52 protein-coding genes and 1 tRNA gene are annotated in these 57,671 nt (G+C 55.9%); 41 read left to right on the forward strand and 12 right to left on the reverse strand.

Annotated elements, in window-relative coordinates; genetic code table 11:
* Positions 1-13: 13 nt before the first annotated feature.
* Positions 14-90 (reverse strand) — tRNA-Met (locus ACVKSX_RS22855).
* Between the two features lie 203 nt (positions 91-293).
* Between ACVKSX_RS22855 and mltA the strand changes: the two genes are divergently transcribed.
* Together mltA and tcdA are read left to right on the forward strand one after the other, a co-directional pair.
* Positions 294-1,442: a murein transglycosylase A gene (mltA, locus tag ACVKSX_RS22860; RefSeq protein WP_010248620.1), complete on the forward strand. Its 1,149-nt coding sequence runs from the start codon at positions 294-296 to the stop codon at positions 1,440-1,442.
* A 48-nt stretch (positions 1,443-1,490) separates the two neighbouring features.
* A complete protein-coding gene (gene tcdA / locus ACVKSX_RS22865; RefSeq protein ID WP_010248618.1) occupies positions 1,491-2,303 on the forward strand; it encodes a tRNA cyclic N6-threonylcarbamoyladenosine(37) synthase TcdA in 813 nt (270 codons plus the stop codon).
* Here the strand turns inward: tcdA and csdE are convergent.
* Both csdE and csdA read right to left on the reverse strand, forming a co-directional pair.
* Complete coding sequence (gene csdE, locus ACVKSX_RS22870; protein ID WP_010672147.1) at positions 2,282-2,737, reverse strand: cysteine desulfurase sulfur acceptor subunit CsdE; 456 nt, start codon at positions 2,735-2,737, stop codon at positions 2,282-2,284. The genes tcdA and csdE overlap by 22 nt on opposite strands.
* 2 nt (positions 2,738-2,739) lie before the next feature.
* Positions 2,740-3,948: a cysteine desulfurase CsdA gene (gene csdA, locus ACVKSX_RS22875; protein WP_022623811.1), complete on the reverse strand. Its 1,209-nt coding sequence runs from the start codon at positions 3,946-3,948 to the stop codon at positions 2,740-2,742.
* A 209-nt stretch (positions 3,949-4,157) separates the two neighbouring features.
* Here csdA and ACVKSX_RS22880 point away from each other — a divergent pair, with 209 nt between their 5' ends.
* The 4 genes from ACVKSX_RS22880 (at position 4,158) to rlmM (ending at position 7,173) form a co-directional block, all read left to right on the forward strand.
* Entirely contained in the window at positions 4,158-4,382 is a 225-nt protein-coding gene (locus tag ACVKSX_RS22880; RefSeq protein WP_010248613.1) for a YgdI/YgdR family lipoprotein, read from the forward strand.
* A 334-nt stretch (positions 4,383-4,716) separates the two neighbouring features.
* Positions 4,717-5,634 (forward strand): transcriptional regulator GcvA, encoded by a 918-nt coding sequence (locus ACVKSX_RS22885; RefSeq protein ID WP_003854641.1) that lies wholly within the window; start codon positions 4,717-4,719, stop codon positions 5,632-5,634.
* 50 nt (positions 5,635-5,684) lie between these two features.
* A complete protein-coding gene (locus ACVKSX_RS22890; protein ID WP_010248611.1) occupies positions 5,685-6,080 on the forward strand; it encodes a DUF423 domain-containing protein in 396 nt (131 codons plus the stop codon).
* Positions 6,073-7,173, forward strand: coding sequence for a 23S rRNA (cytidine(2498)-2'-O)-methyltransferase RlmM (gene rlmM, locus ACVKSX_RS22895; RefSeq protein ID WP_010248609.1), 1,101 nt, complete (start codon positions 6,073-6,075; stop codon positions 7,171-7,173). Before ACVKSX_RS22890 ends, rlmM begins: the two co-directional genes overlap by 8 nt.
* Positions 7,174-7,197: 24 nt before the next feature.
* Here the strand turns inward: rlmM and xni are convergent, their stop codons facing one another.
* The 3 genes from xni to queF form a co-directional block, all read right to left on the reverse strand.
* Positions 7,198-7,953 carry a flap endonuclease Xni gene (xni, locus tag ACVKSX_RS22900; RefSeq protein WP_060680916.1) on the reverse strand — a complete coding sequence of 252 codons (756 nt, stop codon included), beginning with the start codon at positions 7,951-7,953 and terminating at the stop codon, positions 7,198-7,200.
* Positions 7,954-7,987: 34 nt separating this feature from the next.
* Entirely contained in the window at positions 7,988-9,352 is a 1,365-nt protein-coding gene (gene ppnN / locus ACVKSX_RS22905) for a nucleotide 5'-monophosphate nucleosidase PpnN (RefSeq protein WP_354439648.1), read from the reverse strand.
* A 169-nt stretch (positions 9,353-9,521) separates the two neighbouring features.
* Positions 9,522-10,367, reverse strand: coding sequence for an NADPH-dependent 7-cyano-7-deazaguanine reductase QueF (queF, locus tag ACVKSX_RS22910; RefSeq protein ID WP_022623809.1), 846 nt, complete (start codon positions 10,365-10,367; stop codon positions 9,522-9,524).
* A 62-nt stretch (positions 10,368-10,429) separates the two neighbouring features.
* Between queF and syd the strand changes: the two genes are divergently transcribed.
* The 4 genes from syd to ACVKSX_RS22930 all read left to right on the forward strand — a co-directional run bounded on the left by syd (position 10,430) and on the right by ACVKSX_RS22930 (position 13,133).
* Positions 10,430-10,978, forward strand: coding sequence for a SecY-interacting protein (syd, locus tag ACVKSX_RS22915; protein WP_022623808.1), 549 nt, complete (start codon positions 10,430-10,432; stop codon positions 10,976-10,978).
* Between the two features lie 587 nt (positions 10,979-11,565).
* Positions 11,566-11,895, forward strand: a complete 330-nt coding sequence (locus ACVKSX_RS22920; protein ID WP_022623807.1) for a YqcC family protein — start codon at positions 11,566-11,568, stop codon at positions 11,893-11,895.
* Positions 11,895-12,674, forward strand: coding sequence for a tRNA pseudouridine(65) synthase TruC (gene truC / locus ACVKSX_RS22925; RefSeq protein WP_033772508.1), 780 nt, complete (start codon positions 11,895-11,897; stop codon positions 12,672-12,674). The genes ACVKSX_RS22920 and truC overlap by 1 nt, the downstream gene beginning before the upstream one ends.
* 12 nt (positions 12,675-12,686) lie before the next feature.
* Positions 12,687-13,133 (forward strand): flavodoxin, encoded by a 447-nt coding sequence (locus ACVKSX_RS22930; protein WP_010248594.1) that lies wholly within the window; start codon positions 12,687-12,689, stop codon positions 13,131-13,133.
* 77 nt (positions 13,134-13,210) lie between these two features.
* Here the strand turns inward: ACVKSX_RS22930 and garD are convergent, their stop codons facing one another.
* Complete coding sequence (garD, locus tag ACVKSX_RS22935) at positions 13,211-14,770, reverse strand: galactarate dehydratase (RefSeq protein ID WP_263054494.1); 1,560 nt, start codon at positions 14,768-14,770, stop codon at positions 13,211-13,213.
* A 574-nt stretch (positions 14,771-15,344) separates the two neighbouring features.
* Here garD and ACVKSX_RS22940 point away from each other — a divergent pair.
* From ACVKSX_RS22940 to ACVKSX_RS22965, 6 genes are all read left to right on the forward strand, one after another.
* On the forward strand, positions 15,345-16,706 hold the full coding sequence (locus ACVKSX_RS22940; protein WP_187508600.1) for an MFS transporter: 1,362 nt from the start codon (positions 15,345-15,347) through the stop codon (positions 16,704-16,706).
* Positions 16,703-18,049, forward strand: a complete 1,347-nt coding sequence (locus ACVKSX_RS22945; RefSeq protein WP_354439645.1) for an enolase C-terminal domain-like protein — start codon at positions 16,703-16,705, stop codon at positions 18,047-18,049. Before ACVKSX_RS22940 ends, ACVKSX_RS22945 begins: the two co-directional genes overlap by 4 nt.
* Before the next feature lie 10 nt (positions 18,050-18,059).
* Complete coding sequence (gene gudD / locus ACVKSX_RS22950) at positions 18,060-19,391, forward strand: glucarate dehydratase (protein ID WP_010248587.1); 1,332 nt, start codon at positions 18,060-18,062, stop codon at positions 19,389-19,391.
* A gap of 45 nt (positions 19,392-19,436) precedes the next feature.
* Positions 19,437-20,207: a 2-dehydro-3-deoxyglucarate aldolase gene (garL, locus tag ACVKSX_RS22955; protein ID WP_010248585.1), complete on the forward strand. Its 771-nt coding sequence runs from the start codon at positions 19,437-19,439 to the stop codon at positions 20,205-20,207.
* 19 nt (positions 20,208-20,226) lie between these two features.
* Positions 20,227-21,111, forward strand: a complete 885-nt coding sequence (garR, locus tag ACVKSX_RS22960) for a 2-hydroxy-3-oxopropionate reductase (RefSeq protein ID WP_010248583.1) — start codon at positions 20,227-20,229, stop codon at positions 21,109-21,111.
* Between the two features lie 75 nt (positions 21,112-21,186).
* On the forward strand, positions 21,187-22,326 hold the full coding sequence (locus ACVKSX_RS22965) for a glycerate kinase (protein ID WP_031291930.1): 1,140 nt from the start codon (positions 21,187-21,189) through the stop codon (positions 22,324-22,326).
* Positions 22,327-22,380: 54 nt separating this feature from the next.
* Here ACVKSX_RS22965 and barA read toward each other — a convergent pair whose 3' ends face one another.
* Positions 22,381-25,110 carry a two-component sensor histidine kinase BarA gene (barA, locus tag ACVKSX_RS22970; protein ID WP_010248580.1) on the reverse strand — a complete coding sequence of 910 codons (2,730 nt, stop codon included), beginning with the start codon at positions 25,108-25,110 and terminating at the stop codon, positions 22,381-22,383.
* Between the two features lie 94 nt (positions 25,111-25,204).
* Here barA and rlmD point away from each other — a divergent pair, with 94 nt between their 5' ends.
* From rlmD to queE, 6 genes are all read left to right on the forward strand, one after another.
* Positions 25,205-26,521 carry a 23S rRNA (uracil(1939)-C(5))-methyltransferase RlmD gene (gene rlmD, locus ACVKSX_RS22975; protein WP_022623802.1) on the forward strand — a complete coding sequence of 439 codons (1,317 nt, stop codon included), beginning with the start codon at positions 25,205-25,207 and terminating at the stop codon, positions 26,519-26,521.
* Positions 26,522-26,550: 29 nt separating this feature from the next.
* Positions 26,551-28,782, forward strand: a complete 2,232-nt coding sequence (relA, locus tag ACVKSX_RS22980) for a GTP diphosphokinase (RefSeq protein WP_010248576.1) — start codon at positions 26,551-26,553, stop codon at positions 28,780-28,782.
* A 158-nt stretch (positions 28,783-28,940) separates the two neighbouring features.
* The gene (gene mazG, locus ACVKSX_RS22985; RefSeq protein ID WP_010248574.1) at positions 28,941-29,729 is read left to right on the forward strand and encodes a nucleoside triphosphate pyrophosphohydrolase; all 789 of its coding nucleotides are present in this window, start codon (positions 28,941-28,943) and stop codon (positions 29,727-29,729) included.
* 229 nt (positions 29,730-29,958) lie between these two features.
* A complete protein-coding gene (pyrG, locus tag ACVKSX_RS22990) occupies positions 29,959-31,596 on the forward strand; it encodes a glutamine hydrolyzing CTP synthase (protein ID WP_010248572.1) in 1,638 nt (545 codons plus the stop codon).
* A 76-nt stretch (positions 31,597-31,672) separates the two neighbouring features.
* Positions 31,673-32,968: a phosphopyruvate hydratase gene (eno, locus tag ACVKSX_RS22995; protein WP_010248571.1), complete on the forward strand. Its 1,296-nt coding sequence runs from the start codon at positions 31,673-31,675 to the stop codon at positions 32,966-32,968.
* A gap of 400 nt (positions 32,969-33,368) precedes the next feature.
* On the forward strand, positions 33,369-34,040 hold the full coding sequence (gene queE / locus ACVKSX_RS23000; protein ID WP_010248569.1) for a 7-carboxy-7-deazaguanine synthase QueE: 672 nt from the start codon (positions 33,369-33,371) through the stop codon (positions 34,038-34,040).
* A 109-nt stretch (positions 34,041-34,149) separates the two neighbouring features.
* On the opposite strand, the gene queD is transcribed toward queE, so the two are convergent.
* A complete protein-coding gene (gene queD / locus ACVKSX_RS23005; RefSeq protein WP_010248568.1) occupies positions 34,150-34,509 on the reverse strand; it encodes a 6-carboxytetrahydropterin synthase QueD in 360 nt (119 codons plus the stop codon).
* Positions 34,510-34,808: 299 nt separating this feature from the next.
* On the opposite strand from queD, the gene cysJ reads away from it, so the two are divergent.
* From cysJ to ACVKSX_RS23020, 3 genes are read left to right on the forward strand one after another with little or no spacing between them, the layout of a single operon-like run.
* Entirely contained in the window at positions 34,809-36,620 is a 1,812-nt protein-coding gene (gene cysJ, locus ACVKSX_RS23010) for an NADPH-dependent assimilatory sulfite reductase flavoprotein subunit (RefSeq protein WP_022623799.1), read from the forward strand.
* Complete coding sequence (gene cysI, locus ACVKSX_RS23015) at positions 36,620-38,341, forward strand: assimilatory sulfite reductase (NADPH) hemoprotein subunit (protein ID WP_022623798.1); 1,722 nt, start codon at positions 36,620-36,622, stop codon at positions 38,339-38,341. The genes cysJ and cysI overlap by 1 nt, the downstream gene beginning before the upstream one ends.
* Entirely contained in the window at positions 38,338-39,072 is a 735-nt protein-coding gene (locus tag ACVKSX_RS23020; protein ID WP_346555235.1) for a phosphoadenylyl-sulfate reductase, read from the forward strand. Before cysI ends, ACVKSX_RS23020 begins: the two co-directional genes overlap by 4 nt.
* 60 nt (positions 39,073-39,132) lie before the next feature.
* On the opposite strand, the gene ACVKSX_RS23025 is transcribed toward ACVKSX_RS23020, so the two are convergent.
* Both ACVKSX_RS23025 and ACVKSX_RS23030 read right to left on the reverse strand, forming a co-directional pair.
* Positions 39,133-39,417: a YciI family protein gene (locus tag ACVKSX_RS23025; RefSeq protein ID WP_010248560.1), complete on the reverse strand. Its 285-nt coding sequence runs from the start codon at positions 39,415-39,417 to the stop codon at positions 39,133-39,135.
* 9 nt (positions 39,418-39,426) lie between these two features.
* Positions 39,427-40,440 carry an aminopeptidase gene (locus ACVKSX_RS23030; RefSeq protein WP_010672132.1) on the reverse strand — a complete coding sequence of 338 codons (1,014 nt, stop codon included), beginning with the start codon at positions 40,438-40,440 and terminating at the stop codon, positions 39,427-39,429.
* A gap of 362 nt (positions 40,441-40,802) precedes the next feature.
* On the opposite strand from ACVKSX_RS23030, the gene cysG reads away from it, so the two are divergent.
* From cysG to rpoS, 13 genes are all read left to right on the forward strand, one after another.
* Positions 40,803-42,218 carry a siroheme synthase CysG gene (gene cysG / locus ACVKSX_RS23035; protein WP_354439637.1) on the forward strand — a complete coding sequence of 472 codons (1,416 nt, stop codon included), beginning with the start codon at positions 40,803-40,805 and terminating at the stop codon, positions 42,216-42,218.
* A 9-nt stretch (positions 42,219-42,227) separates the two neighbouring features.
* Complete coding sequence (gene cysD, locus ACVKSX_RS23040; RefSeq protein WP_010248554.1) at positions 42,228-43,136, forward strand: sulfate adenylyltransferase subunit CysD; 909 nt, start codon at positions 42,228-42,230, stop codon at positions 43,134-43,136.
* Between the two features lie 11 nt (positions 43,137-43,147).
* Positions 43,148-44,575, forward strand: a complete 1,428-nt coding sequence (gene cysN, locus ACVKSX_RS23045; RefSeq protein WP_010248552.1) for a sulfate adenylyltransferase subunit CysN — start codon at positions 43,148-43,150, stop codon at positions 44,573-44,575.
* Positions 44,575-45,180, forward strand: coding sequence for an adenylyl-sulfate kinase (gene cysC / locus ACVKSX_RS23050; protein WP_010672130.1), 606 nt, complete (start codon positions 44,575-44,577; stop codon positions 45,178-45,180). Before cysN ends, cysC begins: the two co-directional genes overlap by 1 nt.
* Before the next feature lie 54 nt (positions 45,181-45,234).
* The gene (locus tag ACVKSX_RS23055; protein WP_010248547.1) at positions 45,235-45,555 is read left to right on the forward strand and encodes a DUF3561 family protein; all 321 of its coding nucleotides are present in this window, start codon (positions 45,235-45,237) and stop codon (positions 45,553-45,555) included.
* 177 nt (positions 45,556-45,732) lie between these two features.
* Positions 45,733-46,050: a cell division protein FtsB gene (gene ftsB, locus ACVKSX_RS23060; protein WP_010248545.1), complete on the forward strand. Its 318-nt coding sequence runs from the start codon at positions 45,733-45,735 to the stop codon at positions 46,048-46,050.
* 3 nt (positions 46,051-46,053) lie between these two features.
* Positions 46,054-46,770 (forward strand): 2-C-methyl-D-erythritol 4-phosphate cytidylyltransferase, encoded by a 717-nt coding sequence (ispD, locus tag ACVKSX_RS23065; protein ID WP_010248543.1) that lies wholly within the window; start codon positions 46,054-46,056, stop codon positions 46,768-46,770.
* Positions 46,770-47,252, forward strand: coding sequence for a 2-C-methyl-D-erythritol 2,4-cyclodiphosphate synthase (gene ispF, locus ACVKSX_RS23070; protein ID WP_010248541.1), 483 nt, complete (start codon positions 46,770-46,772; stop codon positions 47,250-47,252). Before ispD ends, ispF begins: the two co-directional genes overlap by 1 nt.
* A complete protein-coding gene (gene truD / locus ACVKSX_RS23075; RefSeq protein ID WP_033786729.1) occupies positions 47,249-48,289 on the forward strand; it encodes a tRNA pseudouridine(13) synthase TruD in 1,041 nt (346 codons plus the stop codon). The genes ispF and truD overlap by 4 nt, the downstream gene beginning before the upstream one ends.
* Before the next feature lie 191 nt (positions 48,290-48,480).
* Positions 48,481-49,242 (forward strand): 5'/3'-nucleotidase SurE, encoded by a 762-nt coding sequence (gene surE, locus ACVKSX_RS23080; protein ID WP_003849099.1) that lies wholly within the window; start codon positions 48,481-48,483, stop codon positions 49,240-49,242.
* Positions 49,236-49,862 (forward strand): protein-L-isoaspartate(D-aspartate) O-methyltransferase, encoded by a 627-nt coding sequence (locus tag ACVKSX_RS23085; RefSeq protein ID WP_010248537.1) that lies wholly within the window; start codon positions 49,236-49,238, stop codon positions 49,860-49,862. Before surE ends, ACVKSX_RS23085 begins: the two co-directional genes overlap by 7 nt.
* 162 nt (positions 49,863-50,024) lie before the next feature.
* Positions 50,025-51,125 (forward strand): murein hydrolase activator NlpD, encoded by a 1,101-nt coding sequence (gene nlpD / locus ACVKSX_RS23090; RefSeq protein ID WP_187511454.1) that lies wholly within the window; start codon positions 50,025-50,027, stop codon positions 51,123-51,125.
* A 57-nt stretch (positions 51,126-51,182) separates the two neighbouring features.
* A complete protein-coding gene (rpoS, locus tag ACVKSX_RS23095; RefSeq protein ID WP_003849090.1) occupies positions 51,183-52,175 on the forward strand; it encodes an RNA polymerase sigma factor RpoS in 993 nt (330 codons plus the stop codon).
* Positions 52,176-52,314: 139 nt separating this feature from the next.
* On the opposite strand, the gene mutS is transcribed toward rpoS, so the two are convergent.
* Positions 52,315-54,876, reverse strand: a complete 2,562-nt coding sequence (gene mutS, locus ACVKSX_RS23100) for a DNA mismatch repair protein MutS (RefSeq protein WP_354439633.1) — start codon at positions 54,874-54,876, stop codon at positions 52,315-52,317.
* Positions 54,877-55,033: 157 nt separating this feature from the next.
* Here mutS and ACVKSX_RS23105 point away from each other — a divergent pair, with 157 nt between their 5' ends.
* From ACVKSX_RS23105 to ACVKSX_RS23115, 3 genes are all read left to right on the forward strand, one after another.
* The gene (locus ACVKSX_RS23105) at positions 55,034-56,503 is read left to right on the forward strand and encodes a tyrosine-type recombinase/integrase (protein ID WP_354439632.1); all 1,470 of its coding nucleotides are present in this window, start codon (positions 55,034-55,036) and stop codon (positions 56,501-56,503) included.
* Entirely contained in the window at positions 56,500-57,099 is a 600-nt protein-coding gene (locus tag ACVKSX_RS23110; RefSeq protein ID WP_354439631.1) for a hypothetical protein, read from the forward strand. The genes ACVKSX_RS23105 and ACVKSX_RS23110 overlap by 4 nt, the downstream gene beginning before the upstream one ends.
* Before the next feature lie 130 nt (positions 57,100-57,229).
* Positions 57,230-57,640, forward strand: coding sequence for an H-NS family histone-like protein (locus ACVKSX_RS23115; protein WP_354439629.1), 411 nt, complete (start codon positions 57,230-57,232; stop codon positions 57,638-57,640).
* The last annotated feature ends 31 nt before the right edge of the window (positions 57,641-57,671 follow it).

Raw genomic sequence — 57,671 nt, forward strand, 5'->3', positions numbered from 1 at the left:
GCTGCAGAAGTATTGGTTGCGGGGGCCGGATTTGAACCGACGACCTTCGGGTTATGAGCCCGACGAGCTACCAGGCTGCTCCACCCCGCGTCCGTGGAAGCGCACTATACTCTCCGCGCTAATTCATGCAACCCCTTTTTGCAGATAAAAGCCAAATTAACAGCCAGTTGCTGAAGGATTCAACCATCTGGTTAATTATTAAACTGATATGCGTGACGTCTGAGCGGATGCATTTCATTCTGTCGGGGGCTTTGCTATCGTCGCGGGGCGAACAGTTATAAAAAGAGAAGATAATGAAATCACATTGGGTGAAGTATGCACTCACTGGCGCGTTAATTACGCTGCTGGCGGCCTGTAGCTCCAAACCGACCGATCGCGGTCAGCAATATAAAGATGGCAAACTGGAACAACCGCTGGCGCTGGTGAATCAGCCCAATGCCAAAGGCGCACCGGTTAATGGCAGAGACTTTGGCGAGCAGGTCCGTCAGATTCAGTCCGCCTCATCCGCCCTGTATAGCCGTCAGAACGGCACTTATAGTGCAATTGAGAGCTGGCTGATGGCGGGTGCCGATACCCGACAGCTTCGTCAGTATGGGCTTAACGCCTGGCAGATGGAGGGTACGGATAACTACGGTAACGTGCAGTTCACCGGTTACTACACGCCGGTAGTAGAAGCGCGTTACACCCGTCAGGGTGAATTCCAGTATCCCATCTACCGCATGCCACCGCGCAAACGCGGAGAAAAATTACCGAGCCGTGCCTCTATCTATAGTGGCGGACTCGATGACCGCTACATCATCGCCTACAGCAATTCCCTGATTGATAACTTCATGATGGATGTGCAGGGCAGTGGTTATGTCGACTTTGGCGATGGCCGCCCGATGACCTTCTTTGGTTACGCCGGTAAAAATGGCTGGGGTTATCACAGCATTGGCAAAGAGCTGATCGATCGCGGTGAAGTGAAGCGCGAAGATATGTCGATGCAGGCGATTCGTCAGTGGGCGCAGGAGCACTCACCGCAGGAGGTCCGTGCGCTGCTGGAAACCAACCCATCATTCGTCTTCTTTAAGGCTGAGCCATTTACGCCGGTGCGCGGTGCCAGTGCAGTTCCGCTGGTGGCGAAAGCCTCCGTTGCGTCTGACCGCTCAATTATTCCGGCGGGCACCGTACTGCTGGCTGAAGTGCCGCAGTTAAATGAGAAGGGCAAATTCAACGGCAAATATGAGATGCGCCTGATGGTGGCACTCGACGTGGGTGGCGCGATTAAAGGCCAGCACTTTGATATCTATCAGGGTATCGGCCCCGACGCTGCGCATCTGGCGGGCTTCTATAATCACTACGGACGCGTCTGGGTAATTAAAGCCGCACCGGGTGCCGGACAACCGCTGTTCTCCAGCCCGCAAAACGGTAATAATGGTTCACTGCTTCTCGGCGCTAACTAACTTCTTCTCTGCGGGCCTTCGGGCCCGCACGACGTAACAGGTTCAACTATGAAAGTGTTAAATGACGCCTGGCATCAGCGCTTTGGCGGCACGGCGCGTCTCTATGGCCAGGATGCGCTGCAACGTTTTGCTGACGCACACTTCTGCGTCATCGGTATTGGCGGTGTCGGATCCTGGGCGGCGGAAGCGCTGGTGCGCACCGGGATTGGTAAAATCACCCTGATTGATATGGATGATGTCTGTATTACCAACACCAACCGGCAGCTTCATGCGCTGCAGGGCAACGTCGGCAAAGCTAAAACAGAAGTGATGGCAGAACGGCTGCGTGCGATTAATCCTGACTGTGAAGTGATCTGCATTGATGACTTTATTACGCCAGAGAACACCGCCGAACTGATGGCAGCCGGTTTCGACTATGTGATCGATGCTATCGACAGCGTGCGACCGAAAGCGGCGCTGATCGCCTGGTGCCGCCGGAATAAGATCCCGCTGATCACCACCGGTGGCGCGGGTGGGCAGATCGATCCGACTCAGATCCAGGTCGCCGATCTGGCGAAAACCATCCAGGATCCGCTGGCGGCGAAGCTGCGCGAACGACTGAAAAGCCTGGGCGTGGTGAAAAACAGCAAGGGCAAACTTGGCATCGACTGCGTCTTTTCTACCGAAGCGCTGGTCTATCCGCAGGCTGATGGCAGCGTCTGTGCTTCACGCAGCACAGCGGAGGGGCCGAAGAGAATGGATTGCACATCCGGCTTTGGCGCGGCCACCATGGTAACCGCCACCTTCGGCTTTGTTGCCGTCTCGCATGCGCTGAAGAAGTTTCTGGCGCGTGCTGCCCGTCAGGACGCCGTCAGCGCCTGACGCGCGGCGTGCTCCACTGCGGCGGCCAGCGCCTGCAGGCCGCTGCTGCGGGAGGCACTGAGCTGGGCGCGCAGGCCCAGTTCATCAAACAGTTTTAAGGGATCCATCGCCAGCAGCTGTTGCGGCGTCTGGCCCTCAGCGGCGGTCAGCAGCACGGCCAGCAGGCCGCGCACAATACGTCCTTCACTGTCACCATAGAAATGCAGCGTGCCATCTTCGCGTAACTGGCTGCCCAGCCAGACCCGATTTTCACAACCGCTCAGTTCAATTTCTGCTGTTTTCAGTTCCCCGGGTAAGGCAGGCAACTGGCGGCTCAGCTGGATCAGCTGACGATAACGATCTTCCCACTGATGAAAGCGGCCAAAGCTCTCTTTCAGGCTGGCAACGGTAATCTGTTCGCCAAACGGGTGTGGCGCTAACGGCGATGAATGCATAATCAAAACTCCGATAACAGCGAGATGGCGCTCTTCATAGCGCGCACCAGCGCATCAACATCCTGCAGATTATTATAGGGTGCAAAAGAGGCCCGCAGCGTGCCGCTGACGCCCAGCGCCGCCAGCAACGGCTGCGCGCAGTGCTGGCCAGCGCGCAGGGCGATTCCCTGCTCAGCCAGCAGCGTCACCAGATCGCTGTGATGCAGGCCAGCGAATTCAAATGCCAGCAGGCTGGCATTTGAACAGCGGAAGCTGCGGAAACCGGGTAATTCCGCCAGCTGCTCTTCCGCCAGCGTCGCAAGCTGCTGACTCCAGCGCTCCGCTTCGGGCAGATCGTACTGTGCCAGCCAGCTCAGTGCTGCACTCAGGCCCACCACGCCCGCCACATTCGGGGTGCCAGCCTCAAAACGCCACGGCACCGGCTGCGGCGTGAATCCGCTGAAATCGACATCCGTTATCATCTTACCGCCGCCCTGCCAGGGCTCCATCGCCTCCAGCAGTTCCGCTTTGCCATATAACGCGCCAATGCCCATCGGGCCGTAAATCTTATGTCCGGAAAAGGCGTAAAAGTCGATATCCAGCGCCTGTACGTCAGGCGGACAATGCACCACGCCCTGTGCGCCATCGACCATCACTTTCGCGCCCACGGCGTGAGCCAGCGGGATCGCCTGAGCGAGTGCGGGACACCCGCCGGTGACGTTCGACATCTGTCCGATCGCCAGCAGGCGGGTACGGCTGTTGAGCAGGGCGGGCAGCTGGCTGATATCCGGCAAGCGATCTGCGCCTAACGGCCATTTTACGACGCGGGCACCGCACGCCTGCGCAGCCATCAGCCAGGGCACCAGGTTGGCGTGGTGTTCTGCCTCGCTGACCACAATCTCATCACCAGGCTGTAAGCGCGGACGCAGCCAGCTGTTTGCCACCAGGTTTATCGCTTCGGTGGTGCCGCGCGTCCAGACAATCTCACGATCGTCAGCGGCGTTAAGCCAGCGGGCAACCTGGTTGCGCGCCTGCTCATAGCGATGGGTTAAGGCCTGGGCGGCGGCAAACTGGCTGCGGTGGACTGTACCCGCGCTGAGGCTGTAAAACTGCTGCGTGCTGTCAATGACGGCCTGCGGCTTCAGCGTGGTCGCTGCGCTGTCGAGATAAACGCCTGCGTCGGCGAGTGCGGGAAACTGCTGGCGAAATGCGGTGGGATTGAATGCGGTCATGCCTGGTCCATGATAAGAAAAATTAGGACCACACTGAAAGAATGGTCTGCGTCTGGCAAAGCTGGAAAAGCGCGTTATGCTGAATATTGCAAGGTTTGAACCAAACCCGCATAACGATCGGACGTTTACTAGTCGATCTCACTTATCGGCTGCCTCTGGTTAGCGTAACGCGGGTGGTTTGATGCAATCAATCTACAAGGAGATAGCAGATGAAAAAATTAACCGCAGTACTGGCCGTGTGTACCCTGGCTTTTACCCTGAGCGCCTGTTCAAGCAATTACGTGATGCATACCAATGATGGTCGCACCATTGTGGCTGCCGGCAAGCCTAAAGTCGATAACGATACCGGCATGATCAGCTATAAAGATGCGAATGGCAACGAGCAGCAAATCAACCGCTCTGATGTCAAAGAGATGGTAGAGTCTGGCAACTAAGCAGCAAAAAAAAAGCACCGCAATTTGCGGTGCTATTTAAAAATCACTATGGACAGACAGGGTAAATCTACAGGAATTAAGAGTTCGATCCGCAATCGTCGGATCAAAAATTGCAAACACAACATCACGACCACAAGCCAAAAGCTTTCAGAAAATCTGCGAACTCACTCACAAATCTAAAAACTTTTCGTTCCGGCTCAGGAAGTGCGGCAACTATAGGTATTTGCTGGAGGTTCCTCAACGGACAAATTATAATGCCTCGGATTAAAAATTCTAATACGTAAACGCTTTGTATAAGCCAGCGTATTTTTTGCCGATCCGGATACGGAAAACCATGTCGAAACGCCTTCCTCCTCTCAACGCACTGCGTGTTTTTGATGCAGCTGCACGCCATTTAAGCTTTACCAAAGCCGCAGAAGAGCTGTTTGTCACCCAGGCTGCTGTAAGCCATCAGATTAAATCTCTGGAAGATTTTCTGGGGTTAAAGCTATTTCGCCGGAGGAATCGTTCGCTATTGCTGACCGAAGAAGGACAAAGCTACTATCTCGACATCAAAGAGATTTTCTCGGCAATCAACGAAGCGACCCGCAAACTGCAGGCGCGCAGTGCCAAGGGTGCGCTGACCGTTAGTTTACTGCCGAGCTTTGCCATTCAGTGGCTGGTTCCCCGCCTCTCCAGCTTTAATATGGCTTATCCGGGAATCGATGTGCGTATCCAGGCGGTTGACCGCGACGAAGAGAAACTGGCCGACGATGTCGACGTGGCGATTTTTTACGGTCGGGGTAACTGGCCCGGCCTGCGGGTTGAAAAACTTTATGCCGAATATCTGCTGCCGGTCTGTTCACCGTCGCTGATGACCGGGGATAATCCGCTGAAAACGCCGATGGATCTGTCGCGTTTTACTCTGCTGCATGATGCCTCCCGCCGGGACTGGCAATCTTATATCCGGCAACTGGGCCTGCAGCATATCAATGTGCAGCAGGGGCCAATCTTCAGCCACAGCGCCATGGTATTGCAGGCGGCGATTCATGGTCAGGGCGTGGCGCTGGCGAATAACGTCATGGCGCAGAGCGAAATAGAAGCCGGGCGATTAATCTGCCCGTTCAATGATGTATTAGTCAGTAAAAACGCTTTTTATCTGGTTTGTCATGACAGTCAGGCAGAACTGGGTAAAATAGCCGCCTTCCGGCAGTGGATCCTGGAAAAAGCTGCAACCGAACAAGAAAAATTCCGCTTTCGCTATCAACAATAACGTATTGATTTATTTGCATTCAGATGCAAAAGGACTCTGAGGATCGGTTAATGTCCAGTCGTGCCATGTTTGTTTTTTCGGCTATCAGCGGATTTCTGCTGGTGGCTTTTGGCGCATTTGGTGCCCACGTTTTGAGTCAGTCGCTTGGTGCGGCTGAAATGGCCTGGATTCATACCGGGCTGGAATATCAGGCTTATCACACCTTAGCGGTGATGGGGCTGGGTGCTGCGATGTTACGCCGCGCCAATATCTGGTTTTACTGGAGCAGTGCGCTGATGGCGCTCGGCACCGTGCTGTTTAGTGGCAGCCTCTATTGTCTGGCGCTGTCACATCTGAAGTTTTGGGTTTTTATCACCCCCGTGGGCGGGGTCTGTTTCCTCGCCGGTTGGGTATTGATGTTGATTGGCGCGCTGCGTCTTAAACGAAAGGCAGAACGCCATGAATAAAGTTTTACTCTATTGTCGTCCCGGTTTTGAAAAAGAGTGTGCGGCGGAAATCAGCGCCAAAGCGGCTGAACGTGAAATCTACGGCTTTCCACGGGTTAAAGATGACTCTGGCTACGTGCTGTTTGAGTGCTATCAGTTTGAAGATGCCGAGCGGCTGGCACGTGAGTTGCCATTTGACGAGCTGATTTTTGCCCGTCAGATGCTGGTCGTCGGCGAAATGCTGCGTGACCTGCCGCAGGAAGATCGCATTACCCCTATTGTCGGCATGCTGACCGGCGTAGTGGAAAAGGGCGGCGAACTGCGTGTTGAAGTGCCAGACACCAACGAAGCCAAGGAGCTGACTAAGTTCTGCCGCAAGTTCACCGTGCCGCTGCGCTCGGCACTGCGTGAAAGCAAAATCCTGTTGAATTATGAGAGCCCGAAACGCCCGGTCGTGCATGTGTTTTTCATCGCGCCGGGCACCTGCTACGTCGGCTACTCCATCCGGGAAAACAGCTCGCCGTTTTACATGGGTATTCCACGCCTTAAGTTCCCCTCCGATGCGCCTAGCCGTTCCACCCTTAAGCTGGAGGAGGCGTTTCACGTCTTTATCCCTGCGGATGAGTGGGATGAGCGTTTAGCCAGCGGCATGTACGCCGTGGATCTCGGTGCCTGTCCGGGCGGCTGGACCTATCAGCTGGTGCAGCGCAGCATGATGGTGTATGCGGTGGATAACGGACCGATGGCACCGAGCCTGATGGATACGGGCCAGGTGATGCACGAGAAAGCAGATGGCTTTAAATTCCGTCCGCCACGCACCAACATCAGCTGGCTGGTGTGTGACATGGTGGAGAAGCCGGTGCGCGTGGCTAACCTGATGACCGACTGGCTGGTTAACGGCTGGTGCCGTGAAGCGATCTTCAACCTTAAGTTGCCCATGAAAAAGCGCTATGAAGAGGTGACGCAGAATCTGGCCATGATGCAGGAACGATTTGATGATAATGGCATTAACGTGCAGATTCGCGCCCGCCAGCTTTATCATGACCGCGAAGAAGTGACGGTACATGTGCGCCGAATCTGGGCGGCTGCCGGTGGTCGTCGCGACGAACGTTAATCGCCGGGCTGAGTGCAAGGGCACTCAGCCGGTATAACGCAGCGTATTCAGATTGCCCTGCAGCACCAGATCCCGCTTCAGGGTTGCGACCTGACGGCTGATCTCTGCCATCTGCCGACCCTCAGCGAGCTTCTCCCGCCATCTGGCTGGCACCTGATCCAGTTGCTGATAGATCCCTTCAAGCGTGTGAAACTCTGTCAGCAGCTGTTTCGCGCTTTTCGGACCGATGCCGGTGATGCCCGGAATTTTACTGCTGCTGATGCCGCACAACCCCCAGTAGTCGGGTAACCGCTGTGGCGCCACACCAAATTCAGCCTCAATAAAAGGCAGATCAAGCCAGCGTTTCTGGAAGTAGTCGCGGATGCGGATCTCGGGTGCCAGCAGCTGACAGTAGCCTTTGTCGGTTGAAACAATGGTGGCCTGATGTCCGGCCTGAGCCATTTTCACCGCCAGCGTCGCCGCTAAATCGTCGGCCTCATCCTCGCCCGCTATCCAGCAGTTTACGCCTGCGGCGCGAAAGGCCTCCTGTAACGCCGGCATCTCTGCCTGTAAATCGTCTGGCATCGGCGGGCGACCGCTTTTGTAATCGGGTAGCAGCTGATGACGCCAGCCCTGATGACGCGCTTCGCCATCAAATACCGCCACCGCATGAGTCGGATGGGCGTGACCCAGTATCTGGCGCAGCGCAGCCACGCAGCCTTCGACACAGGGGGAGCCCTGTACCGCATGCAGACGGCGAATCAGATTCAACGCGTCAACAATAACAAGATGAAGAGCCATGAGAGTATGGGCAGCCCGGGGGCTGCCTCCTGGTTTATTTGATAATTTCGTAGCAGGGAATGTAGGCGGTGCCTGGCAGTTTCATGCGTTGCTGTGCAACGAATCCCTGCAGCAGCTCATCCATGCGGTGCATGATGTCGGGGTCGCCATGCAGTTTGTAGCGTCCCTTCTCGCGGATTTCGCGGATGCCCATCTCTTTGACGTTACCGGCTACGATGCCTGAGAAGGCGCGGCGCAGGTCAGCAGCCAGCTTTTCGGGTGGCTGATTGGTGTAGAGATTGAGATTCGCCATGTTTTCATGGGTTGGCAGGAAAGGCACCTGCAGATCGGGTTCAATGCGAATCGACCAGTTAAAGCTGTAAGCATCGCCGGTTTCGCGACGATTCTCTTTTACCTGCGGCATCGCTTTCTTCATCAGACGCGCCACTTCGGCTGCATCGTTGATGATGATCTGATAATGCTTACGCGCCTGTTCGCCCAGGGTGTTAACGATGAAATCATCCAGCACGCGGAAGTAGTCGGCGCTCTCTTCCGGCCCGGTCAGGATCAGCGGTAATACCTGATCGCTGTTCTGCGGATTCATCAGGATGCCCAGCAGATAGAGCAACTCTTCTGCGGTCCCTACGCCGCCCGGGAAAATGATGATGCCATGGGCAATGCGCACAAAAGCTTCCAGACGTTTTTCGATGTCCGGCATGATGATCAACTCATTCACCAGCGGATTCGGCGGTTCTGCCGCAATGATGGAGGGTTCGGTCATGCCGATAAAGCGGCTGTCACGATAGCGCTGCTGAGCATGGCCTACGGCGGCCCCTTTCATTGGCGCTTCCATCACGCCCGGCCCGCAGCCGGTACAGATGTTCAGTTCACGCAGTCCAAGCTGAGTTCCGACATTGCGGCAATACTGGTACTCAACGGCGTTGATCGAGTGACCGCCCCAGCAGACCACGGTGTTGGGATACTCGCCGATATGCAGCGCCCGCGCGTTACGCAGAATGGAAAACACGGTGTTGGTGATAGTGGCGGAGTCATTTTCTTCAGCCGCAGTGAACCGACCCGGCATGTTGAGCTGACCGCTGACAAACAGGATGTCACGCAGCACCGCAAACAGGTTAGCCTGCAGTGAACGGATGATGCGTCCATCCACAAACGCCTCTTCCGGTGGATTGATCAGCTCCAGTTTGACGCCGCGCTCACGGCGCAACACATTGATGTCGAAATTTTCAAAGCGGGAGAGCAGCTCCTGGCTGCTGTCAGTCTGGCTGCCGGAGTTAAGCACGGCAAGAGAGCAGTTGCGAAACAGCTGGTAGAGGTCGCTGCTGGCTGTGCGCTTGAGCATATCGACTTCCAGCTGTGAAAGCAGATCCATTGAGCCAAGAGGGCTGATATGGGTAATCAAATGAACTCCTTTACACCCGCCTGGGTGCGTGTTGGCACTGCAACGGCAGTGACGAAAATCCCTGGTCGGCCACCCGCAGGTAGCCGCCATCACCAGAGTAGCCTTGTCGGCCCGCACAGCTCAAGCGGAACTGCGCTTAGTGCATGCAGCCTGCGAGAAGTCTCGCAAACTACTGACGGACCAGCCGCGAAAAACCGGGCGAGAAGGGCACATTAGTGCGCCATGGATTGATATCCAGTCCGCCACGACGGGTGTAGCGTGCATACACCGTCAGCGCTTCCGGATGGCAGAAACGCATCACATCATTAAAAATACGTTCGACACACTGCTCGTGAAATTCGTTGTGCTGGCGGAATGAGACCAGATAGCGCAGCAGCGCTTCACGGTCGATACGCGGGCCTTTATAACGAATCATCACGGAGCCCCAGTCGGGCTGATTGGTAATCAGACAGTTTGACTTGAGCAGGTGGCTGACCAGCGTCTCTTCAACGATTTCGCTGCCCGCAGCATCGGCCAGATAGTCAGCATTGAAGCGGTAATCCTCTATGGCGATATCCTGCTCATCAATACAAACCCCCTCAAAATGGCCGATGGGCTGACCTTCCACTTCATTGAGACGGAACAGCGCGACCCGCGCTTCACCTTCAGCACAGGCACTCAGGTCCCGCTCCAGCGTCTGACGAACCTCGCCCCAGTCGGCAAAGCGGGTCTGGTTGAAACTGTTAAGGTAGAGCTTGAAGCTTTTTGACTCGATAAGGTTGCGGCTCTGCGCATCGAGCACCACTTCGCCAACGGCAACCTGTGGCAGACCTTTGCTGTTGAGCCACGAGAGTTCATACAGGGTCCAGATATCACTGCCGGTAAAGGGCAGACTGTCGGGAAACAGGCCAAGGGGTTCACGATTCAGGCTGCGCGGCACCGCCTGCAGTAAGCTGTTGTCATAATGATCGTGATAGGCTGTGGGTTTGCCCAGCGTCAGGTTGCTGAGTGCCTGATCCTGTTCGTGAGTAGTCATTGCGGTTACCACCAAAATTAATCAAAGTGGCTAAGTGTAACCCATCAGAAGTGAGAATATGAATGATGCAGCAAACTGCCGCCGCGTTGCGCGACTTTACCACCCGATACTGCCAGCACTGGCTTCAGCAGGCCGGGCATGCGCCGGCCAGCAGCGATCTCTTTGGCATACCTTCGCCCTGTGCCCTGGAGGATCGCGATCAGCGAGTCGTCTGGCAGCCGCAGCCTTTTACTCTGCCACAGACGCTGGATGCGGTTGAGCGGGCGATCGACATCCAGCTCCAGCCGCAGATCACAGCTTTCTATACCACGCAGTTTGCCGGCGATATGCAGGCCAGTTTTGGTGAGAATCAGCTGACACTCTTACAGGTCTGGAGTGAGGATGATTTCCTGCGGTTACAGGAGAATCTGATCGGGCATCTGGTGATGCAGCGCCGCCTTAAACAGTCGCCTACGCTGTTTATCGCCACCACCGAGTCAGAACAGGAGATCATCTCGCTTTCTAATCTCAGCGGCGAAGTGATTCTGGAGCAGCCCGGCGGTAAACAGCGTGTGAAATTAGCGGAAACGCTTGAGATATTTCTTAAGTCATTACAACCGGTTATCATCTGAGTTGCAGTGATTTGCCCCTAGTCTTGTGAGACATCTCTTACATGTGCTGTGAGAGATCGCTATATAACAGGTGAGACTTCCGGAAGGCTGAGATGTAAAAATATTGTGAATCATCAACTTAATGGCGTTTATCTGAATTTACGCCGCACATTTCGTAAAGTTCTGCTGTGAGTACCTTGTGCGCGTAACGAGTTCTGTCAAAATGTTTCGCACTGCAGGAGGCTCAGGAAAAAGATATCGTCAGGATGATGATAAGCCATGAGGCAGGAACGTAACGGAGCTTACGGCACACGGAAGGTTTCAGGACGAAACAGGATCGCTCAGGATTGAGCAAGGGACACCTCCAGGATGGAGAATGAGAACCCCCTCAGAAGAGGTGGTGGGCCAGGATGCTAAGGATACATCAGGACGATGCGCGACAGGAGTTCGCACTGGACAAGTTGTCATGGAAGAGCAGGGAGCATTAACGTGGCGGGATGGCTGCAAACGAACCGGGAGCACTGTTTATACAGTGCTCCCTTTTTTTGTGCCTGTGCCAACAAGTGATATGCTTGCCGCCCATTTTTGACTGCTCGCGGAGGTGGCGCATGACGCCTGAACAATTGATTACGCAACGGCTGGAACAACTGGAAGCGGTGATGCGTGAGCATCATCTCTGGCAGAGTACCCCGCCGGCCGAGGGGGCGCTCGAGAGCCGCGAACCCTTTTGCCTGGATACGCTGGAGCCGCTGCAGTGGCTCCAGTGGGTGTTAGTCCCGCGGATGCATGCCCTGATTGCGGCCCGACATCCGTTACCACAAAATTTTGCCGTGGCCCCCTATTATGAGGTGGCTCTGGTGCCTGACCAGCCGGGTATTGCACCGCTGTTGCTGACCCTGCGTCAACTTGATGCGTTAATCACGGATGCTGCCCACTGATGCTGGAGATACTCTATCAGGATGAGTGGCTGGTTGCCGTCAACAAGCCCAGCGGCTGGCTGGTTCATCGCAGCTGGCTGGATCGCCATGAAACGGTGTTTGTGATGCAGACCGTTCGTGATCAGATTGGGCAGCATGTGTTTACGGCGCATCGTCTCGACAAGCCCACGTCAGGGGTACTGCTGATGGGGCTCTCCAGTGAAGTCGGACGTCTGCTTTCCCTGCAGTTTGAACAGCACCAGATGCAGAAAACCTACCACGCTGTGGTTCGCGGCTGGCTGGAGAGCAGCGGGACGCTCGATTATCCGCTGGTGGAAGAGCTGGATAAGATTGCCGATAAACACGCCACGGAAGCGCGCACCGCACAGCCCGCGGTCACCGATTATCAGTCACTGGCAACGGTCGAGATGCCGGTCGGCATTGGCCGTTATCCCACTTCGCGTTATAGCCTGGTTGAACTGGCTCCTAAAACCGGTCGCAAGCATCAGCTGCGTCGTCATATGTCACACCTGCGTCATCCGATTATTGGCGATTCGGCGCACGGCGATCTGCGTCAGAACCGGGGTGCTGCCGAACATTTTGGCGCTAACCGCCTGATGCTGCACGCCAGCAGCCTGGCATTAACTCATCCGGTAACCGGTGAACCGTTGCTGCTTCGCGCCGGACTGGATGGCGTCTGGCAGAATCTGATGAACCAGTTTGGCTGGCAGGATCGCATTCCTGAGGTGCCGCGGGTTGAGTTTGACGCAGCGCCAGGACAGGATAACGTTTCAGAATAAGGGAGAAAGCAGATGGCAAAGATTGGCATTTTTGTAGGTACGGTATATGGCAATGCGCTACTGGTCGCGGAAGAAGCAGAGCCCATTCTGCAGCAGCAGGGGCACAGCGTAACGGTGTTTGACGATCCGACGCTGGCTGACTGGCAAAACTATGCCAGCGACGTGGCGTTAATTGTCACTTCTACTACCGGGCATGGCGATTTTCCCGACACGATTTCAGGTCTGTTCCATGCGATTAAAGATCAGCTCGGTCATCAGCCCGCGCTGCGCTATGGCGTGATTGCGCTGGGTGACAGCAGCTATGACCATTTCTGTGGCGCGGGTAAAACCTTTGACGCGCTGCTGCAGGAGCAGGGCGCTCAGCGGGTTGGTGAGGTGTTACTGGTTGATGCCACTGAAAATCCGGAACCGGAGGCGGTAACCTCGCCGTGGGTTGAAGCCTGGGGCGCGCAGCTCTGATTGCAAGGCCAGGCTTATCTCTGCCTTACAGAGATAAGCCTGTAGTGTGCGCACGGCGATATCCGTTGAGTGCACTGTCAGGTGACAGGCGCCGGGTTAAACACCGCCAGCTGATTACGAATGCCCCAGCGATCGGACCAGGTCTGCTTCCTGCCACTGGCGATATCCAGAATCAATTCAAAGAGTCGCCAGCCCACCTGCTCAATACTCTCTTCACCGGTAGCAATCGTCCCGGCATTGATGTCCATCAGATCGTGCCAGCGCTCTGCCAGCGCATTACGCGTCGCCATCTTGATCACCGGAATTGCGGCCAGACCGTAAGGCGTACCGCGACCAGTAGTAAACACCTGCAGGGTGATACCGGATGCCAGCTGCTGCGTACCGCAGACAAAATCGCTGGCGGGCGTCGCTGCGTAGATCAATCCGCGTCGCGTGGGCCGCTGGCCGGGAGAGAGCACTTCAACAATGGCGCTGCGTCCCGATTTTGCGATCGAGCCAAGTGCTTTTTCCACTACGTTCGCCAGCCCGCCTTTTTTATTGCCCGGCGACGGGTTAGCGCTGCGATCGGTCTGGCCCTGGTCGAGGTAATTATCATACCAGGCCATCTCCTCCAGTAAGCGCTTACCGACTTCCTGATTAATCACCCGCGGCGTCAGCAGGTGAATCGCATCACGCACTTCAGTGACTTCCGAGAACATCACGGTGGCACCGCAACGCACCAGCAGATCAGAGGCGAAGCCCACTGCCGGATTTGCCGTCACGCCCGAAAACGCATCGCTGCCACCACACTGCATGCCGACAATCAGTTCTGCTGCGGAGCAGGTTTCGCGCTGGCGCTGATTCAGCCGCTGGAGATGACGCTCCGCCACCTGCAGAATCTCATTGACCATCGCGCCAAAGCCCACCAGCTTTTCATCCTGCAGACGCACGATGTCATGATCGTCCAGCGAAATCGCCTGCACGTCGGGGGTGCCAGTCAACAGACGCTCTGGCTGTAACTTTTCACAGCCGAGGCTGACGATCATCACTTCGCCGCCGAAATTCGCATTCAGCGCCAGGTTATGAATGGTGCGAATCGGCACGACCGCCGCCGGTGCGTTGATCGCCACACCACAGCCATAAAGGTGGTTCAGGGCAACCACACCATCCACGTTCGGATAGCGCGGCAGTAAATCCCGTTCAATGATCTGTACGACATGATCCACCACACCGGCCACGCAGTGGACGCTGGTGGTGATGCCGAGCAGGTTACGCGTGCCTACGCTGCCATCCGCATTGCGGTAACCTTCAAAGGTATAGCCCTCCAGCGGCGGCAAATCAGGCGGAACCTGAGTGGCTAACGGCAGACTCTCCAGCGGAGGGGCTTCCGGCAGCGCAACCAGTGACTCGTCAATCCAGCTGCCCTGGGCAATATCCCGCAATGCATAGCCAATGACTTCGCCATAACGCACGATCTCTGCACCCTGATTAATCGCGCTCAGCGCCACTTTGTGGCCCTGCGGCACATGCTCTGTGAGGGTCAGACCATCCGCAAACTGCGTACCGGCTGGCAGACCGAGGCTGTTAACCACAATCGCCACATTGTCGTGCTCATGGACTTTGATATAGAGCGGTTGTTCATCTTTTTTTGGGTTCATCGCTCACCTTCCTGTCTGTCGTACCGTACTTGTGCGGCACGCTGTAATGATCTGACCTGTCACGCCCTTGTTTGCCAGCTTCAGTATAGGGAGGCGGGGCGGGTCGCGCATTGTGCAAATGACCACCATTAAGGCAATTCACCTCGCTGTTTTGGGTCGATTATCCAAAAGCAAGTGAAGACCCTCACAAACAGCGTGGGAAAGCGTTATCCGGGGCGGATTTTGCACGGATATTTGCCACTTTCGTGAGCTATACCGCAGGCTTTTGTGCATCCGCAAGACAATCACTTCAATAAGGCGATTATTCCAGGGCGATGCGCCAATGTGATCGCCACAGGCTGTTCTTATACTGAGTTCCGTTAGCCAAAGTCAGGTTATCTGTCACGACGTATTATTCATCCGAAAGAGGTTGCCTGGGATTATTAACCGCCGCGGCTGCCAGACACCGGATGGATAAATAAAGTTTGCCAAAACAAAAAGATCGCCGTGTTTAACCCAACTTCTCTCTGATACCCAACGCGATGTGTATGCAGTCAGAGCGAATGTAGCTCACGCTATATTTCAGGAGTGCATCATGAATAGTTTCAGCCAGACCGCGGAAACGGTGCAGAAACGCACCAATGCCCGTTACTGGATTGTGGTGATGTTATTTATCGTCACCTCATTCAACTACGGTGACCGCGCAACGATTTCGATTGCCGGTTCGGCGATGTCAAAAGATATTGGCCTCGATTCGGTCGGACTCGGCTATATCTTCTCTGCCTTCTCATGGGCGTATGTTATTGGTCAGATTCCGGGCGGCTGGCTGCTTGACCGCTTCGGCTCAAAACGCGTCTATTTCTGGAGCATCTTTACCTGGTCGCTCTTTACCTTTTTGCAAGGGTTCGTCGATCTGTTCAGCGGCTTCGGCATCATCATGTCGCTGTTTATTCTGCGCTTCCTGGTGGGACTGGCCGAAGCGCCCTCTTTCCCTGGCAACAGCCGCATCGTCGCGGCCTGGTTTCCGGCGCAGGAGCGCGGCACGGCCGTGGCGATCTTCAACTCGGCCCAATACTTCGCCACCGTTATCTTCGCGCCCATCATGGGCTGGCTGGTCTCTTCCGTGGGCTGGGCGCACGTGTTCTGGTTCATGGGCGGCCTGGGCATCATCCTCAGTTTCATCTGGCTGAAAGTGATCCACGATCCCACCGATCACCCTGGCGTGAATAAAGCCGAACTGGAGTACATGGAGCAGGGCGGTGCGCTGATCAACATGGATGTCAAAAAGGATAGCCGCAAAGTGAGCTGGAGCGAGAAGTGGTTCCAGATCAAACAGCTGCTGACGTCACGCATGATGCTGGGTATCTACCTCGGTCAATACTGCGTTAACGCCTTAACCTACTTTTTTATCACCTGGTTCCCGGTCTATCTGGTACAGGCGCGCGGCATGTCGATTCTCAAAGCGGGCTTTATTGCCTCGATTCCGGCGGTGTGCGGCTTCCTCGGCGGCGTACTGGGCGGGGTGATCTCCGACTGGCTGATGCGTAAAACCGGCTCGCTGAATATCGCGCGTAAAACGCCGATCGTGCTCGGCATGCTGCTCTCTATTTCGATGGTGATGTGTAACTACACCGATACCGAATGGGTGGTGGTGTTCTTCATGGCACTGGCGTTCTTTGGTAAAGGCATCGGTGCGCTGGGCTGGGCGGTGATGGCAGATACCGCACCGAAAGAGATCAGTGGCCTGAGCGGCGGTCTGTTCAACATGTTCGGTAACTTCTCTGGCATCGTGACGCCTATCGCCATCGGTTACATCATCGCCACCAGCGGCTCCTTTGAAGGCGCGCTGGTCTATGTCGGGATACATGCCTTCGTCGCCGCATTCAGCTTCCTGGTGATCGCGGGCGATATCAAACGTGTCGAACTGAAAACCTGGCCCGGTAAGGATGCATTATGAATACGCAAAGTTCGCCGGTGATTACTGATATGCAGGTTATCCCGGTTGCCGGTTATGACAGCATGCTGCTCAATATTGGCGGTGCGCACAACGCCTGTTTTACCCGCAATATTGTGGTTCTCACCGACAGCGCCGGTCACACCGGCGTCGGTGAAGCCCCCGGCGGCGACACCATCTATCAGACGCTGGTAGAGGCGATTCCGCAGGTGAAAGGCCAGCAGATTGCGCGAATGAACCGTCTGGTGCAGCAGGTGCACAAAGGCAATCAGTCGGCTGACTTCACCACCTTCGGCAACGGTGCCTGGACTTTTGAGTTGCGGGTCAACGCGGTAGCGGCGCTGGAAGCGGCGCTGCTCGATCTGCTGGGACAGTGTCTGGGCGTACCGGTGGCTGAACTGCTGGGGCCAGGTAAACAGCGTGATGAAGTGACGGTGCTGGGCTATCTGTTCTATCTCGGCGACCGCCGCAAGACCGATCTGCCCTATCTGAGTGGTGAGCAGGCCAGCCACGACTGGTATCACCTGCGTCATCAGGAAGCGCTGACCAGCGATGCCGTGGTGCGGCTGGCTGAGGCGGCGCAGGATAAATATGGCTTCAAAGATTTTAAGCTCAAAGGCGGCGTGTTGCCGGGCGAGCAGGAGATTGCCACCGCGGCGGCGCTGAAGCAGCGCTTTCCCGACGCCCGCATTACGGTCGACCCGAACGGCGCCTGGCTGCTGGACGAGGCGATAGCGCTGTGTAAAGGGATGCAGGATGTGCTGAGCTACGCCGAAGATCCGTGCGGCGCGGAGCAGGGCTATTCGGGACGTGAAGTGATGGCCGAGTTCCGGCGCGCAACCGGCTTACCGGTGGCCACCAATATGATCGCCACCAACTGGCGAGAGATGAATCACGCGGTGATGCTCAATGCGGTCGATATTCCGCTGGCGGATCCTCACTTCTGGACGCTGAGCGGCGCCGTGCGGGTCGCGCAGCTCTGCGATGAGTGGGGCCTCACCTGGGGCTGCCACTCCAATAACCACTTCGATATTTCGCTGGCGATGTTTACCCATGTGGGTGCGGCGGCGCCAGGTAATCCTACCGCGATTGATACCCACTGGATCTGGCAGGAGGGCGATCAGCGCCTGACGAAAAATCCGCTGCAAATCCGCAACGGGAAAATTGCCGTGCCGGATGCGCCGGGTCTGGGCATTGAGCTCGACTGGGAGCAGGTAAACAAAGCCAATCAGCTTTATCAGTCACTGCCCGCCGGCGCGCGTAACGACGCCACGGCGATGCAATATCTGGTCCCCGGCTGGACATTTGATCGCAAACGCCCGGCATTTGGCCGTGCAACAGCATAAGGAGCAGGAGATGAGTTCAACACCGAAAGTCACCGCCATGCAGGTTATTCCGGTCGCAGGCTACGACAGCATGCTGCTGAACCTCAGCGGCGCTCACTCGCCATTCTTTACCCGCAACATTGTGATTATCAAAGATAACGCCGGACACACCGGCGTCGGCGAAATCCCGGGCGGCGAAAAAATCCGCCAGACGCTGGAAGATGCGGCGTCGCTGGTGATTGGCAAAACCGTGGGCGAATACAAAAACATTCTCAGCCTGGTGCGCAGCACCTTCGCCGACCGCGATGCCAGCGGGCGCGGCACCCAGACCTTCGATCTGCGCACCACTATTCATGTGGTGACGGGCATTGAAGCGGCGCTGCTCGACCTGCTGGGTCAGCATCTGGAGGTTAATGTGGCCTCGCTGCTGGGCGACGGACAGCAGCGCGACCGCGTTGAGATGCTCGGCTACCTCTTCTACATCGGCGACCGCCGCAAAACGTCCCTCTCTTACCAGAGCCAGGAGAGCGATCCCTGCGACTGGTATCGCCTGCGCCACGAAGAAGCACTAACCCCGGAGACGGTGGTGCGGCTGGCGGAAGCGGCGTATGAGAAATATGGTTTCAACGATTTCAAACTCAAAGGCGGCGTACTGCGCGGCGGCGAAGAGGCCGAAGCGGTTACTGCGCTGGCTAAGCGTTTTCCTGAAGCCCGTATCACCCTTGATCCCAACGGGGCCTGGTCGCTCAACGAGGCGATCATGCTCGGCAAACAGCTCAAAGATGTGCTCGCCTACGCAGAAGATCCCTGTGGCGCAGAGCAGGGCTACTCCGGCCGTGAAGTGATGGCGGAGTTCCGCCGCGCCACCGGCATGCCAACCGCCACCAATATGATCGCCACCGACTGGCGTCAGATGGGCCATACCCTGTCGCTGCAGTCGGTGGACATTCCGCTGGCGGATCCGCACTTCTGGACCATGCAGGGTTCGGTGCGGGTAGCACAGATGTGTCACGACTTCGGCCTGACATGGGGCTCGCACTCCAATAACCACTTCGATATTTCGCTGGCGATGTTCACCCACGTCGCCGCTGCCGCGCCGGGCGCGATCACCGCCATTGATACCCACTGGATCTGGCAGGAGGGCAATCAGCGCCTGACCAAAGAGCCATTCCAGATCAAAGGCGGCATGGTGCAGGTACCGCAGAAGCCCGGTCTCGGCGTCGAGCTGGATATGGATCAGGTGATGCAGGCCAACGCGCTCTATCAGAAGCAGGGGCTGGGCGCGCGTGACGATGCCGAAGCGATGCAATTTTTAGTGCCGGGATGGACCTACGACAACAAACGTCCCTGCCTGGTACGTTAACCTTTTCGGCTCCCCACGGGGAGCCATCGTCACAGGAGTTTAACCATGAGTAATGCAGCCTGGCCAAATGGATTTCGTCGTCGTTTGTTAGCGGGTGAAACCCTGATCGGCAGCTGGTGTGCGCTTGCCAGCCCGATCTCAACCGAGATTTTAGGGCTGGCCGGTTTTGACTGGCTGGTCCTGGATGGCGAACACGCGCCCAACGATATCACCACGTTTGTGCCGCAGCTGATGGCGCTTAAAGGCAGCCACAGTGCGCCCGTGGTGCGTCCGCCCTGCAACGAGCCGGTGATCATTAAGCGTCTGCTGGATATCGGGTTTAACAACTTCCTGGTGCCATTTGTCGAGACCGAAGAGGAAGCAGTGCGTGCCGTCGCCTCAACGCGCTATCCGCCAGCCGGCATTCGCGGTGTCTCGGTTTCGCATCGCAGCAACATGTACGGCACCCTGCCGGATTACAACAGCACCATCAATGACAACATCACGGTGCTGGTGCAGATCGAAACCCAGCAGGCGGTCGACAACATTGACGCCATCGCGGCGGTGGACGGTGTCGACGGTATTTTTGTCGGGCCGGGCGATCTCTCTGCTGCGCTGGGCTATCTCGGTCAGCCCGCCCATCCTGAAGTGCTGAAAGTGATTAAACACATTTTTGAACGCGCCAAAGCCGCCGGTAAGCCGAGCGGCATTCTGGCACCGGTGGAAGCGGACGCGCGTCGTTATCTGGAGTGGGGTGCCACTTTTGTCGCCGTAGGCAGCGATGTCGGTATGTTCCGCAACGCCTCTCAGGCGTTATGCGACAAATTTAAGCGCTAATCAATCAAGGGGAAACGCAATGAAAATTGGATTTATCGGCCTGGGTATTATGGGCAAACCAATGAGTAAAAATCTGGTGAAAGCCGGTTATTCGCTGGTGGTGCGCGATCATAACGCTGACAACGAAGCGGAACTGACTGAACTGGGCGCGACCGTGGCGAAATCGCCAAAAGAGGTGGCTGAGCAGTGCGATGTGGTGATTACCATGGTGCCCAACTCGCCGCAGGTCATCGAAGTCTGTCTGGGTAAAAATGGCATTATCGAAGGGGCGAAGCCAGGCCTGGTGGTCATCGACATGAGCTCCATTGCGCCGCTGGCGAGCCGTGAAGTCCATGATGCGCTGGCAGAAAAAGGGATCAAAATGCTGGATGCGCCGGTCAGTGGCGGTGAACCCAAAGCGATCGAAGGCACGCTCTCTGTGATGGTCGGCGGTGATAAAGCGGTATTCGATACCTGCTACGACATCATGAAATCGATGGCGGGATCGGTGGTGCATACCGGCGACATCGGTGCGGGTAACGTGACTAAGCTGGCCAACCAGGTGATTGTGGCACTGAATATTGCGGCGATGTCCGAGGCGCTATCACTGGCGACCAAAGCGGGTGTGAATCCGGATCTGGTCTATCAGGCGATTCGTGGCGGCCTGGCCGGCAGTACGGTACTGGATGCCAAAGCGCCCATGGTGATGGATCGCAACTTCAAACCCGGCTTCCGCATTGACCTGCATATCAAAGATCTGGCGAACGCGCTGGATACCTCGCACAGCATCGGCGCGCATCTGCCGCTGACGGCGGCGGTGATGGAGATGATGCAGGCGCTGCGTAACGACGGGCAGGGTAGCGCCGACCACAGCGCGCTGGCCTGCTATTATGAGAAGTTAGCGAAGGTTGAAATCGCCCGCTAAAACCCGGTGTCGGTCTCTGCGGAAACCGGACTGGTTCAGAGCCGTTTCAATTACTCAACTGCGCTCGGATTGCCTATGAAAATCGTAATCGCACCGGATTCATATAAAGAGAGTTTATCCGCCCTGGATGTGGCATCGGCGATTGAAGCGGGTTTCCGTGACATCTTTCCCGATGCGCATTACGTGAAAATACCGGTCGCCGACGGCGGTGAAGGAACGGTAGAAGCGATGGTGGCGGCGACGAAGGGAAAAATCGTCAGGCTGAAGGTGACGGGGCCGCTGGGAACAGAGGTTGACGCCTTCTATGGCCTGTCCGGCGATGAGTCCACCGCCTATATCGAAATGGCAGCGGCCAGTGGACTGGAGCGGGTGCCTGCATCGCAGCGTGACCCGCTGATAACGACCTCATTTGGCACCGGCGAGTTGATCAGACATGCGCTGGATAAGGGGGTCGGCCACATCATCATTGGTATCGGCGGCAGCGCCACCAATGATGGCGGAGCCGGCATGATGCAGGCGCTGGGCGCCCGGCTGCTGGACGACCAGGGCTGCGAGATCGGTCACGGTGGCGGTGCACTCGCCGATCTTGCCAGCATCGATATTGACGCGCTGGACGCCCGCATTCATCAGTGCCGCATTGAAGTGGCCTGTGACGTCACCAATCCGCTGACGGGCAAAGAGGGTGCATCGGCCATTTTCGGCCCGCAGAAAGGGGCGACACCGGCGCTGGTGCAGCAGCTCGATCAGGCGCTGGCCCATTACGCCGCGATTATTCATCGCGATCTCGATATTGATGTGCTGCATATTCCGGGCGGCGGCGCAGCGGGCGGTATGGGGGCGGCGCTGCACGCCTTTTGTCAGGCGGAGCTGCGACGCGGCATTGAGATTGTTACTGAGGCATTGGGGCTGGCGGAGGAGGTAAAAGATGCTGACCTGGTGATTACCGGTGAAGGGCGTATCGACAGCCAGAGTATTAATGGCAAGGTGCCGATCGGTGTCGCCAGCGTGGCAAAGCGCTTTAATAAGCCGGTGATTGGCATCGCCGGAAGCCTGACGGCCGATGTCGGCGTGGTGCATCAGCACGGGATCGATGCGGTATTCAGCGTGCTCTACAGCATCTGTACGCTGGATGAGGCACTCGCCAGCGCCGGAAAGAATGTTGAGATGACGGCGCGTAATGTGGCAGCCACGTTAAAGCTGGCCGGGTTTAACTAACCACCAGCATTACCCGGCCACTCCACATCGGCCGGGTTTAACTCACCGCCAGCCTTATCCAATCCCTAACAGCTGGCGGGCTTCTCGGGCGACGTTCTCCATCTCATCCTGCAGCTCCAGCAGTTCCGGCTCCAGCGCAGCGATATCGCTGGCCTCCAGCAGCTCTCTTTCCAGCTGATGGCAGAGTTGCTTCATGCGCGGCACGCCGCTGTAGCTGGCACTGCCGTGCAGCTTGTGAATAATCTCACGCAGGGCGTTGACCTCATTGGTCGACATAAACTGCGCCATCTTCGCATGCACTTCCGGTAAAAATTCCAGCAGCATCCGCAGCAGATCGCGCGCCAGATCGGCTTTGTTCGCCGCCTGTCGCAGCGCCAGTTGCCAGTCCAGCGTGGGTAATATTGGCAGCAGCTCCGGCACGGTGACCACCGGTGGTGGCGTATAGCGCGCCAGCAACTGTCTTAACTTGCTCTCATCAATCGGTTTGGCAAGATAGTCATTCATGCCCGCCTTGATCAATTGTTCACGCTCGCCATCAATCGCATGGGCGGTGACCGCCACAATCGGTGTACTGGCATGATGCGGCATGCTGCGGATAATTTCGCTGGCGCGAATGCCATCGATATCCGGCATCTGAATATCCATCAGAATCACATCCAGCGACTGCTGACGTGCCTCACGGATGGCGTGTTCGGCGCTGCTGCACAGCAGGATGTTCTGCACCTGCTCCTCCAGCAGCGCGCCAATCAGCTTGAGGTTGGCGGGATTATCATCCACCGCCATCACCGTCAGCGGCAGCCGGGGTGAAAGCGGCAGTTCACTGATCTGACGGGTATGCAGATCCAGTAACATCGGCAGGAGTCGCGTCAGGGAGATCGGTTTAGCGATGCAACCGTCAATGCCGCGTACCTTCAGTTCATCCGCCAGCAACATCATCGGGCTGGGGAGCGCCATCAGCACGTTGTCGGCCCGATCCAGCAGCGCATTAATCATGCGTTCATTGAGCAGCTCGGGCTGACTGATGTCGACCGGCATCGCCATCAGCAGCAGCGGATAGTGAGACGCTTTTAAACCCTCCAGCGTTTCGCTGTAATCGATCTGCAATGGTGTGGCGCTCAACATCTCCAGTGCTGCGCTGGCAACGTTAGCATCCGCTTCAACATAGGCAATGCGCGCATGTGACAGCGCATCCAGCACGCGTGGCATGCCGGGCGCATTGGGATTGAGATCCAGCTGCACGCGAATCACAAAGGTGGAGCCCTTGTCCGGCTGGCTGCTGAAGGTGATTTCGCCGCCCATCTCCCGCACCAGTTTCTGGGTGATCACCAGCCCCAGCCCGGTGCCGCCATGACGGCGCGAAATGCTGGCGTCAGCCTGACGGAACGCCTGGAACAGCTGTGTCTGTTGCTGCTCAGAGATGCCGATACCGCTATCTTCAACCTGAATCTCCAGCTCGACGCGCGACTGCGTAATCACCCGCTGTCCGACACGCAGGCCGATATACCCTTTCTCGGTAAACTTGATCGCGTTACCGATCAGGTTAATCAGAATCTGTTGCAGGCGCAGCGCATCGCCAATCACGTTGTCCGGCACGCTGCTGTCACACACCACCGTCAGCTCCAGCCCTTTGTCATGCGCCGACGGGGCCAGCAGCACCAGCGTTTCATCCAGTGTGGCACGCAGCGGGAAGGGGATCGCCTCCAGCATCAGTTTGCCCGCTTCCAGCTTCGAGAAATCGAGCACGTCATTGATAATACTAAGCAGGTTATTGGCTGAACGTTCAATGGTCTGCATATAGTCGCGCTGGGTGGTGCGCAGCTGGGTTTTCAGCATCTGCCGGGTAAAGCCCAGCACGCCATTAAGCGGCGTCCGCAGCTCATGCGACATATTGGCCAGAAACTCAGATTTGATACGCGCCGCTTCCTGGGCGCGTTTCTTCGCCAGATCCAGCTCAACGTTCTGAATCTCCAGCTGTTCCAGCGTCTCTCGCAGATCGTAGGTCGCCTGATCGATATTGTGCTGCATCTCTTCGTGATAGGCGGTCAGCGACATCGCCATCGCATTAATCCCGTTTTTCAGAATGCTGAGTTCACCCAGCATGTATCCCTCAACGCGGCTGTCGAGCTGGCCGCGACGGATGCGGTCAACGGTGGTGACCATATTGCGGATCGGGCCGGTGACATCACGCATCAGACGATAGGCAAATAGCATGGCCAGGCAGAGGCAGAAGAGCAGCATCAGCGTGGCAACAAACACCTCTTTGTACTGCTGCAGGCGCACCGACTGCAGATCCAGCTCTATCGCCACATAGCCCAGCGGATTGCCCGACGGCTTGGCATCTTCGTCCGGCAATTCATCCACATCGTAACGCTCGGTGGTGATCGGTGTGCGCAGAATCAATACGTTGCCGTGACGCTCCATGGAGACATCGTCGGGCAGGGCGCGGATATCATCCTGCTGCAGCAGGCTGAGGTTCTGCTTGTGATTGGAGGTGACGTAGAGTTGGTTGTGATTATCAAACACCGAGATCGCCCGGACGATGCCCGAATGGCGGCGGTGCAGCAGGCTGACCAGTTCACGCATGGCGTCACGGTTGTGCCAGGTCATGCTGTATTCGCTGGAGATCGCCAGCGGTTCAATGATATTGGCTCCGGCATCGATAACCTGGCGCTGCAGTTCATTGTAGCGGTGCACCACAAAAAATGAGCTGAGCAGCAGGCCAACCATCAGCGTGGGTGCCAGAATTAAAATCATCATTCGCGCCCGCAGGCTGTATTTGGTCATAATAGTCGCCTGGCTACTCCGGCATTAACGTCCCTGTGCATGCTGTCGACAAAAACAATGCAGGTCGTTTTCGATAAAGAGAATTAATAACACTATGGCGCAATTTTACGTTGCAAAACAGCGCGTGACGACGCAACAACGGATCACCGTCACCATTGAGGCGCTCGATCCGTTCGGACAAGGGGTGGCGCGTCACAAGGGCAAAACCCTTTTTGTCGCCGGTGCCCTGCCTGGGGAACAGGCGGAGGTCATGCTGACAGAGGATAAACGTCAATTTGCCCGGGCGAAAGTGACACGACTGATTAGCCGCAGTCCGGCGCGCGTCACGCCGCGCTGCCCACATTATGAACGCTGCGGCGGCTGCCAGCAGCAGCATGCCGATGTGGCGCTGCAACAGCAGAGCAAAGCCCAGGCGCTGAGCCGGATGCTGCGTCAGGCCGCCGCACAAGACGTGGCGGTGGATGAGGTGATCGCCGGTCAGCCCTGGGGCTATCGTCGTCGCGCCCGTCTGGGGCTGCAATGGCAAAATAAGGCGCAGCGGTTGCAGATGGGCTTCCGTCAGGAAGCCAGCAACGATCTGGTTGATATTCAGCAATGCCCCATTTTAGTGCCCGAACTTGAGGCTTTACTGGTTCCATTGCACCAGTGTCTCAGTGACTTACGCGCCGTCAGGCGTCTCGGGCATGTGGAGCTGGTGCTGGCAGACAACGGGCCGCTGATGATTCTGCGCCATCTTGATGCGCTGCATGCGGATGACCGTGAAAAACTGGAACAGTTTTCGCATAAGCATCAGCTGATGCTGTTCCTGGATGCGGGCGAGGAAGAGTTGAGTGCGTTAAATGAGTCGACGCCGTTTTATCAATCTCACCAGCTTAAGCTAACCTTCAGCCCACAGGATTTTATTCAGGTTAACGATGGTGTTAATCAGCAGATGGTCGCGAAGGCAATTGCCTGGCTCGATCTGCAGCCGGAAGACCGGGTGCTGGATCTGTTTTGCGGCATGGGAAACTTCACACTTCCTATAGGAATCTTCGTACATAATGTGGTTGGTGTGGAGGGGATTGCAGCATTAGTGCGGCAGGCAGCGTATAATGCTGATTTGAATAATCTTAAAAATGTCAGTTTCTATCAGCATAATCTGGAAGAAGAAGTGTCGCGCCAGCCGTGGGCGGCACAGGGATTTAACAAGGTATTACTCGATCCGGCACGCGCCGGGGCTGCGGGCGTAATGGCGCATGTGGTTAAACTTGCACCAGATCGCGTGGTCTATGTTTCGTGTAATCCCACCACACTCGCCCGCGACAGCCAGACATTGCTGTCGGCAGGCTACCAATTGGAAAGGGTCGCGATGCTGGATATGTTCCCACATACCCGTCATCTCGAATCCATGGTGCTGTTCAGAAAAACATAAGCGATGTATGTCGTTGTGCAGGAGAGGTTATGGTTGCGGTCAGAAGTGCGCATTTAAATACTGAGGGGGATTTCGCCCTCGACCAGTGGATCGCCAGTCTCGGTATTGCCAACCCGCAATCATGTCAACGTGTGGCCGAGACCTGGCGCTACTGTGAAGCGCAGACGCAGGGCCATCCTGATCAGTCGCTGCTGCTGTGGCGCGGTATTGAGATGGTTGAAATCCTCTCAATGCTCAGCATGGATATCGAAAGCCTGTGTGCGGCGCTGATTTTCCCGCTGGCTAACGATGAAGTGGTGAGTGAAGAGGAGCTGGAAACCGCCGTCGGCAAAGGCATTGTCTCGCTGGTACACGGCGTGCGCGATATGGACGCCATCCGCCAGCTGAAAGCGATCCACAACGACTCCATGGCCTCTGAACAGGTGGATAACGTTCGCCGCATGCTGCTGGCGATGGTAGAAGATTTCCGCTGCGTAGTGCTGAAGCTGGCTGAACGCATCATGAACCTGCGCGAAATGAAAGATGCGCCGGAAGATGAGCGGGTACTGGCCGCCAAAGAGAGCACCAATATCTATGCGCCACTGGCCAACCGTCTCGGTATTGGTCAGCTCAAATGGGAGCTGGAAGATTACTGCTTCCGCTACCTGCATCCTGACGAATATAAGCGCATCGCCAAATTACTGCATGAGCGGCGTATTGACCGTGAGCAGTACATCGAGAACTTCGTCAGCAATCTGCGCAAAGAGATGGTCAAAGAGGGCGTGCGCGCCGAAGTCTATGGCCGTCCGAAACATATCTACAGCATCTGGCGCAAGATGCAGAAAAAATCGCTGGCCTTTGATGAGCTGTTTGACGTGCGGGCGGTGCGCATCGTCGCCGATCGCCTGCAGGATTGCTACGGTGCGCTGGGTACGGTGCACACGCTCTATCGCCATCTGCCCAGCGAGTTTGATGACTACGTCGCTAACCCCAAACCCAACGGCTACCAGTCGATTCATACGGTGGTGTTAGGGCCGCAGGGCAAAACGGTGGAGATCCAGATCCGTACCCGCCAGATGCATGAAGATGCCGAGCTGGGCGTGGCGGCGCACTGGAAATATAAAGAGGGGCCAACTTCCAGCAGCGCGCGTGGCGCGGCCGGTCATGAAGAGCGGATCGCCTGGCTGCGTAAGCTCATCAGCTGGCAGGAAGAGATGGCGGACTCCGGCGAACTGCTGGAAGAGGTCCGCAGCCAGGTGTTCGATGACCGGGTCTACGTCTTTACCCCGAAAGGCGACGTGGTGGATCTGCCCGCTGGATCGACGCCGCTCGACTTTGCCTATCATATTCACAGCGACATCGGTCACCGCTGCATCGGCGCGAAAATCGGTGGCCGCATCGTGCCGTTCACCTACCAGCTGCAGATGGGCGATCAGGTTGAGGTGATCACCCAGAAGCAGCCGAACCCGAGCCGCGACTGGCTCAATCCGAATCTGGGCTACATCACCACCAACCGTGGACGCTCGAAGATCCACAACTGGTTCCGCAAGCAGGATCGCGACAAGAATATTATCGCCGGACGGCAGATTCTGGATAACGAACTGAATCAGCTGGATATCAGCCTGCGTGAAGCCGAAAAACTGCTGCTGCCGCGCTATAACGTCACCTCGCTTGAAGAGCTGCTCGCGGCGATTGGCGGCGGCGATATTCGTCTTAACCAGATGGTTAACTTCCTGCAGGCGAAGCTGAACAAGCCGAGCGCCGAAGAGGAAGATCGCGAAGCGCTGCGCCAGCTGACCCAGAAATCGTACACTCCCTCTTCACGCAAAGAGAGCGGACGCGTCGTCGTGGAAGGCGTGGGCAACCTGATGCACCACATTGCCCGCTGCTGCCAGCCGATTCCGGGGGATGATATTGTCGGCTTCATCACCCAGGGGCGCGGCATCTCTATTCACCGCGCCGACTGCGACCAGCTGGCTGAACTCATTTCGCATGCGCCGGAACGTATCGTCGATGCGGTGTGGGGCGAAAGTTACTCCAGCGGCTATTCGCTGGTGGTGCGCGTGACCGCCAACGATCGCAGCGGCTTACTGCGTGACATCACCACCATTCTCGCCAACGAGAAAGTGAATGTCCTGGGCGTCTCAAGCCGCAGCGACACCAAAAAACAGCTGGCGACCATCGACATGGATATTGAGATCTACAACCATCAGGTACTGGGACGTGTCCTGGCGCGTCTGAACCAGGTCTCTGATATCATTGACGCCCGTCGCCTGCACTGATATTCAGGCAGGCACTGAGGCAACCGGCAGCTGGAGGTTGCGCAGGCGTTTTCTGCACCACCAGACACGGCCGGACGCGGTGAATAGCGTCCTGCCGTGTTGTACGCTTTGCCTCTTCGCCCGTTGCCTGTCATCTCACTAATCAAGGATCCTCCTGAATGAACGCTATTGAGCGCCTGCTTGGCATAATGAAAACCCTGCGCGATCCACAACATGGCTGTCCGTGGGATCGTGAACAGACCTTCGCCACCATCGCGCCCTATACGCTGGAAGAGACCTACGAAGTGCTGGACGCTATCCAGCGCGAAGATTTTGACGATCTGCGCGGTGAGCTGGGCGATCTGCTGTTTCAGGTGGTGTTCTATGCGCAGATGGCCAGCGAACAGGATCGCTTTAATTTTGAGGATGTCTGCCACGCAATCAGCGACAAGCTGGAGCGCCGTCATCCACACATTTTTGGCGATGCCACAGCAGAAACCAGCAGCGAAGTGCTGAAAAACTGGGAAGCGATAAAAACCGCTGAGCGGGCTGACAAAGCCCAGCATTCGGCGCTGGATGATATCCCTAAGGCACTGCCCGCACTGATGCGCGCCCACAAGATTCAGAAGCGTTGTCACAATGTCGGATTCGACTGGACCACGCTGGGGCCGGTGGTGGCTAAGGTGCATGAAGAGATTGATGAAGTGATGCACGAGGCGCAGCAGAGCGTGGTGGATGGTGAGAAGCTGGAAGAGGAGATTGGCGACCTGCTGTTCGCCACGGTTAACCTGTCGCGCCATCTGGGCAGCAAAGCGGAAACTGCGCTGCAAAAGGCCAACGACAAGTTTGAGCGCCGCTTCCGCGAAGTCGAAGCGATCATCGCTGCACAGGGGTTAAGTATGCCGGGTGCCACACTGGAGCAGATGGAGGCCGCCTGGCAGCAAGTGAAACGGGGCGAGAAGCGCTGATTATTCCAGCGCTGTGCATAAAGCCACCGCTTTCGCTTACTCGATTCAGCCTGACGGCAACTTTGTGACGCACGTCAACATTTCATTGGCGGCTATCGGCTATGTTAGCCGCAGCAATGCGTTGGAGGATGGCGGTGATTCATCAATTGTGGCTGATAGCGGTTTCCAGTATACTGTTTTCCCGTCCTGGTTATTCCACCGTCTTTAAACCTAAACTCTCAGGTTCAGCATGACAACGAATTATATTTTTGTGACCGGCGGGGTCGTTTCCTCTCTGGGTAAAGGCATTGCCGCAGCCTCCCTCGCAGCCATTCTCGAAGCCCGTGGTCTGAACGTGACCATCATGAAGCTGGACCCGTATATCAACGTGGATCCAGGCACCATGAGCCCGACGCAGCACGGTGAAGTTTTCGTCACTGATGACGGCGCTGAAACCGATCTGGATTTGGGTCACTACGAGCGCTTCATCCGTACCAAAATGTCGCGTCGTAACAACTTCACCACTGGCCGTATCTACTCAGAAGTCCTGCGCAAAGAGCGCCGTGGCGACTATCTGGGCGCAACCATTCAGGTTATTCCGCACATCACCAACGCCATCAAAGAACGCATTATTGAAGGCGGTGAAGGTCATGATGTGGTACTGGTCGAAATCGGCGGCACGGTCGGGGATATCGAATCACTGCCGTTCCTGGAAGCGATTCGCCAGATGGCCGTTGATGTGGGCCGCGAACACACCATGTATATGCACCTGACGCTGGTGCCGTATATGGCGGCTGCCGGTGAAGTGAAAACCAAACCGACCCAGCACTCGGTGAAAGAGCTGCTGTCGATTGGTATTCAGCCAGACGTGCTGATTTGCCGTTCTGACCGTGCCGTACCGGCCAACGAACGCGCTAAAATCGCCCTGTTCTGTAACGTCCCTGAAAAAGCGGTTATCTCGCTGAAAGACGTTGATTCCATCTACAAGATTCCTGGCATGCTGAAATCGCAGGGCCTGGATGACTATATCTGCAAGCGCTTCAACCTGAATGCACCGGAAGCCAACCTGGCCGAATGGGAGCAGGTGATCTACGAAGAAGCCAATCCGGGTGGTGAAGTCACCATCGGTATGGTGGGCAAGTATGTGGAATTGCCGGATGCCTACAAGTCGGTCATCGAAGCGCTGAAACATGGCGGCCTGAAAAATCGCGTCACCGTGAACATCAAACTGATCGATTCGCAGGATGTTGAATCACGCGGTGTCGAATTACTGAAAGATCTGGATGCGATTCTGATTCCGGGTGGCTTCGGTTACCGTGGCGTGGAAGGCAAGCTGATGACCGCGCAGTATGCACGTGAAAACAACGTGCCGTACCTGGGCATCTGCCTGGGCATGCAGGTTGCGCTGATGGAGTTCGCCCGCAATGTCGCCGGGATGCCGGGCGCCAACTCCACGGAATTTGTGCCAGACTGTAAATATCCGGTGGTGGCATTAATCACCGAATGGCGTGACGAAGATGGCAACGTCGAAGTCCGCAGCGAGCAGAGCGATCTGGGCGGCACCATGCGTCTGGGCAGCCAGCAGTGTCAGTTAACGCCGGGCAGCCAGGTTCGCCAGCTCTACGGCTCTGACACTATCGTTGAGCGCCATCGCCACCGCTATGAAGTGAACAATATGCTGTTAAAGCAGATTGAAGCAGCCGGTCTGCGCGTAGCAGGTCGCTCTGGTGATGATCAACTGGTTGAGATTATTGAGATCCCGAACCATCCGTGGTTTGTGGCCTGCCAGTTCCATCCTGAGTTTACCTCGACCCCACGCGACGGCCATCCGCTGTTTGCCGGCTTTGTTAAAGCCGCACATGAGCATCAGAAGCGTTTAGCGAAGTAAGTTTCACAGGCAGCGCGCGAACTTTTCGCGCGTTGCTTGTCTTAGGATTGACTAACTTGTACTGAGGAAAATCGTAATGTCCAAAATCGTAAAAGTCATCGGTCGCGAAATTATCGACTCACGTGGTAACCCGACTGTTGAAGCTGAAGTGCATCTGGAAGGCGGTTTCGTAGGCCTGGCAGCTGCACCATCAGGTGCCTCTACCGGTTCACGCGAAGCGCTGGAACTGCGTGACGGTGACAAATCACGTTATCTGGGCAAAGGCGTAACCAAAGCCGTTGCTGCAGTAAACGGTCCGATTGCTGAAGCGGTAAAAGGCAAAGACGCGAAAGATCAGGCGAACATCGATAAGATCATGATCGACCTGGACGGTACTGAGAACAAATCTAACTTCGGTGCTAACGCCATTCTGGCTGTTTCACTGGCAGCTGCTAAAGCCGCTGCAGCCTCTAAAGGTCAGCCGCTGTATGAGCACATCGCTGAACTGAACGGCACCCCAGGCAAATACTCTATGCCACTGCCAATGATGAACATCATCAACGGCGGCGAACATGCCGACAACAACGTCGACATCCAGGAATTCATGATCCAGCCGGTTGGCGCTCCGAACCTGAAAGAAGCCATCCGTATGGGTTCTGAAGTGTTCCACAGCCTGGCAAAAGTGCTGAAAAGCAAAGGCATGAGCACTGCAGTGGGTGACGAAGGCGGCTACGCGCCTAACCTGGGTTCCAACGCCGAAGCGCTGGCTGTTATCGCTGAAGCGGTAAAAGCAGCAGGCTACGAGCTGGGCAAAGACATCACCCTGGCGATGGACTGTGCGGCATCTGAGTTCTACAAAGATGGCAAATACGTTCTGGCCGGTGAAGGCGGTAAATCGTTTACCTCTGAAGAGTTCACCCACTTCCTGGAAGATCTGACTAAACAGTATCCGATCGTTTCTATCGAAGATGGCCTGGACGAATCTGACTGGGACGGCTTCGCTTACCAGACCAAAGTACTGGGCGACAAAATCCAGCTGGTGGGTGATGACCTGTTCGTTACCAACACCAAGATCCTGAAAGAAGGTATCGATAAAGGTATCGCTAACTCCATTCTGATCAAATTCAACCAGATCGGTTCTCTGACCGAAACTCTGGCTGCGATCAAAATGGCGAAAGACGCGGGCTACACTGCCGTGATCTCTCACCGTTCAGGCGAAACCGAAGATGCGACCATCGCTGACCTGGCGGTAGGTACTGCAGCGGGCCAGATCAAAACCGGTTCAATGAGCCGTTCTGACCGTGTTGCTAAGTACAACCAGCTGATCCGTATCGAAGAAGCGCTGGGTTCTAAAGCGCCATTCAACGGTCTGAAAGAAGTTAAAGGTCAGTAATGACTGTGCGTTGATGTCGCGCTAAGTGACATCATCGGCCTCTGAAGCCCCGCCTTGTGCGGGGCTTTTTGTTGGTGGCGGTGTGCAGACGCAGATGGCAAGGCCCGATCGCCAAAGCGGCATCTCTGCCGGCCGGGTCCGCGCGATTACGCACCTCATCCCTGAGGTACGCCCGTTACCGGGACAACGTTTTGCGTTGTTCAAAAACGCTTCCGGCGTTTTTGTCCTGAGCGCGGGACGCTTTGCTCTTCGGTCCTGGCCATCCACGTTCTGAGCCTGTCAGCCGTCTGAAGCCCCTCATTTGTGTTTTGTCCGGCGCGGAGAAAAGGCACAACGCGTGGTTGAGCTGCGCGGCAAATCTGCCATAATCAGCGCCCTGTTTTTTTCAAGCGAGTCCGTAATGCAATACCCGATTAACGAAATGTTCCAGACACTGCAGGGCGAAGGTTATTACACCGGCGTGCCTGCCATTTTCATTCGTTTGCAGGGATGCCCGGTGGGCTGTAGCTGGTGCGATACCAAACACACCTGGGAAAAGCGGACAGATCGGGAAACGTCGCTGGGCGATATTTTGATCAAGACGGTGGAAAGCGACGCCTGGGGTGATGCCGACGCGGCGACCCTGGTGAGTGCCATTGCGCAGCAGGGCTGGACGGCGCGTCATGTGGTGATCACCGGTGGTGAACCGGCGATTTACGATCTGCGTCCGTTAACCACTGCGCTGGAGCAGCACGGTTTCCAGTGCCAGATTGAGACCAGCGGAACCCACGAGATTCACTGTTCTGAACGGACCTGGGTGACCGTCTCGCCGAAGGTCAACATGCGCGGCGGCTACGATGTTCTGCCCCAGGCGCTGAGCCGGGCCGATGAAATCAAGCATCCGGTAGCGCGCGAGCGTGATGTGGAAGCGCTGGATCGGCTGCTGGCAGGCATTGATGACACCAAAGCGCGTATCATCGCCCTGCAGCCAATCAGCCGCAAAGATGATGCAACCCGGCTCTGTATTGAGACCTGCATTGCCCGTAACTGGCGTCTGTCGATGCAGACCCATAAATATCTCAATATCGCCTGATCCTGATAAAGCGGCACGCAATGAGCCGTTAACCACAGGGAAGTGTTGAGCGTCAGAGGCAGGACGGAGAGAAAAGCCGCGTCGGATCGAAGGGTTCGATCCGACAGGGTTAGCCGCGGTAAACGCAGCCTGCGGTGCAGGTTTCTTTGATCATCACCGCGCTAAGCAGCGGCAGTTGCGGCTTCATCTGATCCCAGATCCATTTCGCCAGCACTTCGCTGGTGGGATTTTCCAGGCCGGGAATATCATTCAGATAGTAGTGGTCCAGCCGATTGTAGACCGGCTTAAACGCCGCTTTCAGCTCAGCAAAATCCATAACCCAGCCGGTATGCGCATCCACTTCGCCGGTAATCTCCAGACGAACCAGGAACGAATGACCGTGCAGACGGCCACATTTGTGTCCGGCCGGCACATTCGGTAGATGATGCGCGGCTTCGAACTGGAACTCTTTAAACAAGGTGGTAGACATAATGGTTCTCAGACATTAAAAAACCGCTGAATTCTACCTGATTACCGCTTTTTTCGCACCCGAACCGCACAAACCGAACCTTTTCCTGCGCGTTTATACAGTGTCGTCCAGCTAATTAACTGATATATCACCGCTTTGCTTACCACTTTTAACGATTATTCCTACCTGGAAAACCATTTAGTCATTTTGGTTATTTGATATGTCGAAGGTGTATTTAATCGTTAATATACGGACCGGTAACCTACGCACTCTTCCGCCATTTTACGGTCCGGACTTCTGATACTGGAATTTTTAACGCGATGACGACTCAGGCACCTGGTTCAATGCTTCCGCTCTCCCCGGAACAACTCGCTCGCTTACAGGCGGCGACGACAGATTATTCCCCGACTCAACTGGCGTGGCTGTCAGGCTATTTCTGGGGCAGGGTGGAACAGACCCCGGGTAGCGCCGTCGCCAGCACTGCATCTGCTCCGGCTCCGGCCGAAGCGCCCGCCATTACGCTGCTTTCTGCCTCCCAGACCGGCAACGCACGTCGTCTGGCTGAGCAGTTACGTGATGACCTGCTGGCCGCAAAGCTGAACGTAAACCTGGTGAATGCCGGTGATTACAAGTTCAAACAGATTGGCCAGGAAAAAATGCTGGTGGTTGTAACCTCCACCCAGGGCGAAGGCGAACCGCCAGAAGAGGCGGTGGCGCTGCATAAATTCCTGATGTCGAAAAAGGCACCGAAAATGGAGGGTGCCGCCTTCGCAGTGTTTGGCCTGGGCGACACCTCTTATGAATTCTTCAGTCAGGCGGGTAAAGATTTTGACAGCCGACTGGCGGAGCTGGGCGGCGAGCGTCTGCTGGATCGCGTTGATGCGGATGTTGAGTATGCGGAGCAGGCCGCCGCCTGGCGCAATGCACTGACGGAAATTCTCAAGAAACGCGTTCCCACTGAATCCCCGGCGCAGGCTGCGGCGACAGCAGCCGGCAGCGTCAACGAAGTCACCACCAGCCCCTATACTAAAGAGTCGCCGCTCAGCGCGAGTCTGGCGGTGAATCAGAAAATTACCGGACGGGACTCAGACAAAGATGTGCGCCATATCGAAATCGATCTGGGCGATTCCGGTCTGCGCTACCAGCCTGGCGATGCGCTGGGCGTCTGGTATGAAAACGACGCGGCGCTGGTCAGCGAACTGCTGGAGCTGGTCTGGCTGAAAGGCGATGAGCCGGTAGAGGTTCAGGGGAAAACCCTGCCGCTGGCGGAGGCGCTGCAGAAGCATTTCGAGCTGACGGTTAACACCGCGCAGATCGTGGCGCAGTATGCCCAGCTGTCACGCAACGCGGAGTTGCTCTCACTGGTGGATGATAAAGCCAGGCTGCAGCACTATGCGCAGCACTATCCGATTGTGGATATGGTGCGCCTGGCACCGTCCGAACTCAGCGCTGAACAGCTGACCGGACTGCTGCGACCGCTGACGCCGCGACTCTACTCTATCGCCTCTTCGCAGGCTGAAACCGATACCGAAGTGCATATCACCGTCGGTGCCGTTCGCTTTGATATTGAAGGTCGCCAGCGTGGCGGCGGTGCATCGACCTGGCTGGCCGATCGCATCGAAGAAGAGGGCGAAGTCCGGGTCTTCATCGAACACAACGACAACTTCCGCCTGCCGGCTAATCCGGATGCGCCAGTGATCATGATTGGCCCGGGAACCGGCATCGCGCCGTTCCGCGCCTTTATGCAGCAGCGCGACAACGACGGTGCCGGCGGCAAAAACTGGCTATTCTTTGGTAATCCGCACTTCACCGACGATTTCCTCTATCAGGTAGAGTGGCAGAAATATGTGAAGGATGGTCTGCTGACCCATATCGACCTCGCCTGGTCACGCGATCAGGCAGAGAAGATTTACGTACAGGATAAGATCCGCGCGAAAGGGGCCGAAGTGTGGCGCTGGATTGAAGAGGGCGCGCATCTTTATGTCTGTGGTGACGCGAATCGTATGGCAAAAGACGTCGAGCAGGCACTGCTGGATGTGGTGGTCGAACACGGCGGAATGGATCGTGAAACGGCCGACGAATTTTTAAGTGAGCTGCGCATTGAGCGCCGTTATCAGCGAGACGTTTACTAATGAGCGATAAACACCCTGGACCGCTGGTTGTAGAAGGCAAATTAGCAGACGCTGAGCGTCTGAAGAAGCAGAGCAACTATCTGCGCGGCACCATTAAAGAAGATCTGGAAGAGGGTCTGACCGGCGGCTTTACCGGCGACAACTTCCTGCTGATCCGTTTTCACGGCATGTACCAGCAGGACGATCGCGATATTCGTGCCGAACGTGCGGAGCAGAAGCTGGAGCCACGCCACGCCATGATGCTGCGTTGCCGGTTGCCGGGCGGCATCATTACGCCGACCCAGTGGCTGGCCATCGACAAATTTGCCACCGACAAAACCATCTATGGCAGCATCCGTCTGACTAACCGTCAGACCTTCCAGTTTCACGGCATTCTGAAGAAGAACGTCAAGCCGACGCATCAGATGCTGCATGAGGTGGGGCTGGATGCGCTGGCGACCGCCAACGACGTTAACCGTAACGTGCTCTGTACGTCGAACCCGGTTGAGTCGGAACTGCATCAGGAAGCGTATGAGTGGGCGAAGAAACTCTCTGAGCATCTGCTGCCACGCACCCGTGCCTATGCGGAGATCTGGTGGGATAAAGAAAAAGTCGCCACCACCGACGAAGAGCCGATCCTCGGTGAAACGTATCTGCCGCGTAAATTCAAAACCACCGTGGTGATCCCGCCGCATAACGACGTGGATCTGCACGCCAACGATCTGAACTTTGTCGCTGTCGCCGAGCACGGCAAGCTGGTGGGCTTTAACCTGCTGGTGGGTGGCGGGCTGTCGATTGAGCACGGTAACAAAGCGACCTACGCGCGCACCGCCAGCGAGTTTGGCTATTTCCCGGTGGAGAAGATCCTGGACGTTGCCGAGGCGGTGGTCACGACTCAGCGCGACTGGGGCAACCGCACCGACCGTAAAAACGCCAAAACCAAGTACACGCTGGAACGCGTTGGCGTCGAGACCTTTAAAGCCGAAGTTGAAAAACGGGCAGGCGTGACGTTTGAGCCGATCCGTCCTTATGAGTTCACCACCCGTGGCGATCGTATTGGCTGGATTAAAGGCATCGACAACAAATGGCACCTGACGCTGTTTATCGAAAATGGTCGCCTGCTCGACTATCCGGGCCGACCGCTGAAAAGCGGCATCGCCGAAATTGCGAAAATCCATCAGGGCGATTTCCGCCTGACCGCTAACCAGAACCTGATTGTGGCGGGCGTGCCGGAAAGCGAAAAAGCGCAGATCGAAGCAATCGCGCGCGAACATGGTCTGATGGATCACGTTACGGCACAGCGCGAAAACTCGATGGCCTGCGTGGCGTTCCCGACCTGTCCGCTGGCGATGGCAGAAGCCGAGCGCTTCCTGCCTGCCTTCGTGACCAAAGTGGAAGGGATCATGCATGCGCATGGCGTTGGCGATGAGCACATAGTGTTACGCGTTACCGGTTGTCCCAACGGCTGTGGCCGTGCCATGCTGGCTGAGCTGGGTCTGGTGGGTAAAGCGCCAGGTCGCTACAACCTGCATCTGGGTGGAAACCGCAGCGGAACGCGTATTCCCCGCATGTACCGTGAAAACATTAACGAAAGCGAAATTCTCGCCACCATTGATGAGCTGGTGGGACGCTGGGCCACTGAGCGCCAGGCCGCTGAAGGCTTTGGTGACTTCACCATCCGCGCGGGCATTGTTGCGCCGGTGCTGGACCCGGCACGCGATTTTTGGGAGGAAGCAAAATGAGTCACCCCGACCTCGCAGCACTGAATGAGATGTCCAAAGTCCAGCGTGCTATGGCGCTGGCCGCGACCAATGCGCAGCTGGAGAAGTTATCAGCGGAAGAGCGGGTCAGCTGGGCGCTGGAGAATCTGCCGGGTGCCTATGTGCTCTCCTCCAGTTTCGGTATTCAGGCCGCGGTGTCGCTGCATCTGGTGACGCGTCAGCAGCCCGATATTCCGGTGATCCTGACCGACACCGGCTATCTGTTCCCGGAGACCTATCGTTTTATTGATGAGCTGGCGGACCAGCTCAATCTCAACCTTAAGGTGTTCCGCGCCGAAACCTCACCGGCCTGGCAGGAAGCGCGCTACGGCAAACTGTGGGAGCAGGGCGTCGAGGGGATTGAGAAATATAACGAGATCAACAAAGTTGAGCCGATGAATCGCGCCATTGAAACCCTGGGCGCGCAGACCTGGTTTGCCGGATTGCGCCGCGACCAGTCGGGCAGCCGGGCGAATCTGCCGGTGCTGGGCGTCCAGCGTGGCGTCTTTAAGCTGCTGCCGATTATCGACTGGGATAACCGCCAGATTCATCAGTATCTGGAGCAGCATAAGCTGAAGTACCATCCGCTGTGGGATGAAGGCTATCTCTCGGTGGGCGATACCCATACCACCCGCAAGTGGGAGCCGGGTATGGCAGAAGAAGAGACGCGCTTCTTCGGCCTCAAGCGCGAGTGTGGTCTGCACGAAGGCTGACGCAGGACTTCTCTCCCCGCACACAGGGAGAGAAGTTTTTGGCTGCAGTCAGGCGGAAAGCTAAGCGCCTTTTAATCCGGCAAACGCCTCTGCTGCACGGGTCACATTCACTTTCGTCACCTCATACTCTGCCACCGTGACAAACGGATCTTCCGCTAAAATTGCATCCAGCTCTTCTCGTTCCATCTCCCTGACCAGTAACATGCCGCCCGTGCGCGGATCTTTACGTCCCGCTGCAATAAAAAAGCCCGCGTCAAAATAGCGATCCAGCCATTCGATATGGGCTGCCAGCAGCGCTTCAACTTCTTCTACCGGACGAACGTAATTCAGAAAGACCACGTACATGTCAGATCCTTACACTTTGGGATTGGTCAGTTCACTGAGCAGCGGCAGCAGCACGCGAACGCTGTCGCGGGTTCGCAAGGTTATCTGCCCCGGCAGCCAGCGGTCGAGATAGCTCAGATTATCCAGGTCAGTCTGATGGCGGGTAACGCCATCAGGAAAGTGGGGACTACGATGACGCTGCAGCGCACCATCTTTATTACCCAGCGTCCAGTTGCTGGCGGTCACATCCAGCAGCGGAAAGCCCGCCTTGTCGAAGGCATTAAGAGCGTCAAAGTCTTTACGATTCAGCTGATGACTGGCGGCGGGAATGCCCTGCTGACGTGCCAGTAACAGGGCTCGTTCGCTGGTCTGCTTGCGCACCGCCCGGGGCGTATTCATGCCGCTGTTAAAATAGAGATGATCGCCGGTGATCAGGCTATTCAGATCGATGACCAGCAGGGTATTCTTCTTCTCACGCGTGCTCATCCGCTCAACATAATCATCCATGCCGTGCAGATCCGCCTCTCCGGCGCTCAGCGCCACAAAGCGTATGCCGTAGTGCAGCGGTTTGCGGCTCAGCTGCTGCGCCAGCTCCAGCATTACGCCAAGACCCGATGCATTATCATCGACGCCCTGCAGGCGTAAGCCGCCCAGGTTGTGCTGGGCCTGGCTGCTATTTTGCGGCGTCCAGGTATCCAGATGTGCCACGATCAGAATCTCCTGCGGCACGCTGCCTGCACGCGCGGCAATCACCGAGGTTGCCGTGAGCTTATGCCAGCGCTGCGTGCCGTCCTCTTCCTGCCACTTATAGCCGGTCCTGAACTGGCGGGTATTGGTCTTATACCCCAGCGCGGTAAATTGCTGTTGCAGGTAGTCGGCTGCCATCAGCTCAGCCGGGCTGCCGCTCATCCGGCCAGGAAACAAGGTGGCGATGTGCCGGACCTGCTGTTCGGCAAACTGGCCAGGCGGAGTGGCCAGAGCCAGCGGGGAAATGAGTGCGCCAAATAAAATTGTCGCTACCCTCAAACGGAGGGAATAAAACATAGTGCATCCTTTTTCATTATTCGGGAGCCGTTCCGCATGGGGCCAGGGCCAGCCATGCCGCGCGCATTATATCCTTTTTGTCCCGTGACTTTGTTAGTGGAATCGGGCGCTGTCACTACCGAAAGGCGTAACGGACCTTTATCGCTGGCACTTATCTGCTTTTGCTGCCGCAGGTGTGGCTTTCAATATGTGAGCCTGTTCACGAAAAAGCCATTAAATTTCATCTGTTAAGACCAAATTGTTCTGTGCTTTGCGGCGTCGTTATTCCATTCGGTAACTACTCATTCCAATTCGTAATTTCATCTGGATAAACCCAGCGACGTATAGTCGCGTTAATACAAAGTTAAAACATCAGGGTTAACGTGGACTATTTGCCTCTTTTTGCCGATCTTTCTGGCCGCCCGGTTCTGGTTGTCGGCGGGGGAGATATTGCGGCGCGAAAAATTGAACTGCTGCGCCGTGCCCGCGCGCGTGTTCTGATCGCATCTCGTGAACTATGCCCTGAACTGCAGGCACTGCTGGATAAGCAGGAGCTGGAGTGGCTGGCGACCGAATTTGACCCGGCCCAGCTGGATGGCGTTTTCCTGGTGATTGCCGCCACCGACGACAACCATCTCAACACCCAGGTGTTTGAAGCCGCCAATGCGCGGCATAAGCTGGTTAACGTGGTGGATGACCAGCCAAAATGCACCTTTATCTTCCCCTCGATTGTTGACCGCTCACCGCTGGTGGTGGCGATCTCCTCCAGCGGCACCGCACCGGTGCTGGCACGCATGCTGCGCGAAAAAATCGAAACGCTGCTGCCTGCCAGTCTGGGTCAGATGGCTGAAGTGGCCGGACTCTGGCGCGATAAAGTCAAACAGCGCTTCAGCCGCATGTCTGACCGTCGGCGCTTCTGGGAACGCGCTTTCGACGGCCGGTTCGCCAGTGAGATGTCTGCCGGTAACGTCGAAGAGGCGAAACGCACGCTGGACCGTGAGCTGCAGGAAGAGCCGACACGTCAGGGCGAGATCTTTCTGGTGGGCGCCGGGCCGGGCGACAGCGGTCTGCTGACGCTGCGTGGCCTGCAGGTGATGCAGTTAGCCGATGTGGTGCTCTACGACCATCTGGTCAGCGAAGAGGTGCTGGATCTGGTGCGCCGCGATGCCGATCGCATCTGCGTCGGCAAACGGGCCAGCGCGCACACGTTGCCGCAGGAAGAGATCAATCAGATGCTGGTTTCACTGGCGCTGAAAGGCAAGCGCGTCGTGCGCCTCAAGGGCGGCGATCCCTTTATCTTTGGCCGCGGCGGCGAAGAGCTGCAGGCGGCTCAGCAGGCGGGTGTGCCGTTCCAGGTGGTGCCGGGCGTCACCGCGGCTGCCGGTGCGACGGCCTATGCCGGTATTCCGCTGACCCACCGCGACTACGCACAGAGCGTGATGTTTATTACCGGTCACTGCCGTCCCGATGGGGATGACATTGACTGGCCATCGCTGGCGCGTGCGCGTCAGACGCTGGCGATCTACATGGGAACCGTTAAAGCCGCTGCCATCAGCGAGGCGCTGATTCAGCATGGTCGCGCGCCATCAACGCCGGTGGCGGTGATCAGTCGCGGCACCCGCCAGGATCAACAGGTGCTGACCGGCACCTTAGAACAACTTGAGGCGCTGGCCGCCTCGGCACCCACTCCGGCGCTGCTGGTGATCGGAGAGGTGGTTAATCTGCACAGGCAACTCGCCTGGTTTAAACATTCAGCACAGCAGGGGGCTCGCGAGTCCGCCGTTGTCAATCTGGCTTGAGGGAAAATCATGGACCAAAAACGACTCACTCATCTGCGTCAGCTGGAGGCGGAGAGTATCCACATCATTCGCGAAGTGGCGGCGGAGTTTAGCAATCCGGTGATGATGTACTCCATCGGCAAAGACTCCTCGGTCATGCTCCATCTGGCGCGTAAAGCCTTCTACCCAGGCACGTTGCCGTTCCCGTTGCTGCATGTGGATACCGGCTGGAAATTCCGTGAAATGTACGAATTTCGCGACCGCACCGTGAAAGCGATGGGCGCAGAGTTGCTGGTTCACCGCAACCCGGAAGGCGTGGCGATGGGCATCAACCCCTTTGTTCACGGCAGTGCCAAACACACTGACATCATGAAAACCGAAGGGCTGAAGCAGGCGCTGAACAAATATGGTTTTGATGCGGCCTTTGGCGGCGCACGTCGTGATGAAGAGAAGTCACGCGCCAAAGAGCGTATCTACTCATTCCGTGACCGCTTCCATCGCTGGGATCCGAAAAACCAGCGCCCTGAGCTGTGGCACAACTACAACGGTCAGATCAACAAAGGCGAAAGCATCCGCGTCTTCCCGCTGTCGAACTGGACCGAACTGGATATCTGGCAGTACATCTTCCTGGAAAACATCGAGATCGTGCCGCTCTATCTCGCCGCACCGCGTCCGGTGCTGGAGCGTGATGGCATGCTGATGATGATCGATGACGATCGCATCAACCTGCAGCCGGGTGAAGAGATCACCGAACGGATGGTCCGTTTCCGTACGCTCGGCTGCTGGCCTCTGACCGGCGCGGTAGAGTCCGAGGCGCAGACGCTGCCGGAGATCATCGAAGAGATGCTGGTTTCCACCACCAGCGAGCGTCAGGGCCGCATGATCGATCGCGATCAGTCCGGTTCGATGGAACTGAAAAAACGTCAGGGTTATTTCTAAGGAGACGCCAGATGAATACCGTAATTGCACAACAGATTGCCGACCAGGGCGGCGTTGAAGCCTGGCTGACCACGCAACAACACAAGAGCCTGCTGCGTTTTCTGACCTGCGGCAGCGTTGACGACGGAAAAAGTACCCTGATTGGACGTCTGCTACACGACACTCGTCAAATCTATGAAGATCAGCTCTCATCGCTGCACAACGACAGCAAACGTCACGGCACCCAGGGCGAGAAGCTCGATCTGGCGCTGCTGGTAGATGGTCTGCAGGCTGAGCGTGAGCAGGGCATTACCATTGATGTGGCCTACCGCTACTTCTCGACCGAAAAGCGTAAATTTATTATCGCCGACACGCCGGGACATGAGCAGTACACCCGTAACATGGCGACCGGCGCGTCAACTTGCGATCTGGCGATCCTGCTGATCGATGCGCGTAAAGGCGTACTGGATCAGACCCGCCGCCACAGCTTTATCTCGACGCTGCTGGGGATCAAACACCTGGTGGTGGCAATCAATAAAATGGATCTGGTGGAGTACAACCAGGAGCGCTTCGAGCAGATCAAACAGGATTACCTCGACTTTGCTGCGCAGCTGCCGGAAGACCTCGATATCCGCTTTGTGCCGATGTCGGCGCTGGAAGGGGATAACGTCGCTTCTGCCAGTCAGACCATGCCGTGGTATAGCGGCCCGACGCTGCTGGATGTGCTGGAGACCGTGGAGCTGAAGCGCGTCGTCGATCATCAGCCGATGCGCTTCCCGGTGCAGTATGTCAACCGTCCGAACCTCGATTTTCGTGGCTATGCCGGCACCCTGGCGTCGGGCAGCGTGCAGGTAGGCCAGCGCGTTAAAGTGCTGCCTTCTGGCGTGGAGTCGACCATTGCCCGCATTGTGACCTTCGATGGCGATCTGCAGGAAGCGGGTGCAGGCGAAGCGATTACCCTGGTGCTGCAGGATGAGATTGATATCAGCCGTGGCGATCTGCTGGTGGATGCCAGTGAAGAGCTGGCAGCGGTTCAGTCTGCCAGCGTTGACGTGGTCTGGATGGCAGAGCAGCCGCTGCAGGCCGGTCAGAGTTATGACCTGAAAATCGCCGGTAAGAAAACCCGTGGCCGGGTAGAGAAGGTGCTGCATCAGGTCGAGATCAACTCACTGGAGACGCGTCAGGTCGATACGCTGCCGCTGAACGGTATCGGTCGCATTGAGATCACCTTTGACGAACCGATGGTGCTCGACAGCTATCAGCAGAACCCGGTAACCGGCGGCATGATCTTTATCGATCGCCTGAGCAACGTCACCGTGGGTGCCGGCATGATCCATCAGCCAAACCATGATGCCCCGGTTAATACCGGCGAGTTCAGCGCGTTTGAGCTGGAACTGAATGCGCTGGTGCGCCGCCACTTCCCACACTGGAATGCGCGCGACCTGCTGGGCGGTCAGTAATGGCTCAGCACGACGATAACGTGGTGTGGCATGATCATCCGGTGACACGCGCCTCACGCGAACAGCAGCATGGCCATCAGGGCGTGGTGCTGTGGTTCACCGGGCTTTCGGGCTCGGGGAAATCCACCGTTGCCGGTGCGCTGGAGCAGGCGCTGCACCGCATCGGCGTCAGCACCTATCTGCTGGATGGTGACAATGTGCGTCACGGCCTCTGTCGTGACCTCGGTTTCAGCGATGATGACCGTAAAGAGAATATCCGTCGCGTCGGTGAAGTGGCGAAACTGATGGTGGATGCCGGACTCGTGGTGCTCACTGCCTTTATTTCGCCGCATCGCGCCGAGCGTCAGATGGTGCGCGATCTGCTGGAGCCGGGACAGTTTATCGAGGTATTTGTCGATACGCCGTTAGCCGTGTGTGAAGCGCGTGATCCGAAAGGGTTGTATCGCAAAGCGCGCGCCGGTGAACTGCGTAATTTCACCGGCATCGACAGCGTCTATGAGGCGCCCGATAGCCCGGAAATCCAGCTGGATGGCGAACAATTGGTTACAAAACTCGCCGCCCAATTGTTAGACCTGCTGCGTGACCGCGATATCATCAAATCCTGAAGAGACAGCGGCAAATCGTTTCTGATTTGCCGCCCTCGCGCCAACAGGATGCCTATGCAGAACATTACCCCAATGCTCGCTCGAAAAGATGACTCCTCCCCGGATGAGCCGCGCTCATTGCTACCGGGCGGCGTTATCGGCTTTCTCGCTTACTGGTGCGCGCTGGCGATTCCTTTCCTGCTGTTCGGCTCTAACACGCTGTTCTTCTTTCTTTATACCTGGCCATTCTTTCTGGCGCTGCTGCCGGTTGCGGTGGTCACGGGTATCGCGCTGAATACGCTGCTGAGTGGACAGTGGCTGTGGGCCGCGCTCGCCACGGTGATCATGGTGGTCACGCTCTTCTGGTTAATGTTCTCTTTTCTCTCTGGCTGGTAAGCCCTCAGTGCGCCCGCGCTGATGTGCAAACGCATCGGCAGGTTACAAATCTTTTCCCGTCTGAATCGGTACTGATTCATATTTTGCGCAGACGCGCAGCAAAGCGCGCCATTTTCTCCGCTGGTGTGGAGTCCTGTGCAAAGTTATGGGATGATTGGGCCGTTTTTAGGGGGCGGGATGGGAAAACTGACGTTACTGTTATTGGTGCTGCTTGGCTGGCTGCAATATTCGTTGTGGCTGGGGAAAAATGGCATCCATGACTATACGCGCGTCAATGATGATGTCGCGGTGCAACAGGCAAACAATGCCAAACTGAAATCGCGAAACGATCAGCTGTTTGCCGAAATTGACGATCTCAATGGCGGCTCGGAAGCGATCGAGGAGCGTGCACGCAATGAACTGGGCATGATTAAGCCCGGTGAGACTTTCTATCGTCTGGTGCCTGACCAGAACAAACGCAACGCGCAACAAGCAGCGCTTAACCAACAACGATAAAACATGAACACTCTGGCCTCCCTTGCGGATGTGATTGCCGTGGTGCCCGCTGCCGGGATCGGCAGCCGCATGCAGGCAACCTGTCCGAAGCAGTATCTGACGATTGGTCAGCACACCCTTCTGGAACACAGCATTGCGCGTCTGTTTTCCCATCCCGCTATCAAACAGGTGATTGTCGCCCTCAGTCCTGATGACCAGCACTTCGCTTCACTGCCGCTGGCACGCGATCCGCGCGTGCTCAGGGTGACAGGCGGAGAGACCCGCGCCGAATCGGTGCTGGCCGGATTGCAGGCCGCACAGGGTTCCGCCTGGGTGCTGGTCCATGATGCCGCGCGTCCCTGTCTGCATCCCGACGATCTCCAGCAACTGCTCAACGTGCGTGAACAGAGCCACGTTGGCGGGATTCTGGCCGCGCCAGTGCGTGACACCATGAAACGGGGCGAGCCGGGCAAAGCCGCGGTGGCCCATACCGTAGAGCGCGACGATCTCTGGCACGCCTTAACGCCGCAATTTTTCCCTCATGCGCTGCTCACCGCCTGCCTGACGCGGGCGCTGGCAGAAGGCGCGACCATCACCGATGAAGCCTCGGCGCTGGAGTATTGCGGCTACCACCCGCTGTTAGTCAGCGGACGCAGTGATAACATCAAAGTCACCCGGCCAGAAGATCTGGCGCTGGCGGCTTTTTATCTGAGTCAGATTCAATTAAAGGAGAGCGCATGATGCGTATCGGTCACGGTTTTGACGTTCACGCCTTTGGCGGAGAGGGTCCGTTAGTGATTGGCGGTGTGCGGATCCCGTTTGAGCAGGGTTTTATCGCCCATTCGGATGGCGATGTGGCGCTGCACGCGCTGACTGACGCGCTGCTGGGCGCAGTGGCGATGGGCGATATCGGCAAGCTGTTTCCTGACACCGATCCGGCCTTTAAAGGGGCGGACAGCCGCGGCTTGCTGCGTGAGGCCTGGCGCCGTATCGAAGCCAAAGGCTATCGCATCGGTAATGTCGACGTCACGATTATTGCTCAGGCACCGAAAATGCTGCCGCACGTGCCACAGATGCGGATCAATATTGCAGAAGATCTGGGCTGCCATATGGATGCGGTCAACGTCAAAGCGACCACCACCGAGAAGCTGGGCTTTACCGGGCGCGGCGAAGGCATCGCCTGTGAAGCGGTGGCGTTAGTCCTGAAAGCTGACAGCCAATGATGCTGAATTACCTGCACGGCACACCCGTGGCCTCCGGCGTGATCAAAGCCAATCCGGAAGATTTCGTGGTGGTTGAGGATCTCGGTTATGGCGCGGATGGTGAAGGTGAGCACCTGCTGGTGCGTATCCGTAAAGTGGGGGCCAATACCCGCTTTGTGGCTGAGGCACTGGCGAAGTATCTCGGTATTCATCAGCGCGACATGAGTTATGCCGGAATGAAAGATCGCCATGCGGTGACGGAACAGACTCTCTGTTTTCGCCTGCCGGGTAATGCGATGCCCGATCTGCGCGGTTTTGAGCTGGAAGGGGTCGAGATTCTGCAGGCGGTGCGCCACAAACGTAAGCTGCGCATCGGCGCACTGGCGGGGAACGCGTTCCGGCTGATCATCCGCCAGATCAGTGACCGTGATGCGGTTGAAACGCGTCTGGCGCAGATTCGCGATGCGGGCGTGCCGAACTATTTTGGTGAACAGCGTTTTGGTCGCGGCGGCAATAACCTGGTGATGGCAGAAAAGTGGGCGCGCAATGAGATCATTATTCGTGACCGTAACAAGCGCAGCCTGATGCTCTCTGCCGCGCGCAGTGCGCTGTTTAATCAGGTGACCAGTGCGCGTCTGCAACAGCAGGGTAGGCTGACTCAGGTGCTCAACGGCGACGCGTTGCAGCTGACCGGACGAGGCAGCTGGTTTGTCGCGCAGCCTGATGAACTGGCAGAGTCACAGCGCCGGGTTGAGCAGCATGAGCTGCGCATCACCGCGCCGCTGCCGGGACGGGGCGAGCCTGGCCCGCAGGCTGACGCGCTGGCCTTTGAACAGCAAGCGCTGGCTGATGAGACGCTGCTGCTGGGACTGATTGAACGTGAGAAGGTTGATGCTGCACGCCGTGCCATGCTGGTGGTGCCGCGCGATATGCAGTGGAGCTGGTGGGATGATGTCACGCTGGAACTGGCATTCTGGCTGCCAGCGGGCAGCTTTGCCACCAGCGTGGTCCGGGAGCTGCTGACCCACGCGGACTCGCCCGATCAGATTGATGAGTAATCTTCGCTGCAACCTGACCCGCAGTGTGGGTAATGTTGCGGCAAACCCCCACCGTCGTGTGATTTACGCCTACCACTTCCTTGCGCGCCTCGCTAGAATGCAAAAATCGCCGTCTATTCCTCACCTGTTGCCATGCCGTTAAAACAGGTTCCGTCACGGCGACCAGTCGAATAAAAAAAGGTCAGAACGAAATGCGGATATTGCTCAGTAACGATGACGGCATTCATGCGCCAGGCATTCAGACTCTGGCGAAAGCCCTGCGGCAGATTGCTGACGTGCAGGTTGTTGCCCCCGATCGTAACCGAAGCGGTGCCTCGAACTCATTAACGCTGGAAACGCCTCTGCGCACCTTCACCCATGAAAACGGCGATATCGCCGTCCAGATGGGGACGCCGACCGACTGCGTCTATCTGGGGGTGAATGCGCTGATGCAGCCGCGTCCCGACATTGTGGTGTCGGGCATCAATGCCGGCCCCAATCTGGGCGATGATGTGATCTACTCCGGCACGGTGGCGGCAGCGATGGAAGGGCGACATCTTGGCTTGCCGGCTATCGCGGTTTCGCTCAACGGCCATCAGCACTACGCCACCGCGGCGGCCGTGACCTGCGCTCTGCTCAGGGCGCTGACGCATGAACCGCTGCGCACCGGCCGCATTCTCAACATCAACGTTCCCGATCTGCCGTTGTCAGAACTCAAAGGCATCCGCGTGACGCGCTGTGGCAGTCGCCATCCGGCGGATCAGGTGATTGCGCAGCAGGATCCGCGTGGCAATACACTCTACTGGATTGGTCCGCCAGGCGAAAAACTGGATGCGGGCCCGGATACAGACTTCGCCGCCGTGGATCAGGGCTACGTCTCTGTCACGGCACTCCATGTCGATTTAACGGCGCACAGCGCGCAGAACGTCCTCAGTGACTGGCTGGCTAAAGCTGAGGTGAACCTGGCATGGTGAATCGGCGTATTGAGACGTTGCTGTCACAACTGCGTCAGCAGGGCATCGATGATGAAAACCTGCTGAAAGCCATCAGCGAGGTGCCGCGCGAACGTTTTATCGACGAAGCGTTCGAGCATAAAGCCTGGGACAATGTTGCCTTGCCCATCGGCTCCGGTCAGACGATATCACAGCCCTACATGGTCGCGCGGATGACCGCGCTGCTCGGGCTTAATCCGCATTCGCGTGTGCTGGAGATTGGTACGGGTTCAGGTTATCAGACGGCGATTCTTGCCCATCTGGTGGACCATGTTTATTCAGTGGAACGCATCAAAGGGCTGCAGTGGCAGGCCAAGCGCCGTCTGAAACAGCTGGATCTGCATAATGTTTCAACCCGTCATGGTGATGGCTGGCAGGGCTGGCCTTCACGTGGCCCCTTCGATGCCATCATCGTCACGGCTGCACCGCCTGAAATTCCGATTGCGCTGATAGCACAACTGGCAGAAGGCGGCATCATGGTGCTGCCGGTTGGCGAAGATCAGCAGGTACTGAAGCGCCTGCGTCGTCAGGGCGAAGAGGTGATGGAAGAGACCATCGAACCAGTGCGTTTCGTCCCGCTGGTGCAGGGCGATCTGGCCTGACCCTCTTCGTATTTCTTCACAACTGTTTCATAGCACCACGTACCTGATGTTGTTACTATCCAGTTTATTCATCGAAAACGCAGATTTTATCGCGCCGCGCAGAGTATCCTGCTGGCAGATACAGTGAAACAGATAGATCAGAGTTGCCATCACGGGGGATTAATGAGCACGGGAAGCACACTTTTTCAGTTACGCCGTCTGGCGGCGCTTTCACTGGTAGGTTTTTGGCTGGCAGGCTGTAGCTCCAGCGACAACTCACAGGCACCCATCAGTCGCGTTGGCGATAATGGCGGCATGAACACTAACCAGTCTGGAGCAGACACGAGTTCAGGCGGCGTTCCTGCCACGCCAGCCCAGGGACAAATGTTAAGCAAAAATTCAGCATCTGCCCCCGCTAGTGGTGGAATGATTAGTACCAACAGCAATATTGAGACGCAGAATGGCCGGATTGTTTACAATCGCAGTTATCAGAACATTCCTAAGGGTAGCTACTCCGGTGAAACTTATACCGTTAAGCGTGGCGACACATTGTTTTACATCGCCTGGATTACCGGCAACGATTTCCGTGATTTAGCCCAGCGCAACAATGTTCCTGCGCCATATGGCCTGAATGTCGGCCAGACTCTGCAGATTGGCAATGGGTCGGGTCAGCCGATTACCGGCGGCAATCCCATTACCGTTGCTGATGCAACGCAGGGCGGCGTTCCGGCGGCACCACAAATTAAATCGCCTGCTGTTGCACAGCAACCTGTTATTACGTATTCTGATGATTCAGGTAATTCGGGTGGCAGCAAAATGTTGCCTTCGAATGGAGCAAATGTTGCAACGACAACAGCTCCAGTCGTTACCGCACCCCCAACGGTTAGCAGTACAACCAACAGTTCAACGCCGGTCGGAAGCTGGCGCTGGCCGACTGACGGGAAGATCATCGATAACTTCTCTGCCGCCGAAGGTGGCAATAAAGGTATCGATATCGCCGGGACGCGCGGACAATCTGTGGTCGCCACTGCTTCAGGACGAGTGGTTTACGCAGGTAACGCACTCCGGGGTTACGGTAATTTAATCATCATTAAACACAACGATGATTACCTGAGCGCCTACGCCCACAACGATACAATGCTGGTCCGGGAACAACAGGAAGTTAAGGCGGGGCAAAAGATCGCTACCATGGGTAGCACCGGAACCAGTTCAGTCAGATTACACTTTGAAATTCGTTACAAGGGGAAATCCGTAAACCCGTTGCGTTATTTACCGCAGCGATAATCCGGCAGAACAAAACAGGTTTATGTTCTGCCCTGGAATCACGGGTAGGAGCCGCTTATGAGCCAGAATACGCTGAAAGTAAACGAGTTACATGAGAACGCGGAATTCGATGAGAACGGAGCTGAAATTTTTGACGAGAAGGCACTCGTTGAAAATGAAGCCAGTGATAGCGACGTAGCGGAAGAAGAGTTGCTATCACAGGGTGCGACGCAACGTGTGTTAGATGCGACGCAGCTCTATCTCGGGGAGATTGGCTATTCTCCGTTGTTAACGGCAGAGGAAGAAGTCTTCTTCGCTCGCCGTGCATTGCGGGGTGATATCCCTTCCCGTCGCCGTATGATCGAAAGTAACTTACGCCTGGTGGTGAAAATCGCTCGTCGTTACAGCAATCGTGGTTTAGCTCTGCTGGACCTGATTGAAGAAGGTAACCTCGGCCTGATTCGCGCCGTAGAGAAATTTGACCCGGAGCGCGGGTTCCGTTTCTCAACGTACGCCACCTGGTGGATTCGTCAGACTATTGAACGGGCGATCATGAATCAAACCCGTACCATCCGTCTGCCGATTCACATTGTGAAAGAACTGAATGTTTATCTGCGTACTGCGCGTGAACTTTCCCACAAGCTCGACCATGAGCCGAGTGCGGAAGAGATCGCAGAGCAGCTTGATAAACCGGTTGATGACGTAAGCCGCATGTTACGTCTCAACGAACGCATTACCTCGGTTGATACGCCATTAGGCGGTGATTCTGAAAAAGCGCTGCTGGATATTCTGGCCGATGAGAAAGACAACGGCCCTGAAGACACCACGCAAGACGATGATATGAAACAAAGCATCGTTAAATGGCTGTTCGAACTGAACGCCAAGCAGCGTGAAGTGCTGGCACGTCGTTTCGGCCTGTTGGGTTATGAAGCGGCAACACTTGAGGATGTGGGTCGTGAAATCGGCTTAACCCGCGAGCGTGTACGCCAGATTCAGGTTGAAGGTTTACGCCGTCTGCGTGAAATCCTGCAGGCGCAGGGCCTCAGTATTGAAGCACTGTTTCGTGAATAATCGTTAACAGTAAATCTGAGTTTGAATGCGAAAAGCGATGGTGAAAACCATCGCTTTTTTTATGTCTGCAGAAAAGTGATTTGCGGGCGAGCAAGCATCGCACCGCGCATTAACGCGGTGCGATGTACGGGATGTAATATCAGACCAGCGATTTAAGACGATAAATCCAGTCGAGTGCCTGACGCGGTGTCAGCGTATCGGGATCCAGCGCCTCTAGCGCCTCCATGGCAGGCGAGGTCTCTTCAACCAGCAGCGGCAGCTGAGAGCCATCGACCGTCGATGACGCGGAGTGGTTTGAAACGGTCTCAAGTTCCTTCAGCTTATTGCGTGCCCGCTTAATTACCTCTTTGGGTACGCCGGCCAGCGCCGCCACCGCCAGACCATAGCTCTTACTTGCCGCACCCTCCTGGACGCTGTGCATAAAGGCGATTGTGTCGCCATGCTCAACGGCATCCAGATGGACGTTAACCACGCCTTCCATTTTTTCCGGCAGGGTTGTCAGCTCGAAGTAATGGGTGGCAAACAGCGTCATCGCCTTGATACGGTTCGCCAGGTTTTCGGCGCAGGCCCAGGCGAGCGATAAACCGTCGTAGGTGGATGTTCCGCGTCCAATCTCATCCATCAGCACCAGGCTATTTTCGGTGGCATTGTGCAGGATGTTAGCGGTTTCGGTCATCTCAACCATAAAGGTCGAGCGCCCGGAGGCGAGATCGTCAGCGGCACCGACACGGGTAAAGATGCGATCCAGCGGGCCAATCAGCGTCTCATCGGCAGGAACAAAACTGCCAATCCATGCCATCAGCGCAATCAGTGCTGCCTGGCGCATATAGGTACTTTTACCGCCCATGTTGGGGCCGGTAATAATCAGCATTCTGCGCTGGGGTGCCAGTGACAGTGGGTTGGCAATAAACGGCTCTTTCAGAACCTGTTCCACCACCGGATGGCGTCCGCCGCTGATTTTAATCCCGGCTTTATCCTGCAATACCGGGCGGCAATAGTTCAGGGACCAGGCACGTTCTGCCAGGTTGCTTAACACATCCAGCTCTGCCAGCGCGGCGGCACTCAGCTGCAGCGCTTCAAGATGCGGCAGCAACTGATCGAACAGCGCCTCATACAGGCTTTTTTCCAGCGACAGCGCTTTACCCTTTGAGGTGAGTACTTTGTCTTCGTACTCTTTCAGCTCCGGAATGATATAGCGTTCAGCATTTTTCAGGGTCTGACGACGGACATAGTGCATCGGTACCTGATGGCTCTGTCCGCGGCTTACCTGGATGTAATAACCATGCACGCCGTTAAAGCCGACCTTCAGGGTATCCAGTCCCAGCTTCTCGCGTTCGCGGATCTCCAGCCGGTCAAGATAGTCGGTTGCGCCATCTGCCAGTGCACGCCACTCATCCAGCTCCGCGTTGTAGCCGGGCGCAATCACTCCGCCATCGCGGATCAGCACCGGCGGTGACTCAATCACCGCCTGTTCCAGCAGCTCACGTAACGCAGTGAACTCGCCCATCTGCGTGCGCAGCTTCTGCAACTGGGGCGCCTCAACATCGGCCAGCAACTGGTTAAGTTCCGGCAGTTGCTGAAACGCATGACGCATGCGAGCCAGATCGCGCGGACGTGCGGTGCGCAGGGCCAGGCGAGCCAGGATTCGCTCCAGATCGCCGACCTGACGCAGCACCGGTTGCAGCACGTCGCTGAGATTTTGCAGCTCAGCAATCGACTCCTGACGCTGGTTAATGATGCGCGCATCGCGCAGCGGCATATGCAGCCAGCGTTTCAGCATCCGGCTACCCATCGGGGTGACCGTTTTATCCAGCACCGCCGCTAAGGTGTTGTCGGTGCCGCCTGCCAGGTTCTGGGTGATCTCCAGATTACGGCGGGTGGCCGCATCCATGATGATGCTGTCCTGCTGCCGCTCCATGCTCAGCGAGCGGATGTGGGGCAGCGTGGTGCGCTGGGTATCTTTAACATACTGCAGCAGGCAGCCCGCCGCGCTCAGTCCGAGGTGCGCATTCTCCACGCCGAAGCCATTAAGATCGCGGGTGCCGAACTGCAGGTTCAGCTGCTGGCGTGCGGTGTCGATCTCAAACTCCCACAAAGGACGGCGTCGCAGGCCGCGTCGCTGATCGATCAGCAACATCGCCTGGAAATCTTCGGGGTAGAGCAGCTCCGCCGGATTGGTGCGCTGCAGTTCTGCCGCCATGGTTTCAGCATCGGCAGGTTCGCTGAGGCGAAAACGGCCTGAGCTGATATCCAGCGTGGCGTAGCCAAAACCGCGCGGGCTCTGCACAATCGCCGCCAGCAGATTGTCGTGTCGCTCCTGCAACAGCGCCTCATCACTGATGGTACCCGGGGTAACGATGCGCACCACTTTGCGTTCGACCGGGCCTTTGCTCAGCGCCGGATCGCCTATCTGCTCGCAGATGGCAACGGATTCGCCCAACTGCACCAGTTTAGCCAGGTAACCTTCAACCGCATGATAGGGCACACCCGCCATCGGAATCGGTTCGCCCGCTGACGCACCGCGCTTGGTGAGTGAAATCTCCAGCAGCTGCGAGGCACGTTTTGCGTCGTCATAAAACAGCTCGTAGAAGTCACCCATACGGTAAAACAGCAGAATGTCAGGATGCTCCGCCTTGAGACGCAGGTACTGCTGCATCATTGGCGTATGGGTTGAAAAGTCCTTATCTGTAGACTCTTTCATATTGAATTAACTCATTTTTATGGCTTTAGAAGTACTCAAGTGGCCCCATTTGAAACCCTGATAAATCCATCTAAATCCGAAAATTTGTATGCCAGATGTATTCTAGCTACTATCGAGAATACAACATGGCTCTTCTGGTATACATGAGGCAACAACTGTGAAGATGACTCTGAATCAATCAATAATTATCAATAAGTTATCGATAGAAACCAAACCTGAGTTAGATTCAGACGGACGAGTTGTGTATGTGCCTAACCTTTCTGGTAAGCCGTATCTTATCACTGACAGCCACCGTGATTCACCCGTAGGCTTTGGTGTAAAGATCAGTGCAACAAAGAAGACCTATATCATCCAGAGAAGAGTTTCAGGAGGGGGCAGAAGTCCTTCAGAGGGGAAGTCACCTTCACAGGTAATCAGAGCTACGATTGGTAATGTATCGGATTTTGCATCGATTGATCAGGCTCGTGAAGTTGCGAGAACCTATGCACAATCGATGAAATCTACTAAAAGAAACCCAAATGCAGTTAAACGAGAAGCTGATATCGCAGAGCTGACCCTCAGTGAGATTTTCGCTCAATATCGTCAGCACCTCTTAGGACGAAGTAAACCAGCAAAACCAAATTCAATCCGGGTGCTCGATAAAGCGGAACAAAAGCTTAAAGAGTGGGAGCGGTATCGAGTCCGTGACCTCACAGGAAGCCTCATTCTCAAGAAGTTTGATGAGATAGCCTTAAAAACCAGAACGACGGCCGAGCAGACTTTTAGATGGGCAAATGTGGCAGTTCAACATTCTATCGATGTAGAGGCGATGAATGCACAAAGCCAGCAACGATTGCCTGTTCTCACTTACAACCCATTCACTGTGCTCAGAGTGCAAAAGAAATATCGTAGTCGCTCTGAACTGGAAGAAAGCTATCAGTCAAAAGGTGTGAGAAATCCGCTTTCAGCAAAAGATACATTGGGTAAGTTTCTGGATGCACTACACCACAAGAGAAGCTTTAACCGTCTTGGTTGCGATTATCTCCTGCTAACGGTGTTGCTTGGTGCGAGAAAGGAAGAAACGGCTTCTCTATGCTGGAGAGAGGAGCTATCGGCAGAAGAAGCAAAGTCTACGAGCTATGTCGATTTGGCTAATAGGAAAATTTTTTTCTTTGATACCAAGAACAGGACGAATCATGAGCTTCCCATCTGTGATGCTGTCAGATGTTTGTTAGAGGAAAGAAGGGATATCGTTTTTGATAAGGAAGTAAAAGCGAGTCGAAGAAAATGGGTGTTTCCAGCACGATCACCTCGAAGCAAAAGCGGGCACTATAGTGACAGTAAAACACTTAGGGAATACCTATGTGCAGAAGCCGGAATCGCTAAGTTAGGCACTCATGACCTGAGAAGAACCTTTGGCAGGATCGCTGAAGAGATTGGCTCCTATGCTGTTGTAAAGAAGCTCCTGAATCACCGTAACACAACCGATCCTACCGAGAGGTATGCTGAACCGGACAAAAACCGAGTGTTTGAGGCACTACAGCGGATTGAGCTACATATACTGATGACTGCGCCGGGGTTGTATAATAATTTACTGGCTTCGGCAAAATACCCACCAATACCTGAATATTCTGGGAAGCAAGCATGAGTGCTATTGAAACCTTGAGAGAGATGTCAGAGGTCTGGAGTTTGTTTGGTGACATGCCGGATGATGCCACCATTGGGGTAGATTTAGCGGCACTGTATTTGGGAGTAAGTGTCAAAACACTTGCTCGTTATCGCCAGAATGGTGAGGGCCCACCCTACGTGCAATATCAGTCTTCTGAAAGCAAAGCTCGCAACCAGCGGGTTAATTATTTACTCGGAGATCTTCGTGCTTGGCGAAACAATCATAAAGTCAGTAGCACCATGCAGGCCGCTCAGGTTAGGGGATTAGCATTCACAACCCTTTCCGATTTTACTTGCTCACAACCGTTCTGGAGCATAAGTAAGGGGAGGGTGATTATCGGTCATGCTCTCAGGATTACAGATGAGGATTTTAAAGGTTACCTCAGGGATAGTGACTATGTTTTGATATGGCTTTCGGTTGAAGAAGCTCTACTCAAAGATTGGGTATGGGCAAATGAGAGAGAAATCTGGCATTTGAACTTTGTAGAATACTTGAAGAAAATAATACTGAATTCGATTGCCCTACAAGAAAAACACAAAATAAATCAATGTTTGAAAGATTCTAAGGAACTTTAGCTCAATCTTTTAGATTAGTCTTTTCTTACATAATTTAAGTTTTAAAAGGTGACTTACAAAATTCTTCGGTTAAAATTATTGAGTGGACTATTTATAGTAATTTAGAAAGTTTAATATAGGGAGCTTTACAATGAGCGAAGATTTAAAAGTATTTAGTAACATCCGAACCTTAAGAGTACAAGCTCGCGAAACTTCTCTGGAGATTCTCGAAGAAATCCTTGAAAAATTAACAGCAATCGTTGAAGAAAAACGTCTTGAGGAAGAATCAGGTAAAAAAGAACAAAAAGAAAGAAAAGTGAAACTTGATGCTATTCGTGAACAACTTCTTGCGGATGGGATCGACCCACAGGAATTACTTGGTAACTACGGGTCAAGCTCAACATTAAAAAAACCAAAATCAAGCCGCAATCCTCGCCCTGTAAAATATAAATATACCGATGAGGATGGTAATGAGAAAAGCTGGACAGGGCAGGGGCGCACACCTAAAGCTATAAAAAGTGCTCTCGACAGTGGTAAAAAACTTGAGGATTTTATGATCTGAATTTTATTCGCTAATCCATAAATATGGATTA

It is taken from the genome of Pantoea sp. PvP021 (assembly GCF_054056055.1).

Excerpts from the sequence above, each read along its gene's own strand:
- mltA (WP_010248620.1), top strand. The coding sequence starts at position 294 with ATGAAATCACATTGGGTGAAGTATGCACTCACTGGCGCGTTAATTACG.
- tcdA (WP_010248618.1), top strand. The coding sequence starts at position 1,491 with ATGAAAGTGTTAAATGACGCCTGGCATCAGCGCTTTGGCGGCACGGCG.
- csdE (WP_010672147.1), bottom strand. The coding sequence starts at position 2,737 with ATGCATTCATCGCCGTTAGCGCCACACCCGTTTGGCGAACAGATTACC.
- csdA (WP_022623811.1), bottom strand. The coding sequence starts at position 3,948 with ATGACCGCATTCAATCCCACCGCATTTCGCCAGCAGTTTCCCGCACTC.
- ACVKSX_RS22880 (WP_010248613.1), top strand. The coding sequence starts at position 4,158 with ATGAAAAAATTAACCGCAGTACTGGCCGTGTGTACCCTGGCTTTTACC.
- ACVKSX_RS22885 (WP_003854641.1), top strand. The coding sequence starts at position 4,717 with ATGTCGAAACGCCTTCCTCCTCTCAACGCACTGCGTGTTTTTGATGCA.
- ACVKSX_RS22890 (WP_010248611.1), top strand. The coding sequence starts at position 5,685 with ATGTCCAGTCGTGCCATGTTTGTTTTTTCGGCTATCAGCGGATTTCTG.
- rlmM (WP_010248609.1), top strand. The coding sequence starts at position 6,073 with ATGAATAAAGTTTTACTCTATTGTCGTCCCGGTTTTGAAAAAGAGTGT.
- xni (WP_060680916.1), bottom strand. The coding sequence starts at position 7,953 with ATGGCTCTTCATCTTGTTATTGTTGACGCGTTGAATCTGATTCGCCGT.
- queF (WP_022623809.1), bottom strand. The coding sequence starts at position 10,367 with ATGACTACTCACGAACAGGATCAGGCACTCAGCAACCTGACGCTGGGC.
- syd (WP_022623808.1), top strand. The coding sequence starts at position 10,430 with ATGATGCAGCAAACTGCCGCCGCGTTGCGCGACTTTACCACCCGATAC.
- ACVKSX_RS22920 (WP_022623807.1), top strand. The coding sequence starts at position 11,566 with ATGACGCCTGAACAATTGATTACGCAACGGCTGGAACAACTGGAAGCG.
- truC (WP_033772508.1), top strand. The coding sequence starts at position 11,895 with ATGCTGGAGATACTCTATCAGGATGAGTGGCTGGTTGCCGTCAACAAG.
- ACVKSX_RS22930 (WP_010248594.1), top strand. The coding sequence starts at position 12,687 with ATGGCAAAGATTGGCATTTTTGTAGGTACGGTATATGGCAATGCGCTA.
- garD (WP_263054494.1), bottom strand. The coding sequence starts at position 14,770 with ATGAACCCAAAAAAAGATGAACAACCGCTCTATATCAAAGTCCATGAG.
- ACVKSX_RS22940 (WP_187508600.1), top strand. The coding sequence starts at position 15,345 with ATGAATAGTTTCAGCCAGACCGCGGAAACGGTGCAGAAACGCACCAAT.
- ACVKSX_RS22945 (WP_354439645.1), top strand. The coding sequence starts at position 16,703 with ATGAATACGCAAAGTTCGCCGGTGATTACTGATATGCAGGTTATCCCG.
- gudD (WP_010248587.1), top strand. The coding sequence starts at position 18,060 with ATGAGTTCAACACCGAAAGTCACCGCCATGCAGGTTATTCCGGTCGCA.
- garL (WP_010248585.1), top strand. The coding sequence starts at position 19,437 with ATGAGTAATGCAGCCTGGCCAAATGGATTTCGTCGTCGTTTGTTAGCG.
- garR (WP_010248583.1), top strand. The coding sequence starts at position 20,227 with ATGAAAATTGGATTTATCGGCCTGGGTATTATGGGCAAACCAATGAGT.
- ACVKSX_RS22965 (WP_031291930.1), top strand. The coding sequence starts at position 21,187 with ATGAAAATCGTAATCGCACCGGATTCATATAAAGAGAGTTTATCCGCC.
- barA (WP_010248580.1), bottom strand. The coding sequence starts at position 25,110 with ATGACCAAATACAGCCTGCGGGCGCGAATGATGATTTTAATTCTGGCA.
- rlmD (WP_022623802.1), top strand. The coding sequence starts at position 25,205 with ATGGCGCAATTTTACGTTGCAAAACAGCGCGTGACGACGCAACAACGG.
- relA (WP_010248576.1), top strand. The coding sequence starts at position 26,551 with ATGGTTGCGGTCAGAAGTGCGCATTTAAATACTGAGGGGGATTTCGCC.
- mazG (WP_010248574.1), top strand. The coding sequence starts at position 28,941 with ATGAACGCTATTGAGCGCCTGCTTGGCATAATGAAAACCCTGCGCGAT.
- pyrG (WP_010248572.1), top strand. The coding sequence starts at position 29,959 with ATGACAACGAATTATATTTTTGTGACCGGCGGGGTCGTTTCCTCTCTG.
- eno (WP_010248571.1), top strand. The coding sequence starts at position 31,673 with ATGTCCAAAATCGTAAAAGTCATCGGTCGCGAAATTATCGACTCACGT.
- queE (WP_010248569.1), top strand. The coding sequence starts at position 33,369 with ATGCAATACCCGATTAACGAAATGTTCCAGACACTGCAGGGCGAAGGT.
- queD (WP_010248568.1), bottom strand. The coding sequence starts at position 34,509 with ATGTCTACCACCTTGTTTAAAGAGTTCCAGTTCGAAGCCGCGCATCAT.
- cysJ (WP_022623799.1), top strand. The coding sequence starts at position 34,809 with ATGACGACTCAGGCACCTGGTTCAATGCTTCCGCTCTCCCCGGAACAA.
- cysI (WP_022623798.1), top strand. The coding sequence starts at position 36,620 with ATGAGCGATAAACACCCTGGACCGCTGGTTGTAGAAGGCAAATTAGCA.
- ACVKSX_RS23020 (WP_346555235.1), top strand. The coding sequence starts at position 38,338 with ATGAGTCACCCCGACCTCGCAGCACTGAATGAGATGTCCAAAGTCCAG.
- ACVKSX_RS23025 (WP_010248560.1), bottom strand. The coding sequence starts at position 39,417 with ATGTACGTGGTCTTTCTGAATTACGTTCGTCCGGTAGAAGAAGTTGAA.
- ACVKSX_RS23030 (WP_010672132.1), bottom strand. The coding sequence starts at position 40,440 with ATGTTTTATTCCCTCCGTTTGAGGGTAGCGACAATTTTATTTGGCGCA.
- cysD (WP_010248554.1), top strand. The coding sequence starts at position 42,228 with ATGGACCAAAAACGACTCACTCATCTGCGTCAGCTGGAGGCGGAGAGT.
- cysN (WP_010248552.1), top strand. The coding sequence starts at position 43,148 with ATGAATACCGTAATTGCACAACAGATTGCCGACCAGGGCGGCGTTGAA.
- cysC (WP_010672130.1), top strand. The coding sequence starts at position 44,575 with ATGGCTCAGCACGACGATAACGTGGTGTGGCATGATCATCCGGTGACA.
- ACVKSX_RS23055 (WP_010248547.1), top strand. The coding sequence starts at position 45,235 with ATGCAGAACATTACCCCAATGCTCGCTCGAAAAGATGACTCCTCCCCG.
- ftsB (WP_010248545.1), top strand. The coding sequence starts at position 45,733 with ATGGGAAAACTGACGTTACTGTTATTGGTGCTGCTTGGCTGGCTGCAA.
- ispD (WP_010248543.1), top strand. The coding sequence starts at position 46,054 with ATGAACACTCTGGCCTCCCTTGCGGATGTGATTGCCGTGGTGCCCGCT.
- ispF (WP_010248541.1), top strand. The coding sequence starts at position 46,770 with ATGCGTATCGGTCACGGTTTTGACGTTCACGCCTTTGGCGGAGAGGGT.
- truD (WP_033786729.1), top strand. The coding sequence starts at position 47,249 with ATGATGCTGAATTACCTGCACGGCACACCCGTGGCCTCCGGCGTGATC.
- surE (WP_003849099.1), top strand. The coding sequence starts at position 48,481 with ATGCGGATATTGCTCAGTAACGATGACGGCATTCATGCGCCAGGCATT.
- ACVKSX_RS23085 (WP_010248537.1), top strand. The coding sequence starts at position 49,236 with ATGGTGAATCGGCGTATTGAGACGTTGCTGTCACAACTGCGTCAGCAG.
- nlpD (WP_187511454.1), top strand. The coding sequence starts at position 50,025 with ATGAGCACGGGAAGCACACTTTTTCAGTTACGCCGTCTGGCGGCGCTT.
- rpoS (WP_003849090.1), top strand. The coding sequence starts at position 51,183 with ATGAGCCAGAATACGCTGAAAGTAAACGAGTTACATGAGAACGCGGAA.
- mutS (WP_354439633.1), bottom strand. The coding sequence starts at position 54,876 with ATGAAAGAGTCTACAGATAAGGACTTTTCAACCCATACGCCAATGATG.
- ACVKSX_RS23110 (WP_354439631.1), top strand. The coding sequence starts at position 56,500 with ATGAGTGCTATTGAAACCTTGAGAGAGATGTCAGAGGTCTGGAGTTTG.
- ACVKSX_RS23115 (WP_354439629.1), top strand. The coding sequence starts at position 57,230 with ATGAGCGAAGATTTAAAAGTATTTAGTAACATCCGAACCTTAAGAGTA.